The 55,588-nt window shown below is 61.6% G+C and carries 58 protein-coding genes and 3 pseudogenes (2 of these 61 cut by a window edge); 28 read left to right on the forward strand and 33 right to left on the reverse strand.

Going from position 1 to position 55,588, the window contains the following annotated elements; all coding sequences use genetic code 11:
* A protein-coding gene (locus tag FAZ95_RS34840; RefSeq protein ID WP_137336925.1) for a LysR family transcriptional regulator crosses the window boundary here: on the forward strand, window positions 1–423 show its final stretch. The gene continues 510 nt to the left of window position 1, outside the view; the window shows 423 of its 933 coding nt (coding positions 511–933); its start codon lies beyond the left edge, outside the window; it ends in the stop codon at window positions 421–423.
* Window positions 424–438: 15 nt separating this feature from the next.
* On the opposite strand, the gene FAZ95_RS34845 is transcribed toward FAZ95_RS34840, so the two are convergent.
* Window positions 439–1,182: an SDR family oxidoreductase gene (locus tag FAZ95_RS34845; protein ID WP_137336926.1), complete on the reverse strand. Its 744-nt coding sequence runs from the start codon at window positions 1,180–1,182 to the stop codon at window positions 439–441.
* Between the two features lie 133 nt (window positions 1,183–1,315).
* On the opposite strand from FAZ95_RS34845, the gene FAZ95_RS34850 reads away from it, so the two are divergent.
* Entirely contained in the window at window positions 1,316–2,212 is an 897-nt protein-coding gene (locus FAZ95_RS34850) for a LysR family transcriptional regulator (RefSeq protein WP_137336927.1), read from the forward strand.
* 50 nt (window positions 2,213–2,262) lie between these two features.
* Here the strand turns inward: FAZ95_RS34850 and FAZ95_RS40930 are convergent.
* Window positions 2,263–2,406 (reverse strand): annotated as a pseudogene (locus FAZ95_RS40930) (DUF1275 domain-containing protein); the annotation flags it as partial.
* 287 nt (window positions 2,407–2,693) lie between these two features.
* On the reverse strand, window positions 2,694–2,963 hold the full coding sequence (locus FAZ95_RS34860; protein ID WP_137336928.1) for a hypothetical protein: 270 nt from the start codon (window positions 2,961–2,963) through the stop codon (window positions 2,694–2,696).
* Between the two features lie 250 nt (window positions 2,964–3,213).
* Here FAZ95_RS34860 and FAZ95_RS34865 point away from each other — a divergent pair, with 250 nt between their 5' ends.
* Window positions 3,214–3,795: a GNAT family N-acetyltransferase gene (locus tag FAZ95_RS34865; RefSeq protein WP_137336929.1), complete on the forward strand. Its 582-nt coding sequence runs from the start codon at window positions 3,214–3,216 to the stop codon at window positions 3,793–3,795.
* Here FAZ95_RS34865 and FAZ95_RS40310 read toward each other — a convergent pair.
* Window positions 3,752–3,901 (reverse strand): annotated as a pseudogene (locus FAZ95_RS40310) (short-chain dehydrogenase/reductase); the annotation flags it as partial. The gene FAZ95_RS34865 and the pseudogene FAZ95_RS40310 overlap by 44 nt on opposite strands.
* Before the next feature lie 344 nt (window positions 3,902–4,245).
* Between FAZ95_RS40310 and FAZ95_RS34875 the strand changes: the two are divergent.
* Window positions 4,246–4,992 (forward strand): glucose 1-dehydrogenase, encoded by a 747-nt coding sequence (locus FAZ95_RS34875; protein WP_137336930.1) that lies wholly within the window; start codon window positions 4,246–4,248, stop codon window positions 4,990–4,992.
* 88 nt (window positions 4,993–5,080) lie between these two features.
* On the opposite strand, the gene FAZ95_RS34880 is transcribed toward FAZ95_RS34875, so the two are convergent.
* The 17 genes from FAZ95_RS34880 to FAZ95_RS34960 form a co-directional block, all read right to left on the reverse strand.
* Window positions 5,081–5,629, reverse strand: a complete 549-nt coding sequence (locus FAZ95_RS34880) for a carboxymuconolactone decarboxylase family protein (protein ID WP_137336931.1) — start codon at window positions 5,627–5,629, stop codon at window positions 5,081–5,083.
* 465 nt (window positions 5,630–6,094) lie between these two features.
* Window positions 6,095–8,008 carry a methyl-accepting chemotaxis protein gene (locus tag FAZ95_RS40595; protein ID WP_137336932.1) on the reverse strand — a complete coding sequence of 638 codons (1,914 nt, stop codon included), beginning with the start codon at window positions 8,006–8,008 and terminating at the stop codon, window positions 6,095–6,097.
* Between the two features lie 23 nt (window positions 8,009–8,031).
* On the reverse strand, window positions 8,032–9,669 hold the full coding sequence (locus tag FAZ95_RS34890; RefSeq protein WP_137336933.1) for an NADP-dependent glyceraldehyde-3-phosphate dehydrogenase: 1,638 nt from the start codon (window positions 9,667–9,669) through the stop codon (window positions 8,032–8,034).
* 111 nt (window positions 9,670–9,780) lie between these two features.
* Entirely contained in the window at window positions 9,781–10,551 is a 771-nt protein-coding gene (gene tpiA, locus FAZ95_RS34895; protein ID WP_137336934.1) for a triose-phosphate isomerase, read from the reverse strand.
* A gap of 145 nt (window positions 10,552–10,696) precedes the next feature.
* Window positions 10,697–12,412, reverse strand: a complete 1,716-nt coding sequence (locus tag FAZ95_RS34900; RefSeq protein ID WP_137336935.1) for a dihydroxyacetone kinase family protein — start codon at window positions 12,410–12,412, stop codon at window positions 10,697–10,699.
* Window positions 12,413–12,466: 54 nt separating this feature from the next.
* Window positions 12,467–12,796, reverse strand: a complete 330-nt coding sequence (locus FAZ95_RS34905; protein WP_137336936.1) for a PTS sugar transporter subunit IIB — start codon at window positions 12,794–12,796, stop codon at window positions 12,467–12,469.
* An 80-nt stretch (window positions 12,797–12,876) separates the two neighbouring features.
* Window positions 12,877–13,599: an MIP/aquaporin family protein gene (locus tag FAZ95_RS34910; RefSeq protein ID WP_137336937.1), complete on the reverse strand. Its 723-nt coding sequence runs from the start codon at window positions 13,597–13,599 to the stop codon at window positions 12,877–12,879.
* 16 nt (window positions 13,600–13,615) lie between these two features.
* Complete coding sequence (gene dhaK / locus FAZ95_RS34915; protein WP_137336938.1) at window positions 13,616–14,608, reverse strand: dihydroxyacetone kinase subunit DhaK; 993 nt, start codon at window positions 14,606–14,608, stop codon at window positions 13,616–13,618.
* Window positions 14,605–15,054 carry a hypothetical protein gene (locus FAZ95_RS34920; protein WP_137336939.1) on the reverse strand — a complete coding sequence of 150 codons (450 nt, stop codon included), beginning with the start codon at window positions 15,052–15,054 and terminating at the stop codon, window positions 14,605–14,607. The genes dhaK and FAZ95_RS34920 overlap by 4 nt, the downstream gene beginning before the upstream one ends.
* The gene (gene ptsP, locus FAZ95_RS34925) at window positions 15,051–16,721 is read right to left on the reverse strand and encodes a phosphoenolpyruvate--protein phosphotransferase (RefSeq protein WP_137336940.1); all 1,671 of its coding nucleotides are present in this window, start codon (window positions 16,719–16,721) and stop codon (window positions 15,051–15,053) included. The genes FAZ95_RS34920 and ptsP overlap by 4 nt, the downstream gene beginning before the upstream one ends.
* Complete coding sequence (locus FAZ95_RS34930; RefSeq protein ID WP_137336941.1) at window positions 16,714–17,031, reverse strand: HPr family phosphocarrier protein; 318 nt, start codon at window positions 17,029–17,031, stop codon at window positions 16,714–16,716. The genes ptsP and FAZ95_RS34930 overlap by 8 nt, the downstream gene beginning before the upstream one ends.
* Window positions 17,032–17,046: 15 nt before the next feature.
* Window positions 17,047–17,436: a dihydroxyacetone kinase phosphoryl donor subunit DhaM gene (dhaM, locus tag FAZ95_RS34935; protein WP_137336942.1), complete on the reverse strand. Its 390-nt coding sequence runs from the start codon at window positions 17,434–17,436 to the stop codon at window positions 17,047–17,049.
* Window positions 17,437–17,440: 4 nt separating this feature from the next.
* On the reverse strand, window positions 17,441–18,043 hold the full coding sequence (gene dhaL, locus FAZ95_RS34940; RefSeq protein ID WP_137336943.1) for a dihydroxyacetone kinase subunit DhaL: 603 nt from the start codon (window positions 18,041–18,043) through the stop codon (window positions 17,441–17,443).
* Between the two features lie 480 nt (window positions 18,044–18,523).
* Window positions 18,524–19,222 carry a helix-turn-helix transcriptional regulator gene (locus FAZ95_RS34945; RefSeq protein WP_137336944.1) on the reverse strand — a complete coding sequence of 233 codons (699 nt, stop codon included), beginning with the start codon at window positions 19,220–19,222 and terminating at the stop codon, window positions 18,524–18,526.
* A complete protein-coding gene (locus FAZ95_RS34950) occupies window positions 19,219–20,151 on the reverse strand; it encodes an NAD(P)-dependent alcohol dehydrogenase (protein ID WP_137336945.1) in 933 nt (310 codons plus the stop codon). The genes FAZ95_RS34945 and FAZ95_RS34950 overlap by 4 nt, the downstream gene beginning before the upstream one ends.
* 11 nt (window positions 20,152–20,162) lie before the next feature.
* Window positions 20,163–20,540, reverse strand: coding sequence for a nuclear transport factor 2 family protein (locus FAZ95_RS34955; RefSeq protein WP_137336946.1), 378 nt, complete (start codon window positions 20,538–20,540; stop codon window positions 20,163–20,165).
* A gap of 201 nt (window positions 20,541–20,741) precedes the next feature.
* The gene (locus tag FAZ95_RS34960) at window positions 20,742–21,137 is read right to left on the reverse strand and encodes a winged helix-turn-helix transcriptional regulator (RefSeq protein WP_137336947.1); all 396 of its coding nucleotides are present in this window, start codon (window positions 21,135–21,137) and stop codon (window positions 20,742–20,744) included.
* A gap of 93 nt (window positions 21,138–21,230) precedes the next feature.
* Between FAZ95_RS34960 and FAZ95_RS34965 the strand changes: the two genes are divergently transcribed.
* From FAZ95_RS34965 to FAZ95_RS35005, 9 genes are all read left to right on the forward strand, one after another.
* The gene (locus tag FAZ95_RS34965; RefSeq protein ID WP_137336948.1) at window positions 21,231–21,644 is read left to right on the forward strand and encodes a DoxX family protein; all 414 of its coding nucleotides are present in this window, start codon (window positions 21,231–21,233) and stop codon (window positions 21,642–21,644) included.
* Window positions 21,645–21,656: 12 nt separating this feature from the next.
* A complete protein-coding gene (locus FAZ95_RS34970) occupies window positions 21,657–22,400 on the forward strand; it encodes an SDR family NAD(P)-dependent oxidoreductase (protein WP_137336949.1) in 744 nt (247 codons plus the stop codon).
* 282 nt (window positions 22,401–22,682) lie between these two features.
* Window positions 22,683–23,495: a gamma-glutamylcyclotransferase family protein gene (locus FAZ95_RS34975; RefSeq protein WP_137336950.1), complete on the forward strand. Its 813-nt coding sequence runs from the start codon at window positions 22,683–22,685 to the stop codon at window positions 23,493–23,495.
* A 259-nt stretch (window positions 23,496–23,754) separates the two neighbouring features.
* Entirely contained in the window at window positions 23,755–23,925 is a 171-nt protein-coding gene (locus FAZ95_RS34980; RefSeq protein WP_437437762.1) for a hypothetical protein, read from the forward strand.
* 219 nt (window positions 23,926–24,144) lie between these two features.
* Window positions 24,145–25,662, forward strand: a complete 1,518-nt coding sequence (locus FAZ95_RS34985; RefSeq protein WP_254700113.1) for a PucR family transcriptional regulator — start codon at window positions 24,145–24,147, stop codon at window positions 25,660–25,662.
* Window positions 25,663–25,778: 116 nt separating this feature from the next.
* On the forward strand, window positions 25,779–26,243 hold the full coding sequence (locus FAZ95_RS34990; RefSeq protein ID WP_137336951.1) for an amino acid permease: 465 nt from the start codon (window positions 25,779–25,781) through the stop codon (window positions 26,241–26,243).
* 110 nt (window positions 26,244–26,353) lie between these two features.
* Window positions 26,354–27,736 (forward strand): NAD(P)/FAD-dependent oxidoreductase, encoded by a 1,383-nt coding sequence (locus FAZ95_RS34995; RefSeq protein WP_137336952.1) that lies wholly within the window; start codon window positions 26,354–26,356, stop codon window positions 27,734–27,736.
* Between the two features lie 14 nt (window positions 27,737–27,750).
* Complete coding sequence (locus FAZ95_RS35000) at window positions 27,751–28,101, forward strand: cupin domain-containing protein (RefSeq protein WP_137336953.1); 351 nt, start codon at window positions 27,751–27,753, stop codon at window positions 28,099–28,101.
* 127 nt (window positions 28,102–28,228) lie between these two features.
* The gene (locus FAZ95_RS35005) at window positions 28,229–29,353 is read left to right on the forward strand and encodes a branched-chain amino acid ABC transporter substrate-binding protein (RefSeq protein WP_137336954.1); all 1,125 of its coding nucleotides are present in this window, start codon (window positions 28,229–28,231) and stop codon (window positions 29,351–29,353) included.
* A 108-nt stretch (window positions 29,354–29,461) separates the two neighbouring features.
* On the opposite strand, the gene FAZ95_RS35010 is transcribed toward FAZ95_RS35005, so the two are convergent.
* The 4 genes from FAZ95_RS35010 to FAZ95_RS35025 form a co-directional block, all read right to left on the reverse strand.
* Window positions 29,462–30,574, reverse strand: coding sequence for a branched-chain amino acid ABC transporter substrate-binding protein (locus FAZ95_RS35010; protein WP_437437800.1), 1,113 nt, complete (start codon window positions 30,572–30,574; stop codon window positions 29,462–29,464).
* A gap of 321 nt (window positions 30,575–30,895) precedes the next feature.
* Window positions 30,896–31,678, reverse strand: a complete 783-nt coding sequence (locus tag FAZ95_RS35015) for a class II aldolase/adducin family protein (RefSeq protein ID WP_137336956.1) — start codon at window positions 31,676–31,678, stop codon at window positions 30,896–30,898.
* A 107-nt stretch (window positions 31,679–31,785) separates the two neighbouring features.
* A complete protein-coding gene (locus FAZ95_RS35020) occupies window positions 31,786–32,757 on the reverse strand; it encodes an electron transfer flavoprotein subunit alpha/FixB family protein (protein ID WP_137336957.1) in 972 nt (323 codons plus the stop codon).
* Window positions 32,758–32,779: 22 nt separating this feature from the next.
* A complete protein-coding gene (locus FAZ95_RS35025; RefSeq protein WP_137336958.1) occupies window positions 32,780–33,529 on the reverse strand; it encodes an electron transfer flavoprotein subunit beta/FixA family protein in 750 nt (249 codons plus the stop codon).
* Between the two features lie 474 nt (window positions 33,530–34,003).
* Between FAZ95_RS35025 and FAZ95_RS35030 the strand changes: the two genes are divergently transcribed.
* The 7 genes from FAZ95_RS35030 to FAZ95_RS35060 all read left to right on the forward strand — a co-directional run bounded on the left by FAZ95_RS35030 (window position 34,004) and on the right by FAZ95_RS35060 (window position 42,369).
* Complete coding sequence (locus FAZ95_RS35030; protein ID WP_137336959.1) at window positions 34,004–36,094, forward strand: hydantoinase/oxoprolinase family protein; 2,091 nt, start codon at window positions 34,004–34,006, stop codon at window positions 36,092–36,094.
* A 2-nt stretch (window positions 36,095–36,096) separates the two neighbouring features.
* The gene (locus FAZ95_RS35035; protein ID WP_137336960.1) at window positions 36,097–37,779 is read left to right on the forward strand and encodes a hydantoinase B/oxoprolinase family protein; all 1,683 of its coding nucleotides are present in this window, start codon (window positions 36,097–36,099) and stop codon (window positions 37,777–37,779) included.
* Between the two features lie 10 nt (window positions 37,780–37,789).
* On the forward strand, window positions 37,790–38,629 hold the full coding sequence (locus tag FAZ95_RS35040) for an NAD-dependent epimerase/dehydratase family protein (RefSeq protein ID WP_137336961.1): 840 nt from the start codon (window positions 37,790–37,792) through the stop codon (window positions 38,627–38,629).
* A gap of 38 nt (window positions 38,630–38,667) precedes the next feature.
* Window positions 38,668–39,864, forward strand: coding sequence for an NAD(P)/FAD-dependent oxidoreductase (locus FAZ95_RS35045; RefSeq protein ID WP_137336962.1), 1,197 nt, complete (start codon window positions 38,668–38,670; stop codon window positions 39,862–39,864).
* Between the two features lie 39 nt (window positions 39,865–39,903).
* A complete protein-coding gene (locus tag FAZ95_RS35050) occupies window positions 39,904–40,644 on the forward strand; it encodes an SDR family oxidoreductase (protein ID WP_137336963.1) in 741 nt (246 codons plus the stop codon).
* A 33-nt stretch (window positions 40,645–40,677) separates the two neighbouring features.
* Window positions 40,678–41,430 (forward strand): SDR family NAD(P)-dependent oxidoreductase, encoded by a 753-nt coding sequence (locus FAZ95_RS35055; RefSeq protein WP_137336964.1) that lies wholly within the window; start codon window positions 40,678–40,680, stop codon window positions 41,428–41,430.
* A gap of 186 nt (window positions 41,431–41,616) precedes the next feature.
* Window positions 41,617–42,369, forward strand: a complete 753-nt coding sequence (locus FAZ95_RS35060; protein WP_137336965.1) for a FadR/GntR family transcriptional regulator — start codon at window positions 41,617–41,619, stop codon at window positions 42,367–42,369.
* 53 nt (window positions 42,370–42,422) lie between these two features.
* Here the strand turns inward: FAZ95_RS35060 and FAZ95_RS35065 are convergent, their stop codons facing one another.
* Complete coding sequence (locus FAZ95_RS35065; protein ID WP_137336966.1) at window positions 42,423–43,340, reverse strand: LysR family transcriptional regulator; 918 nt, start codon at window positions 43,338–43,340, stop codon at window positions 42,423–42,425.
* A gap of 180 nt (window positions 43,341–43,520) precedes the next feature.
* Here FAZ95_RS35065 and benA point away from each other — a divergent pair, with 180 nt between their 5' ends.
* Genes benA through FAZ95_RS35085 form a run of 4 tightly spaced genes read left to right on the forward strand, consistent with a single transcriptional unit; the run spans window position 43,521 to window position 47,286 of the window.
* Entirely contained in the window at window positions 43,521–44,936 is a 1,416-nt protein-coding gene (benA, locus tag FAZ95_RS35070) for a benzoate 1,2-dioxygenase large subunit (RefSeq protein WP_137336967.1), read from the forward strand.
* Window positions 44,933–45,424, forward strand: coding sequence for a benzoate 1,2-dioxygenase small subunit (gene benB, locus FAZ95_RS35075; protein WP_137336968.1), 492 nt, complete (start codon window positions 44,933–44,935; stop codon window positions 45,422–45,424). The genes benA and benB overlap by 4 nt, the downstream gene beginning before the upstream one ends.
* A 51-nt stretch (window positions 45,425–45,475) precedes the next feature.
* The gene (gene benC / locus FAZ95_RS35080) at window positions 45,476–46,495 is read left to right on the forward strand and encodes a benzoate 1,2-dioxygenase electron transfer component BenC (RefSeq protein WP_137336969.1); all 1,020 of its coding nucleotides are present in this window, start codon (window positions 45,476–45,478) and stop codon (window positions 46,493–46,495) included.
* Between the two features lie 5 nt (window positions 46,496–46,500).
* A complete protein-coding gene (locus FAZ95_RS35085; RefSeq protein WP_137336970.1) occupies window positions 46,501–47,286 on the forward strand; it encodes a 1,6-dihydroxycyclohexa-2,4-diene-1-carboxylate dehydrogenase in 786 nt (261 codons plus the stop codon).
* Window positions 47,287–47,298: 12 nt separating this feature from the next.
* On the opposite strand, the gene FAZ95_RS35090 is transcribed toward FAZ95_RS35085, so the two are convergent.
* From FAZ95_RS35090 to FAZ95_RS35105, 4 genes are all read right to left on the reverse strand, one after another.
* Window positions 47,299–47,904 carry a cytochrome b gene (locus tag FAZ95_RS35090; RefSeq protein ID WP_137336971.1) on the reverse strand — a complete coding sequence of 202 codons (606 nt, stop codon included), beginning with the start codon at window positions 47,902–47,904 and terminating at the stop codon, window positions 47,299–47,301.
* Between the two features lie 208 nt (window positions 47,905–48,112).
* Complete coding sequence (locus tag FAZ95_RS40325; RefSeq protein WP_175425841.1) at window positions 48,113–48,514, reverse strand: sulfotransferase; 402 nt, start codon at window positions 48,512–48,514, stop codon at window positions 48,113–48,115.
* Entirely contained in the window at window positions 48,430–49,065 is a 636-nt protein-coding gene (locus tag FAZ95_RS35100) for a malonic semialdehyde reductase (protein ID WP_137336973.1), read from the reverse strand. The genes FAZ95_RS40325 and FAZ95_RS35100 overlap by 85 nt, the downstream gene beginning before the upstream one ends.
* Window positions 49,066–49,137: 72 nt before the next feature.
* Window positions 49,138–49,290 (reverse strand): zinc-binding dehydrogenase, encoded by a 153-nt coding sequence (locus FAZ95_RS35105; protein WP_137336974.1) that lies wholly within the window; start codon window positions 49,288–49,290, stop codon window positions 49,138–49,140.
* Window positions 49,291–49,492: 202 nt separating this feature from the next.
* On the opposite strand from FAZ95_RS35105, the gene FAZ95_RS35110 reads away from it, so the two are divergent.
* The 4 genes and pseudogenes from FAZ95_RS35110 to FAZ95_RS35125 all read left to right on the forward strand — a co-directional run bounded on the left by FAZ95_RS35110 (window position 49,493) and on the right by FAZ95_RS35125 (window position 52,439).
* Window positions 49,493–50,350, forward strand: a complete 858-nt coding sequence (locus tag FAZ95_RS35110) for a transporter substrate-binding domain-containing protein (RefSeq protein ID WP_137336975.1) — start codon at window positions 49,493–49,495, stop codon at window positions 50,348–50,350.
* Window positions 50,347–50,766, forward strand: a pseudogene (locus tag FAZ95_RS35115) (ABC transporter permease subunit); the annotation flags it as partial. The gene FAZ95_RS35110 and the pseudogene FAZ95_RS35115, both read left to right, overlap by 4 nt.
* Window positions 50,767–50,779: 13 nt before the next feature.
* Entirely contained in the window at window positions 50,780–51,586 is an 807-nt protein-coding gene (locus FAZ95_RS35120; protein WP_137336977.1) for an amino acid ABC transporter permease, read from the forward strand.
* Entirely contained in the window at window positions 51,573–52,439 is an 867-nt protein-coding gene (locus FAZ95_RS35125; RefSeq protein WP_137336978.1) for an amino acid ABC transporter ATP-binding protein, read from the forward strand. The genes FAZ95_RS35120 and FAZ95_RS35125 overlap by 14 nt, the downstream gene beginning before the upstream one ends.
* A gap of 52 nt (window positions 52,440–52,491) precedes the next feature.
* Here the strand turns inward: FAZ95_RS35125 and FAZ95_RS35130 are convergent, their stop codons facing one another.
* From FAZ95_RS35130 to FAZ95_RS35140, 3 genes are all read right to left on the reverse strand, one after another.
* A complete protein-coding gene (locus FAZ95_RS35130) occupies window positions 52,492–53,823 on the reverse strand; it encodes an LLM class flavin-dependent oxidoreductase (protein ID WP_137336979.1) in 1,332 nt (443 codons plus the stop codon).
* Window positions 53,820–55,205: an MmgE/PrpD family protein gene (locus tag FAZ95_RS35135; protein ID WP_137336980.1), complete on the reverse strand. Its 1,386-nt coding sequence runs from the start codon at window positions 55,203–55,205 to the stop codon at window positions 53,820–53,822. Before FAZ95_RS35135 ends, FAZ95_RS35130 begins: the two co-directional genes overlap by 4 nt.
* Window positions 55,206–55,399: 194 nt before the next feature.
* On the reverse strand, window positions 55,400–55,588 hold the final stretch of the coding sequence (locus FAZ95_RS35140) for an MFS transporter (protein ID WP_137337749.1). 1,068 nt of this gene lie beyond the right edge of the window; only the last 189 of its 1,257 coding nucleotides appear in the window; the start codon falls outside the window, past its right edge; the stop codon is at window positions 55,400–55,402.

Below are 55,588 nucleotides of genomic sequence, written 5' to 3' on the forward strand. Positions count from 1 at the left end.
GTTGCTGCGCCCTCCTATCTCGCGCGTTGGGGACGGCCAGCAAAACCCGAGGACCTCGAAGGCCGAAGCCACCGATGCCTCGAATTTCGCAACCCGGAGACGGGCAAGCCGTTCCCCTGGGAATTCCATCGCAAGCGAAAGCGCGTGGTGGTCGACACCCGGGGGCGCCTCACCGTCAACGATCCCGGTGCGCTTCTGAACGCATGCCTCGCCGGCTCCGGAATTGCGCAGATGCTCCTTCTCGGTGCCGAGCCTCTGATTGCCGACGGCCGCTTGATCAATCTCTTTCCCGAATGGGCAGACGAGCGGTATCCCTTATACGCGTACTACCCATCGCGGCATCATGTGCCGGCGAAGACGAGGGCTTTTCTCGACTTCGTCGTCGAGCTGCTGGCAGGCAGTAGCCAGCGCGTCGGCCCGTGAAGGGAGGCTTCAGCGTCAGGCCAAGCCGCCATTCGCACGCAAGACCTGGCCATTGACCCAGCCGGCGTCGGCACTGGCGAGGAACGAGACCACGGCGGCGATGTCCTCAGGCTGTCCGAGGCGTTGCAGCGGCGGCATGTTCGCAAAGGTTTTGATCTGCTCTTCGGTCTTGCCGTCGAGAAACAGCGACGTCGCGATCGGACCCGGCGCAACGGCGTTCACCGTGATGCGGCGACCGCGCAACTCCTTCGCGAAGACGTGGGTAAAGGCCTCGACGGCCGCTTTGGTCGCGTTGTAGACCGCGTAGCCCGGCATGTTCAGCGCGAGCGTGGTGCTCGAGAAGTTGACGATGCGGCCGCCTTCGTTCATCCGGGCGGCGGCTTCACGCAGCGTGTTGAAAGTCCCGCGCACGTTGATGTCGAAGTTCTGGTCGTACAGCGCGTCGGACGTATCGGCAAGCGGCACCGTTTTCAGCACGCCGGCGTTGTTCACCAGCACGTCGATCTTGCCGAGCTGCTGTTCGGTCGTTTCGAACATCGCGCGGACTTCGCCGGCGTCGGCGACGTTGGCCTTGACCGCAATCGCCTTCGTACCTTGCGCGGAAAGCTCGGCGACCAGCGCGACGGCTTCCATCGAGCTCGACGCGTAGTTGACGGCAACGGCAAATCCATCGCTGGCGAGACGCCGTGCAACCTCGGCGCCGATCCCGCGCGATGCGCCCGTCACGATGGCAACCTGGCTGTTTTGGGTGAGGGTCATGATGGGCTCCTTGTCGGTGATTCAGGTCGTGAGTCGGTGAAACGAAGTCTCGACCATTCGATGACAAAGATAATTACCCTCGACCTGCTATCATTATTCCATTCACTTTAACAATAGACTGCATCGAGCCGACATGGACCGTTTCCAAGAGATGCAGGTGTTCATCCGAATCGCCGAGCGCGGCAGCTTTACCCGTGCGGCAGACGATCTGCAGATTCCCCGTGCCACCGTCACGAATCTGATGAAGCGGATGGAGGAGCGGCTCGGCGCGCGCTTGCTGGAGCGCACCACGCGCACGGTGCGCCTGACCCATGACGGCGAAGCGTTCTATCGCCGCTGCGTGCGCCTCGTGGCCGATATGGAGGAAGCGGAGGGCTCGTTTCACAACGTCGCCCCGAAGGGACTCTTGCGCGTCAATCTGCAGGGGACGCTGGCGAAGAACTTTGTCGTGCCCGCCTTGCCGGCTTTCCTCGCGCGGTATCCCGGCATCGAGCTGCATATCGGCGAAGACGACCGGCTGGTCGATCTGGTGCGCGAGGGGATCGACTGCGTGCTGCGGGCCGGCACGTTGCAGGACTCGTCGCTGGTCGGACGGCGCGTCGCTTCGATGGAACAGGTCACCGTCGCCAGTCCCGCCTATCTCGCGCAATTCGGCGAACCTGAAACGCTGCAGTCACTGGAGGCCCATCGCGCGGTGAACTACATCTCGAGCGGATCAGGCCGGGCACTGCCGATGGAGTTTATGGTCGACGAAGAAGTGATCGAGATGCAGCTCGCGTCGATCGTCTCGGTCACGGGGGCGGATCTGTACACGGGCGCTGCCGTCGCGGGTCTCGGCATGGTCCAGGTACCCCGATACCGCGTGGCGGGCGAATTGTCTGCCGGAACATTGAAGGTTGTCCTCGCCGCCTTCCCGCCGCCGCCGATGCCCGTGTCGGTGCTGTATCCGCACAACCGACAGCTTTCATCACGGGTCAGAGTCTTCGCGCAGTGGCTGCGAGATATCTTCGAAGCCGGTGTTGCAGCCTAGCGTTTCGGCTAGCGGCGATAAGCCAGCATATCGTCGACGATGGGGACGACGAGCGACCGCCCCAGGCGGCGATTCGTGACGTCGGTACGCTCGGCCTTCGTGAAACCGCGAAGATAATTGATGGGCATGCTGATTACCTTCGGGATCGGCGACGTAACCCAGTAACGATGTGTGGAAGTTGACGATCCTAACATGACGAAGCCGACCGTTTCTGATCCACGCCGGCATGGTCCCCGGCGCTCGGGCGATACGCCATCTGCATTGCCGCGCCGACGGCGCGCGCAGCGTCAAGGCTGGACCTTTAGGCCGCACGGGTATTGCGTTTTAGGGAAGGCGCGGTGTTGTGACGATGCAATGTTGACCGATATTGATTAGGAATCCTTTATTACAAGAAGACCGAGGCATAGACATCGAGCCTCGATCTTCAGGGCAGCGCTCGCGCTCCCCGGCCGGGCCGACAACGGCGGGGAAACGTTGGGGCTCAATGCGCACCAAAGTAGATCGGTTTCATGCCGTCATCGGGGTCGGGGCGAATCGACGAACGGATCGCATGTCCCATCGAGTGAATCGAATGATCCAGTGCTTGAATCGGATGATGTGACCCCGACGCCGACGTGTCATCGGCCACACCACCGTAGGCTGATACAGCGGCGTTGTTGTTCGCGGGGACGCTGGCGTCCGACTGAGCAAATGAAACGGCCGGGACGCTGAGTACCGCGGCAACGGCAATGGCTTGAATGAGCGATTTCATGGTGAACCTCCAGTCTTGGCTTCGCTGCGAACGGCTGTCCGTAGCAGGTGATACCAAGTCTAGGGAATCGACCGCTCTTAATTAAGCATCCTGCTCACAAAGGTGAATTTCTATTTTAGGTGTTAACCCTAGCGGGTTCTGATCCCAATCTGAGGCCGTTCGGCCGGCAGACAGCCGGCAGGAATGGGAACGTCTGCGTATCATCCTGCCGATCATTCCAACGTCCTCAATGCCAAACCCGACACGCGCCATGTCCTTGCCGACCCCGACACTGCACACCGCCCGCCTGCTATTGCGCCCTTTCACGGAAGCCGATACGGACGCCATCTTCGCGCTGCAGAGCAGCCCACGCGTGTTGCGATATTGGGACGCGCCGCCCTGGAAGACGCGCGCGCAAGCCGAGCGCTTTATCTCCGTTTGCGGGCAGATCGAGCAGGAAGGCACCGGCGCGCGGCTCGCCATCGAGCGTGCCGCCGACGGCATGTTCATCGGCTGGTGCTGCTTGATCAAATGGGACCTGGGCTATCGAAGCGCGAAGATGGGCTACTGCCTCGATGACGCGGCATGGGGCCAAGGTTTCGCCACCGAAGCGGCAGGCGCTTTGTTGCAGTGGGCCTTCGACACGCTGGACCTGAACCGCGTTCAGGCCGAGACCGACACGCGCAACACGGCATCGAGCCGCGTGCTGGAGAAGCTCCGGTTTGTCCGCGAAGGCACGCTGCGCGAAGACTGCATCGTGAATGGCGAGGTGTCGGATTCGTGGGTATATGGGCTTCTCAGGCGGGAATGGAAGCCGTTAAAAGATGCGCGAGCGGACGATCCGCAGCAATAGCGGCGAGCATCGCGCGCGCGGCTTTCTTGGGATCTCCCAATTGTTTGCCGCTTTTGTCCTCACGCGCTTTGCGGATGGGGGCGAAGAGTTCGTCGTAATCCGAAATCGGATTGGAGAGTGAATACTAGTCTGACGAACTGGGCCAAGTAAGGCGAAATTCACTGATTTTCTTGCCTAAAACTATGAGCACGAAGCGCACCTTTACGCGGCATCCGAATCTATCCCCTCGAAGTCAGAAACGCATGGTCGCCTTGAAATGAGCGACCGTCCCGAACCTCCTCTGCTGGCCGGAGCTGGAAGTTACCCAGCGGCCATTGTTCGTCTAATGCGGCAGGTCCATTCGGCTGGCGACACTTTTTCGTCGAGCGCGCCACAACTACATTGAGAGTTCGTCGCGGGTGTTCACCTGGATTCGATACCCCCGTTGGTAAAACCATTTGCGAGGAATTCATGGCTAAGCTTGAAGGGAAAGTCGCGCTCGTCACGGGTGCATCTAAAGGTATTGGCGCGGCAATCGCCAAAGCGCTTGCCGCGCAGGGCGCTGCGGTGGTCGTCACGTACGCAAGCAGCCAATCCGGCGCGGAAGCGGTGGTCGAGGCGATCAAGGAGGCAGGCGGCAAGGCTGTGACAGCGGGCGGAGATGTGTCGAACGCGGCAGATGCCGCAAGACTCGTGCAGGCCGCGATCGATCAATTCGGTCGTCTGGATATCGTGGTCAATAATTCGGGCGTCTACCAATTCGGGACGATCGAAGAGATCACGGAACAGCAGTTCCATCATCAGTTCAACATCAACGTTCTTGGCCTGCTGCTGGTGACACAAGCAGCAGTCAAGCACCTCGGCGAAGGCGCGAGCATCATCAACATCAGTTCTGGTGCAACGCGAATTACGCCGCCTGCTACTGCGATCTACTCGGGCACGAAAGGCGCCGTCGATGCGATTACCGGCGTACTCGCGCTTGAGCTGGGGCCGCGCAAGATCCGTGTCAACGCGATTAATCCGGGATATGTCGAGACTGAGGGCACGCATAGCGCCGGCGTAGCGGGCTCGGACTTGGAGGCGAGCTTCATCGCGAGAACACCGCTCGGCCGCGCCGGCCAGCCGGAGGACATCGGTGACATCGCCGTATTCCTCGCGTCGGACGACGCGCGCTGGTTGACCGGTGAGCATCTGCTTGCCTCGGGCGGCATGCGCTAACCCCTCGTTGGCCGGCGCCAAATCCAGCAGGCGCCGGCGACGCGGGTGGAACATTTCACGTTGGGCGTACGGATTCAAACCCGCCGCCTTATGCCTGCCAAGCGTACGCTTTGAAAAGTTCTTCGAGCGGCGGGTTTGCGACGCTGCCCGCATAGTTCGTCATGGTCGATGCGGCGACGACCAGGATGACTTCGAGCACCAGCGCCTGGTCGAAACCTGCCGCCGTGAACGAAGCCACATCTTGATCGTCGAGACGACCACGCTTGTCGATCAGCGTGCGCGCGAGGTGCGAAAGCGCGGCAAGCTTGGGGTCCTGCGGCAAGCGACGCGCGCGGATTGCCTGAACGTCCGCCTCGCTGAGACCTTCCTTGAGCGCAAGGAAGGAGTGGAAGGCGACCGGCCAGGTGCTGCCGTTGGTGACGGCGTTCGTCAGCAGCAAGGTCTGGATCTGTGCCTCCGTAAAGCTGCCGCCGTGAACTTGCTGGAATACACCGACCAGGCCGTTGATCAGCTTGGGCGAGCCGGCCATCGCGCCGGCGATGTTGGGGAGCATGCCGAATGCCTCGGCGAGTCCTTTAAGTGCAGGCTTGGAATCGTCCGGTGCGGATTCGAGCGTATGAACGGGAAAGTTAGCCATGATTCTTCCTCAAGAGTAAAAGCGTGCGTCAGGGAGTGATCACACGACAACGGAAGAATAGTGACGTGCCGTAACCCAGCCAATTACATCGCAGGTAATAGAATCACCACGGGATCGCTTCGTTTTCCCAGCGCGTGAACGTTCCTGTAGGACTGACCGGGCAGCTTTTTCGTATTCGATATGGCCGCGTTTTGGATCAGCACATCGTCTCGGGGACAGCAAATCGGCCATAGCCGACGTTCAGGTATCGGTATCGCTGAGGCGGCTACGCGTCAATTTCCCGACACTCGCACCTCGGACGTGGTGAGCGACCGGTCCCGCTGAAACCGGATACGTGCATACAACCCTAAACGGTCGCTGAGTCCCTCGTGACCACAGCGTCCGCTTCTTCCACACAAGAGACCTTCGCAGCGAAGGATGCCCTACGACCGAAGCCCGGACCGAATCGTCTTGTACCGCTGATCACTACGCCTTGAACCCGCTCACCTCCGCGGACAAGGTGACGGCATAGTCCTGCAATGACTGGGCGGAAGCGGCTACCTGCTCTACGAGCGTGGCATTCTGCTGGGTAACCGTATCGAGCTGGGTGACCGCTTTGCTGACCTGCTCGATCCCCCTGCTCTGCTCCTTACTGGCCTCCATCACCTCCGTCATGATGGTCGCCGCACCTGTCGTCGACTGGATTATTTCTCCCATTGCCTCGCCGGCTTGCTGGACCAGCGCATTGCCCGCCTGCACATTGTTCGCCGCGTTTGAGATCAACGCCTTGATCTCCTTGGCTGACGCCGCCGCGCGCTGCGCCAAACTGCGCACCTCAGCCGCCACGACCGCAAAGCCTCGACCCTGCTCACCTGCACGAGCAGCTTCCACTGCGGCGTTGAGCGCCAGAATGTTTGTCTGAAAGGCGATGCCGTCGATCGTGCCTGTAATTGCTACGACCTTTCGCGAGGACTGATCGATGGAGTCCATGGTCGATACGAACTGCGCGATCACTTCTCCACCCCGTTCGGCAGCACGAAACGCTTCCGTCGCAAGCCTGTGAGCGCCGTCCGCGCTTTCCGCATTTTGTTTGACAGTCGCCGTCAACTCTTCCATGAAGGCCGCGGTTTCCTGCAGGGAAGCAGCCTGCGCTCCCGTCCGAGCCGAAAGGTCACGGTTACCCGTCGCAATCTCGTGTGAGGCTGATTGGAGCTGGGCCGCGTTCGTTGCGACGTTGCGCACCAGTCCCTGCAGCCTTTCGATGAACACATTGAAACTGCGCGCGACTGCTGCGAATTCCTGTCCCCCTGTTTCTTCAAGCCGCCTTGTGAGGTCGGCCTCTCCTGACGCAAGCTCATCGATGTTGGATTTGAGCTCGTTCACCCGGTGCATGAGCATTCGTATGCCCAAAACCATGAGAGCCAGAAGCGCGATGCTCATCGGGATCTGCACAAACGCGAGACGACTAACAATGCGGTCGCTGTTTACCGTAAGCGTCGAATCAGGCAGGCTGGCGGCAATAATCCACGGACTGTGAGGAATCGCGGTCATGAACAGGGTGCGCTTCTCTCCGTCTACGTCGTATGCAGTCCGAGCCTGCATCGTTTGTCCGTCACGCGACAGCGCGCGTTGAATCTCAACTACCATCGGCGCGATCGGGGCGAGATCGCTGAGACGCTTGAGTACGAGATCGCCCCGGATCTTGCTGCTGTTGCTGACAATCGTGCCGTCCGCCTCGAGGATCAGGATCTGTGCGCCGATTCGGCGTTCCATATCGGCCACCAACTGGTTAAAAAATTCTAGCGAAACGTTGATGGTTGACACGCCGTAAAGCTCATTTCCTTTGTAAATACCCATCGCGCATGCAGTCCGCGGCTGTGGGCTCGCATCATCACGGAACGCCTTGGACCAGCCGCATGTGCCCTTCAGCGCCGCGGTGCCGTTTTCATACCATGCCTGCTCCCAATACTTCAACGAGTCAGCCTGATTCCAATACGTATTTGCCTCCAGTTTTCCAGTCGACGCATTTCGGACGAAGAAACTGCTGAATCGGTCACGGCCCGCTTCCCGCTTGTTAGGCAGAGGCCAAATGCCTCCGCCTGCCACGTTTGTGTCGCCGTACTGGTCGATCAGTCCCGGCAGTACCTGATCGATCTGGTCGCTGCCCAGCAGCGCAACTGTCTGTGTGATAGCGCGTTGCTGCGCCTCCACCCTTCTTAGCTGATCACTGATGGCAATTGAAATCTGGCCAACCTGGTTTTGGACCAGTTTGCTCTCCAGCGTTGCCAGATCTGGCTCGACGAAGAACCGGATCATTAAAAAAGTAGCCAAGGCAATCACCAAGAGCGCCGCACATCCCGCCACCGTAAACCGGGACCCGACAGACGACAGAGATTTCATGCTTCCCTCTTAGGCTGCGCAGGTCAAAGGATGAAGCCTGTGTTAATGAAGGTTGACCGACGATCTTGCACAATCGCATTTAGGAGTTCTTTGTTCTCCATCGTCTGCTTGGCTGCTACCATCGACCGGATTGAAAATGCTCGAAGCGCGTCGGCAACTGACAGGGTCCCCTCCGCCGAGTCCTTGCGACCAGCAAAAGGGAACACGTCAGGCCCGCGCTGACACTGACTATTAAGATTGACACGGCAGACCTGATTCACCAGTGGGTCAACCAGCGCACCGATTGTCGCGGGGTCGCTACCGAATATGCTCACCTGTTGGCCGTGATCGGAGGTAATGACGTATTCGAGTGCTTCTTCTATGTCGTCGTACGCCATAACGGGCACAAGCGGGCCGAACTGCTCTTCACGATACAGCTTCATGCCCGCGGAAACGGGATAAATCACCGCGGGCTTGTACAGCGTGGCACTGAAAGCACCACCACCGTCATTCACAATTCGCGCACCTTTCGCAACCGCATCTTCAATTGCCTCCTTCATGTAGGCCGTTCGATGAAGCCCGGGCAACGGAGTGATCTTGACGTTCTTCTCCCAAGGCATCCCGATTTTCAGGTTATCCAAAGCCTCACAGAAACGCGACAGGAATCGGTCGACGAGTGACCGGTGAACAATGAGCATCTTCAGGGCAGTACAACGCTGCCCGTTAAATGAAAGCGCGCCCGCCAGACATTCCGTCACAGTCAGGTCGAGATCTGCATCAGGCAGCACGATCGCGGCGTTCTTGGCATCCAATCCCAGAATCGCTCGCAGCCGATGGGATTTTGGGTGCCGTTTTTTCAGTTGATCTGCGACCTTGCTAGACCCAATCAGCGCCAGGACATTCACTTTCCCGCTGGCAAGCATGCGCGGGACGACCAGTGCGCCAGGCGCATAGATAATGTTAACCACGCCGGGCGGAAACGCTTCATGAAAGGCCGCGAGCAACGGCTCGAAAAGCAGCGCACCGTACTGTGGTGGTTTCAGCACCACAGTATTGCCCATCAGCAGCGCGGGGATCAACGTCGCGAAGGTTTCGTTCAGGGGGTAGTTGTACGGCCCCATACACAGGACGACGCCCAATGGCGTGCGTCGGATCTGCCCGATCGTCGCTTCCGCGACTTCAAAGCGTGAAGACCGGTTATCCAGGTCCTTCAGCGCATCGATGGTCTGACGGATGTAGTCGATTGTTCGATCGAATTCCTTGGCAGAATCATCGGCCGATTTTCCAATTTCCCACAGCAAGGTTTTGACGACTTTCGACTTGACGGCAATCATTTGCCGCACAAATACTTCCATGCAATTGATGCGGCCTTCGACAGTCATCACTGGCCACGTACCTCGGCCGCTGTCATATGCCGCTACCGCCGCGTCGAGCGCCGCATCGCTTTCCGGCTCCCCCATCCTTGGGACGCTGCCGATCTCCAGTTGACGAAGATCCGCCGATACCGGGTCGCGGATACACACAGGAGAAAGAACCAAATCGTTCGGACCCTCCCATTTCCGCAACGCTCCGCCAACCAGCCAAACACGCTGGTCGACGCGGCTGTCGAGACGATGCTCCGCCGGCACTTCGTCTGCTTTAGGGAAACATAGAGAAAGTTCGTTATCCTTATTTACTATCATTGCAAATTATCTCGCGTAAAGGATCTCGGCAACCTATTCTGCTCACAGGTCCTGGCGTTTCAAGAGAAGCGGATAGTCTCGTCGCCAAATACGGGCGGATGCTAAATACGGCTATGCAATTGCGTAGTTCGCCGCCATACGGACAATGTCGAGAAACTGTCCCGCCTCAAGAGAAGCGCCACCGACCAAGGCTCCGTCGATGTCGTTCTGCGCGAACAGATCTGCGGCAGCGGCAGGCTTCACGCTTCCACCGTAGAGGATCGTTGTATCAGCAAGCGATTCTGATCGCGTTCGCAACAGCCTTCGAATGAACTCATGCATTTCCTGCGCCTGCTGGGGGCTTGCGCTGCGACCGGTTCCGATTGCCCAGACCGGCTCGTAAGCGAGTACGAGGCTGTGCATCTGATCGGCCGGAAGTGAGTCAAGCACGGCAAGAAGCTGTGTTTCTACGGTTTCCCTGGCCGCTCCGTCCTCTCGCTCCCGAAGCGTCTCTCCAACACAGACGACTGGCGTGATACTCGCCTGGATGGCTCGAAGTGCCTTCACTCCCACTGTCGTCAGTGCCTCGCCGTGATACAACCGACGTTCAGAATGCCCGACGATTGCATACGTAGTACCGAACTCTGCAGCCATGTCTGCAGAGATTTCACCGGTGTAAGCGCCTTCGCGAAATGCGGAGATGTCCTGTACACCCCATCTCAGTGCGGAGCCTGTCAAAATCCTTTGCGTCTCGGGTACATGGAGGAACGGAACGCACACTGCTGCCGCGCCGATCTTCAACTCCGTAATCGTCGAATCGTCCTTGATTTCGCGCAGCAACCGGGCGTTAGACGCAATCGTTCCGTTCATTTTCCAGTTACCGATCACCAGCTTCCTTGGCATTGCTCTCTCCGTTGTCGCAGCCGCTCCGCTCGAAAACAGACTGCAGCCGAGTCGTCGAAGGGGACGAGCCGGCGAAGATGAATCGCAACGAGCGGCGCAAGGGAGCGTAAATCGTGCCGATGCGCCGCTTCACCACAATGGCTCACTAACGTGCGGCAATGTACGGCTGTAAGGCCTTCAGCCAGCACACGACTGCGACAGCTCCCCCATCAGGAGAGCCGATCGCACGCGCGCCCAGATAGCTTGCCCGTCCCGCGCGTGGCGTCATATGTGCCGTATCTTCCGCGCCGGACTCCGCGGCTTCCACTGCAGCCGCCCACGCTTTCGCGACATCCTGGCCGGATCTCAGTCCACTCTCGAAAGCGGCGACCGCAGGTACCAATGCGTCGAGCATTGTGCGATCCCCAGGCTTCGCGCCCCCCAATTCGCCGATAGCGTCAGCCGCACCGGCCATCGCTGCGGCCCAATCCGATGCAGCCGGGTTCGGATGATCCGCCAGCTTCCGGGCGGCCCGAAGCAGTGCAGTGGCATAGAACGGCCCCGAACTGCCTGCTATCGCCCTGCGCAATGCCATGCCGAGGGCGGCAAGCGCCCTGTCGGGGGTGACAAGAGCGGTGGAAGGAACTGCAAGGATCGCCTCCGCGGCGCGCCTCATGCTGGCTCCAAGGTCACCATCACCGGCCTTCGAATCGAGTTCTGTCAGGATGGCTTCCTTGTCGATCAGCGCGTGTGCGACCGCTTGCAATGCGGGCCCGAGCCTGTCGGACCATCCGTGGCCGTCATCGTCCGAGGGGCTCGTCTCCAGATCAGGTCCCGTGACCGTGATCGCGGGCACGATACGGATATGGTGATTGACAGTCCCAACGCCGGGCCATGCGCGAGCTTCGGTTTCGGCATCCAGCAATGCCAGCATTTCATCATCCACGCGTAGGATGGAAATGGAGCAGCCAGGCATATCAAGAGCCGACAGAAATGTGCCTGCCCATGCCCGGTCAACCGTCACGTTCCGGCGATTCAGGCTCGCAAATGCATCCCGCAGAACGATCGCCAATTCCATCTCCGGAGTAGCGCCCAGCCCGTTCACCAGCAGCACAACACGTTCGCCGCTTTTTAACGCCAAATCTTCGATGATGTTGACGAGCAGCGTTTCTGTCAGTTCGCTGGCTTGCATCGGGGCGGTACGCTCGACGCCCTTCTCGCCATGAATGCCCAGACCCAGTTCGATCTCGTCGTCCGCGAGGTGGAAGCCAGCCTTTTTTGCGCCAGGTAAAGTACATCCGTCGAGCGCAACGCCCATAGTCCCAAGGTTGGCGGCCGCCTTCCGCGCAATTGCGGCCACCTGATCCAAGGACTGCCGCCGCGCCGCAGCAGCACCCGCAATCTTGTGTACCAGTACGGTACCTGCGATACCGCGACGCTGATGGTGCTCTATTCGACCGCGTAGCGACACGTCGTCTGCTACCGTCACAACTTCCACAGGGATCCCCTCGGATCTTGCCAACTCGGCCGCGAGACCGAAGTTGAGACGGTCGCCCGTGTAGTTCTTCACAATAAGCAACGCACCTCGCTCTCCGGCCGTCGCGTGAATCGCTGCAAGCACAGCGTCGGTAGACGGAGAGGTGAAAACCTCGCCGCACACGGCTGCACTGAGCATACCTGCGCCTACATATCCGCCGTGCGCGGGTTCATGGCCGCTGCCGCCGCCGGAGATGATTGCGACGGGGCGCTCCGACGGCTCGGGAAGCGCATGACGAATCAGAATGTTTTCGCCACCCAGGATGGCGACATGCGGCGCTTGCCGGGCAAGCCCCTCAAGCATTTCGCGGACAACATTCGACGGATCATTGACGAGTTTTTTCATGGCAGTCTACTGAGACGGTTACAAGGCTATCGGTGCAGATGGCGGAATGTTCATTCATGCAGCGTTGACCAACGAGGCGGGGGCCTCTGCATTGGCTGCTGCCAGCACTGCGCGCGCGTCCTGCACCGCTTGTCCGAACGACAACGTGACGATGCGCTTCCCGTTGAATCGCGCATCGTCGATCGCCCGATCGGCCACGACGAGAATGGCCGGGCTCGCGTCGATCTCCTCGCGGGTCAGGGTGTTGTGAACGCCGAGCGCGCTGTGTATTTCGATGCGCAGGCGCCGGCCGATCGACGCCGCAGCCTCGATCAGGCCCTCCGTTGCAAAGAACGCGGGCATCACGCGGTCCGGATACGAAACGAGAATCGCAAGCGCGTGCATATGCGTTTCCATTTGAGGTAGGGAGCGAGGCCGTTCATTGCATGCATCTCCCGTGCAACGAACGGCCCGAGCCCGTTCGATCAGATCATCCCGGCCAGTCTGGCTGCGGCAATCGCACCGATCCCTCCGAGGATCGGCCCGACGATGGGCACCCAGGCGTACGACCAGTCAGACGGCCCCTTGCCGGCAATCGGCAAGATCGAGTGTGCGATGCGTGCGCCGAAATCGCGGGCGGGATTGATCGCGAATCCGGTCGGGCCGCCAAGCGACAGCCCGATGCCGTACACGATCAGCGCCACGATCAGCGGGCCAAGCACCCCGGTCGTCCCGACTGCCTTGTTGAAAATCGCCACTACCAGAAAGACCAGGACGAAGGTGCCGATGAGTTCCGTCAGCATGTTGGCGAACGGCGCGCGGATGGCGGGGCCGGTCGAAAAACAGGCCAGCTTGATTCCGGCGTCTTCCGTGTTTTTCCAATGCGAGAGATACGTCAGCCAGACCAGCACCGCGCCTAGAAAAGCGCCGAGGAGCTGCCCCGCCAAATACGGCAGCACCTCATTGCCGGGGAAATGACCCAACGCGTAGAACGCGAGCGTTACCGCCGGATTGAGGTGGCCTTGACTGCCAAGCGCCACCGCCGTCACCACTCCCGCCAATACCGCGAAGGCCCAGCCGGTTGCGATGACGATCCAGCCGGAGTTCTGCCCCTTCGATTTGGACAACAGAACATTCGACACGACGCCGTTTCCCATCAGCACAAGGATAGCAGTGCCAATTAATTCACCAACGAATCCGTTTTCCATTTTCTCCTCCATTCCGTTAGACGCGACCCCAGTGGAGCGCGCCGGTGTGCACAGGGGCGTCCCAGAGGCGGATGAACTCGTCGTCGAGTTCCGTCACCGTGATCGAGCATCCTGCCATTTCCAGCGATGTCACATAGTTGCCCGTGAGGAAGCGGGCCACTTCAATGCCGTGTTCGCGCAGCATGCGCGTGGCGGCATTCACCATCAGATAGAGCTCGATCGACGGCGTGCCGCCGAAGCCATTGACGACGAGCAGGCAGCCGTGACTCCGACGCGGCTCGAGATCCCTGATAATCGAGCCGACCAGTTCGGCGGCGATTGCGTCGGCGGTTTCCAGCTTGACTCGGCGGCGGCCGGGCTCGCCGTGAATGCCGACGCCGAGCTCCATTTCGTCGTCAGCGAGGGTGAATGTCGGCGTGCCCGCTGCCGGGACCGTGCACGAGCTCAACGCCACGCCCATCGAACGCGTGCGGCTGTTCACCGCCTTCGCCAGCGCTTGAAGTTCGTCGATCGTCCGGCTTTCCTCCGCCGCCGCACCGACCAGCTTTTCCACCACGAGCGTGCCCGCCACGCCGCGGCGGCCGGTCGAGTACGTCGATCGCTCGACGGCCACATCGTCGTCCACCACGACGCTGAGCACCTTGCCTTCGGCCATCTCGGCGGCCATTTCGAAGTTCATCACGTCGCCCTCATAGTTCTTCACGATGAGCAGGCAACCCGCGCCGGTATCGACGGCGTTCATGGCTGCCGCGATCTGATCGGGTGTCGGCGACGTGAAAATCTGCCCCGGGCACGCGGCGTCCAGCATGCCCAGGCCAACGAAACCGGCATGCAGCGGCTCATGGCCGGCGCCGCCTCCCGATACGAGGCCGACCTTGCCTGGCTTGAGCGTCTTGCGGCGGACGAATTTTCGCTCGGCACCCAGTGTGACGATGTCGGCGTGGGCGGCAGCAAAGCCGTCGAGCGACTCTGAAAGCACCGTTTCCGGCGCGTTGATCAACTTCTTCATCGTGTCTCCTCCTGCTCTTGGGGTAAAACCAGGGTGTGCGCCATGTGCGCGAGTGTCCGGACGAAATCGGCGACCAAATGGTCGATCTTCAGGTTCAACTCTTCGTCGTCGAGATCGGGCAGCGTCACGCTGATCGTGCGGGTCCGGTGCCCCGTACCCGTGGGCAACTGGCGTCGTGGATGCGCGTGACGATAGAGATCGAGGAACGCATTCTTTTCCGCCGTCGAAAAGTGGCATACGGTGAAGATCGTGCTCAGATGGTCGGCGGGAATCGGTGTCGCGTACGCAGGATTACTGATCTGCGAGACGAACGAGCGATGCTTGCCCAGCGCCTGAGCCAGATGTTGCCGCGTGCCCGAAGGGCGACTGTCCAGAACGCCCGCCAGGATGAGCTTGTATTCGGCCACCAGGTCCCTGCGCCCGGGCGCCTTTGCTTCGTCGTTCATGGTGCGGTCGTAGTCAAATGTTGGTTGAGAGGCCATGGGAGCGGCGGGTCTGAGTCTGACGCGCCGAGGTCGACGTCGGCGATGGCTGCCTTGACCCGGCCCACGCTCGCGACGCCGACGGAGACCGACCTCAGCCCGCAAGCAAGCAGATGCGGCAGCACGGCGGGATCAGCGGCCGCATCGCCACACAAGCTGACACCGATGCCGGCGCTCGCGCCATGGTGAACCACGTGCGCAATCAGGCGCAGCACGCCGGGATTGAGCGGGTCCGCCAGCTCGCCGACCGCGCCGTTGTCGCGTCCTGCCGCCGTCACGTACTGCGTCAGGTCATTCGAGCCGATCGAATAGAAATCCGCGTCGAACACCTCCGGCGCAATCGCCGCGGCTGGCACTTCGATCATCACGCCCAACGGCGGGAGTTTGGCTGCGACGCCAGCTTGCCGCAACGCACGCACCTCGTCATCGAACATCGCGCGCACTGCCTGGAGTTCGGCACGCACCGTCACCATCGGCACCATGACCTTCAGATCGCCATGCACGGCCGCCCGCGCCAGCGCGCGCAGCTGAATGCGAAAGATCTCCGGACGCGCAAGCGACAGACGCACGCCGCGCACGCCGAGAAACGGATTGCTTTCGCCGTCGATGGTCAGCCCGGCGATCGGTTTGTCCCCGCCGGCATCCAGTGTGCGGACGACTACGGGCCGCCCGGCCGCCCAATGAAGCAGGCGGCAATAGGCGCGATACTGAATCTCCTCGGTGGGCAGCGCGGCGCGGTAGTCAAAGAGGAGCTCGGTGCGCACGAGGCCCACGCCGTCGCACGCACCGACATCGAACGTATCGAGCTCTGTCAGGTCGGCGACGTTGATGTTCACCGACACGGTCGTGCCGTCCAACGTGACCGCGGGCCGATGCGCGCGGCGCTCGATCGCGATGCGTTCGGCGGCGTCGTCTTCCTTGCGGACGCGGAACCGTTGCCGGTCTTCTTCGTCTGGCCCGACGATCACGCTGCCGCTCACGGCATCGACGAGAACTTCGTTCGCATCGGCAGGGATTTCGCCGTCAAGCCCAACGATCATCGGCACGCCTTTCGCACGCGCGAGCATCGCGACGTGACTGGTCGCGCTGCCCTCGGTCAGGACGATGGCGCTCGCGCGCGTCCAATCGATCGAGAGAAAGCGCGACGGCGACAGGTCCTTGCCGACGAGCACCGCGTCGGGCGGGAACGTCTCTTCGGGGCCGTCGCCGAGCAGGCAGGCAAGCACCCGATCCCGTAAGTCCATCAGATCCGAGGCTCGCGCCCGAAAGTATTCGCTCGCGGAGGTTGCATAGGTCTCGATTTCGTCATCCAATGCGCCGCGCCATGCATCGTCTGCGGCGAGCCGCCCTTCCCGAATCGCGGCGTATATGGGCTCGCAAAGCTCGTCGTCTTCGATCAACGCGATCTGAAATCCGATGATTTCGGCGCTGCGCTCATCCACGCATTGAACGAGCGCTCGCAGTTGATCGGCCGCGCACGCGATCGCCGCGCGCAAATCGGCGAGCTCCCGTGCGGAATCGGCCCGTGCAACGCGACGCCGGGTAGCGTCGACGCTCGCCGCGAGTCTCGTCTGCGGACCCGCCGCAAACCCGGCGGACGCAGGACGCCCTTTGAGCATAAGGTCAGCCATTGCGGTCTTCCTCGGTCTTGCATAGATCGTCTTCGTCGAAATTGCGCTCGACGAGCGCGACCATCGCGGCGACAGCTTCGCTGGCCCCGTCGCCTTGCGCCCGGAAATACAGCGTGACGCCTGCCTCGGCCTGAAACGCCATCACCTTGACCGGGCTTTTCGCGTTGACCCACGGCCCGTCGGGGGAAGTTGCGATGTCGAGCGACCCGGAGAATGACTTCGCAAGCTGCGTGAGCTTGACGCTCGGCCGGGCGTGCAACCCCGTTGGGTTCAGCAAGTGCGCGCTTCCGATGACAACAGCGTCCGACATGTGTGGTTCTCTCGTTCAAAGTGGGTGAAATTCTTCCGCCATGCTCTTGACCTGCTCGAGTGATGCGCCGCCGGACGCCTCCGCGGCGGCAATGACGGCGCCTTCGACCAGAGGCGCATCGCAGAGGATGACTTTGTGCCGCTGGTGAGCGTCCAGCATTTCGATCGCCATTTCGCTGTTCGTCTCGGCGCCGCCAAGATCGACGAGGACGAGCACACCGGCATCCGACCATGCGCGGCCGATCGCGTCAACGATCGCACCGACGTCGGTGCCGAGGCCGCCGCTCGCGTTGCCCCCCGTATAGGCGACCGGCACACTGTCGCCCACCATTTGATGCACCATGTCCGCCGCTCCCTCGGCGACTTTCGCCGAATGCGACACGATGACGATTCCGACGTTCGGCACGATGTCACTCTCCGAGAAAATCGCACAGCGTGGCAATAACCAGCGAGCAGGAACGCGCGCCGGGGTCCATGTGGCCGATCGAGCGCTCGCCGAGGAATGACGCTCGTCCACGCATCGCCCGCATCGGAATCGTTGCGTCGGCCGCGCTCGACGCCCTGCGTTTGACGCGTTCGAGCAAGTTGGGGGTGCCTTTGCTCAACTCCTCCCGCACCGGCACGAGCACGTCGAGCAGCGTCTTTTGCCCCGCCGACGATTTGCCCCGACGCTCCACGGCGGCGACGGCTGCATCGAACGCGTGACCCACGTCGATGAAGCCGGGCTCGGCGGGCAACTCCTTGCCGAACGTCATGAAGAACGTCCCATAGAGCGGCCCCGATGCGCCGCCGACCGTCAACACAAGCGACTTACCGACTTGGGTCAGCGCATCCGGGAGCGCCTGACGCGAAATGTCCGCGGCTAGCGCCTCGACGGTTTCGAAGCCACGCTTCATGTTCAGCCCGTGGTCGCCGTCGCCTATCGCCTGGTCAAGCGCGGTCAGCTCTTCGACATGCGCGATCACTGCCTGCGCCACGGCATGAAGCAGCGCTTCGAGGGTTTCCGGTTCCATTGCCTGTCTCCTGTTGTCCGTCGCCGCGCCAGCACATGCGCCACCGAACTCAGCCGAGTCCGCGCAGATGTGTGTATGGTGTGACGATGTGTTTAGTAATTTTCTTTGCGACTAAACTTTGAGCGAAGTTTAGCAGGCGAATCGCCGACTTGAAGTATGGGAAACCCTATATTTTTGGCAGGATACGACGCTGCGGCCATGCCGACAGGTCTGAAGCCACTTAACAAAAGTTTAGTGATCAGGGCGGGCCGGTGGATCTACCTAAAGTAGCCTTACCGAAGTCGAGACGTGAACGTCAGCTGAGGCCGACAAGCAACACTTCAACATTGCGAATCGAATGGCTGGTCTTGGAGTGGGAACCGGCGCCTGAATGTCTAAGCGGCGGTACGTGCGAAAGGCTACTCATGGCCCGACGGCCGCCCGAAATGTTTGGCAGTGGACGCGCGTCAAGTTGCTTCGCTTGGCGGGCATCCAGGCGATTTAGCCTTCTCTACGTCGGCGGTCTTCCTGGGCGCGCCACGCCTTGACAAGCTGCCGACGATTGCGTGAATAGCGGTCGTCCAGGAAAGTGGCCTTTGCGATCCGGTCGATGCGGAACAGACGAAAGCCCTCGCGTAGCTCGCACCATGCCGCAATGAACCTTCGGGACTCGACGAAGCCAAGCATGATTGGCCAAATGGTTCGCTCCGAAGGAGCGCCGGCTTGATCCGTGTACACAATGAGCATCTTGCGCTGCTCGCGCATTGATTGCCGAACTCGTGCCAAATCGAGGACTGATGTGTCCTCCTTCTGACGACCGACATAGAGCGCCTCATCGTCCAAGGCTCGCCGCAGCTCAGGAGGAAGGACACCGCTGATTTTGGCGAGCGCGTTCCGAGCCGCGAGCGCCAAATCGTCGTCGGTCTGATGGCTGACCCACTGCGTGCCTGCTACGAGCGCTTGCAGTTCTTCCTCAGTAAAGGACAGGGGGGGCAGAAGGAACCCCGGTCGAAGAATGTAGCCGATGCCGGGCGCGCCATCGATGTCAGCCCCCATAGCTTGTAGCGTGGCGATGTCGCGGCGGATCGTACGTAGCGACACGCCAGTTTCGCACGCCAGTACCTCGCCGGACACCGTTCCACGGTGTCGGCGAAGTACCTGCATGAGGTCGAACAATCGGTGGCTTCGTGACACGCTCAATCCATCACAACAAGGCCCTTCCCGCCAAGCTTACGCCCCCCTTCCAGCGCAGTAACCAATCGGATCGCTTCGGTCAGAGGCACAGTCTCGGCGACAGGGAGCCGAACTTTTCCTTCCTTGGCGGCACGAGCGAGGCCATCGAGAATCTCAGCCCGCGGTGTACAGACAATCGGCTTCAGTCGTTGGTTGATGATCGAACGGATGAACTTGCCTGGGGTTGGGTTAATGTCCAGGAACTTGCCATTCTTGTCCAGCAGGCTGAGCCCCATAGCAGTTGTCATCGTGGCGGCCGTGTCGTAGACCACATCGAAGCGCTTGCCTGTCGTTGACAAATCGGTTGTCCGATAGTCGAAGACAGCTTGAACACCAAGGGACCGCGCCCTTTCCATTGCTTCTGCGCTGCAACTGCCTGCAACCGTGGCCCCCAGCATCAACGCGATCTGAACCGTTGCTTCGCCCACCGCGCCGGTACAGCCATTAACGAAGACACGCCTGCCCGCTTTCAGCTTGGCCTTGTCGACCAGGCCGTTCCAGGCTGTGACGCCCGGAGTGCCAAGGCAAGCCGCATCTTCGAAGGAAACGTTGTCAGGCTTCTTGGCAAGGAACGTTTCGTTGGTGACCACGGCGTGGCCGAGCGCGCCACTTTCCTTGATCCGGGCAAGACCGAATACGGCATCACCAGGCTTGAAGCGCGTCACACCTGGGCCGACCGAGATGACTATCCCAGAGAGGTCGCTGCCCATCGCACGCGGGAAGACCTTGCCGGTGACCATCTTGAGATAGCCGTTGCGCACCTTCCAGTCAATGGGATTGATGGCGGCGAACTTGACCTTCACCGCGACCTCGCCTTTGCGCGGTTCATCCAACTCGAAGTCTTCGAGGCGCATCAACTCCGGGCCGCCGTACTCAGCGTATTGGATACGTTTCATATTCGTCGCGTTCAGTGCGGCTGGACCGTTGCCATGTATGCAGCGAACGGCGTGGCGTCGTAGATCACGTCTGTGGAGGCGAGCTTGCCGTCCTTGACTTTGATGAATTCAGCGACCTTCGAGTGCGGTACCGGATGCGTTTCGACGTCGTAGACCACCACGGCCTCTTCGTCGTCGCCATGGACAGTGAGGACCGTCAGGTTCTTGATCATTTGAGCGAACCCATACTGGAAGTCCCTGAAGCCATCGATACCGGTGATTTGCCCGATTGGCGATGTGCAGACGACATCCTCGGCCGAGATGGAGATGATCGTTTCGAGATCCTTCTTCGCCATCGCTTCGACGTAGGTGCGAGCGATTTGCAGAGCATTGGCGTTGGCTTTAGACATGATGGTTTCCTTTCGTTGGATAAGAAAACTCAGTCTAGGCCACCATAGTGACAGATTCTGGCACCAGTGTTGACGCTCGTGCGTTCAGCGGAGGGCATGCGGCGGATTGCGGGTGACGAACTGAAGTCCGAATGTCCGAGCTAGCGCCGTAGCGAACGACTCTTTGTGGCCGAGTACCGTCCGACGCGACTGGCGCCATCATCATCCCGCCTTTGACTTGGCCACTTTGGCTTTGCGCCCACGCGAAGTGGGCTTTACCGGCACGCTCCGTCCATACTCATTCCACCAGGCCGTTAGTGCCTCCATCGTGGGCCCAAGCCCGCGGGCCTTCTGAGTGATCTCGTACTCCACGCGCGGAGGTACTTCCGCGAATACGGTGCGCAACACCAAGCCATCCGCCTCCAGCTCACGAAGCTGCGCCGTCAGCATGTGCTGTGTGATGCCGGGAATTGCCTTTCTCAACTCGCCGAAGCGATAGATACGCTGGTTGAGCAGCCACATGATTTCGAGCTTCCACTTGCCGGAAAGAAGCGCGAAGGCACGCCGCATTTCATCGTGCATGTTGATCTCGTCATCGCCATTAGTCTGGTTTTTCATACTAAGTGCCATTTTTTCATCCTACTTGCGAGATTTCATCTTAGGCGACATTCTCGTGCCTAATCGATCGAATGACTCGCAAAGGAAGACTTCATGCTTGAGAACTCTGTGTATTGGATCAGCACAGCACTGTTATCGCTGTTGTATCTGGTCTCCGCCCATCTGTACCTGACCAAACGAGACCATGTGAAACAGGCTCAAGTCGCGCTGGGCTACTCCGCCGATCATCTCGTGCCCCTCATGATCGTCGTAAAGATCATGGCCCCTGTCGCCATCCTCTCGCGGTTGAGTGTTCCCCTCAGTGATTTGGCCTATGCCGGCATGTTCTATCACCTGATCTTGTCCGGCATGGCACATCTCGCGGTGCGCAATCTCAAGGCGGCCGTGCCTGCAATCGTAGGTCTGGTGCTCCTCGCAACCTCATTCGTCATGCAAAACACTGCTCGCCAGGCTCCGTCGCCGTATGCGCCGTTCCTCGCGCAGCCCATCCACCAAAGCTTCAACTGAACGGAGATGTTTATGGGCCGACTTAACGGAAAAGTAGCCATCGTCACGGGCGCCGGTCGAGGAATCGGTCGCGCTACCGCGAAACTGTTCGCAGCGGAAGGCGCCAAAGTAGCGGTTCTTTCACTCACCCCCGCCAATGTGGATGCGGTCGTCGCGGACATCAAGGCTTCCGGCGGCACGGCGCTCGGCGTGCCGTGCGACATCAGCGACGCCGAACAAATCAAGGCGGCGGTAGAAAAGGTCGTCGATTCCTACGGCGGCATCGACGTTCTCGTGAACAACGCCTTCGACCCCACCGTTCCCTTCTCGTCCATCATCGACCTCTCGGTGGAACAATTGCAGCGCAATTTCGAGGTCGGCCCAATTGCCTATCTGCGCACGATGCAGGCTTGCTATCCCCACCTCAAGGCGAGCGGTGAAGGCAGGGTCATCAATTTTGGCTCGATGGCGGGCGTCGTGGGCCTCGTGGGTTACGGCCCGTACAGCATGGCGAAAGAGGCGGTGCGCGCCCTGACGCGAACCGCAGCGAAAGAATGGGGCGCCGATAACATCACGGTGAACAATGTTCTACCGGTCGCTGAAACTTGGGATAAGGACGTCAACGTGCCCGCCCCGACCAATCCGCTCGGCCGCTACGGGTCGCCGGACGATGACATCGCGCCCGTCGTCCTTTTCCTGGCGAGCAAGGATGCGCAGTTCCTGACGGGTTACAGTCTCACCCCTGACGGAGGCTCGATCATCGACAGCGCACGGTAATCCACGTCGACTTTGGCCTAGCAGCAATTTGACGGCTCTGAATTTTCGCCCCACCGCCAAGGGCGAGTAGCGCGACTAGGACAGTCAAGGCAATCTAGCAATGCCAACAGAAAACAATCCGGGCGAAAGTTACCTGACCTTCAAGCTAGTGCTAGTTAAGGCAAAAGAATAGCGGCAACTGCGCCGTGCACGATCGTGCTCTTGCCCTCCTGCTGCGCGCAGTTGCCGGGCGGCCCGGCTGAAGCGATCATTTGCGGCAACGCATTGAACGGAGGTCTGACAATGTCAGCGTTGACGAAGATTCGAGGATTCGTTGTGGCGCTGGCGCTCATTGGCTTGGCGGCGCATGCGCAGACCACCGACTTCTGGGGAACGCGTCTTCCCGTTCAGCCGACGCAGTTCATTTTCGGCTACGGCTCGCTCATCAACACGTCATCGCGCGACGCCACGGTCGGCAAGCCGGTTGCGGCGATTCCGGTGCGCGTTTCAGCGGCGTTCGGCTACGTGCGAAGCTGGAGCGACCGCGCGCCCTCAGGGTTCACTGCGCTCGGCCTGCGGCGTCCGTTCAAGGGCGAAGCGCCGATGACGATCAATGGAGTGATCTATCCCGTTGTCGGCAACGACATGTCCGCGTTCGACGAGCGCGAGAAGGGATACGTGCGCGTCGAGGTGCCGCGCGCGCTCATCGAGGCCGTGTCATGGCAGCCGCTGCCGGCGCAGGGGACTGTCTGGGTCTACGTGCCGAAGGCCGAAGGCAAAGCACCGGGCGAAGGGCTTCCGGTGCCGGACGCGAGGTATCCGCTCGTCGAGTCGTATATCGATGTTGTTATTGAGGGCGGGCTCGAGTACGGGCCGGAATTCGCGCGCGAGATTATTGAGACGACCCGAGACTGGAGTCCCTACTGGCTCAACGACCGCACTCTCGCACGCCGGCCATGGGTGTTCGATAAACAGTTCGAGGAGGTCGATGCACTGCTCGCGAGATCGGCGCCCTGCTTCGCGCAGCGGGCCTTCTCCGAGGACTATGCCGCCGAGAGTGCGGCGGTCGCCAAACGGAAAGGCGACGTGTGCCTTCGGGAGGAGTACGGTCGCTAGAGCGCTCGCTTTCAGCTCCAATCCTCTATGTCGTGCTTGCTTTTGTTGCGGTAGACGATCAGCGTCACGACGCTCGGCTCCCTGTTCATCGCGCATGGAAAGGCTGCTGACTGGGGCGGAACCGACGCTCGACTGTCGGTTCGCCTGTGCCGGCGAGTGACTCTTCCTGGCCGCGAGTGAGCCTCCGTCAGGTCCGCCAAAAGCGACCGTCGGGGGTGGCAACACAATCGAACTCCCATCATCCCTGAGGGAGTCTGTCATGGAGACCGAAACTCGCGTGGTGTGGAACAAAGGCAAGTTGGTCGGCCAGAAGCCGCCGCTGAGGCCCAAGGACGTTTGGGCCATCCGGATCTATCTTCAGAACGCTCATGCTGTCCGCGATCTCGCCTTGTTCAACCTTGCAATCGAGGCGGATCGTTTCTTCTCCTGACAACCGGCGCCGTCTCCCGATCGCAGCGGGTGCACCTTCTTGACTGATCCAGCCAAGACCGAGTTGCGTCCATCGCGCCAATCCTTGCATTATCCTGCTCGCAGGATAATCCACACTCGCGCCAGCGCCAGGACTTTTGCGGACCTTCCCCGACAAGCATTCTTAACAAGCCATGATTTCACGGTAGACCCGTGGCAGCCCGTAGTTGAACAGTGTTTCTTGAAGGCGTTCAGATCATCTTCTCTATCTACCTATCAAGTGCAAGTGATGATTACCGTGCAGGAGTTGCTCGATACCCAATCCCTGAAACTAACGGCTCTTGCTGGCTTGTCCGGACTGACGCGGACCATCACTTGGGCCCATGCCGTTGACCTTCCCGATCCCTGGAGATGGATTGCCGCCGGCAATCTGGTCATGACGACGGGTGTAGGCGTGCCGCGCAATGCTTCGGACCAGATTGGCTGGCTGGAGAAGCTGGCGCGTAGCAATGCAAGTGCTTTAGTCGTCGCGCGCCAGGCCGATGCGCCGGAACTGTCACGCGAGATGCTCGATGCGGCAGACCGTCTTATGTTCCCGGTACTGGAAGGGAGCTTCGAGCTTGAATTCGTGCAGTTGTCGAAGCACGTGATCGAGAGTGTGCTACAAGCCCAGCGCGACCGCTTCAGAGCCAGCGAACAACTGTTCGAGACTTATGCGACCGCACTGCGCGAAGTGCCGGACATGGCCGGACGACTGACTGTTCTATCAGATCGGTTGCGACTCGGGCTGGCAATCGAAGATGCTCGCAGCGGCTCGATCATCGTTTCCTCGAGTCCTTTGCCATCTTCTGTCGAGACCAACCCGGTCTTTGTAGAACGCATCGCTATCGGTGGCCGGGCGAAAGCGGACCTGATCATTCACCGTCGAGACGCGGAAGCGATGCAGGATCCGCTGCTGGTGCGCTCTCTTCTCGGCCTGCTCGAGATCGAGCTGGAGCGGCTGATGATCGACCGCGACGACCTGCGAGAAGAAGGCGCGGCACTCTTGCGCAGCCTGTTAAAGGGCGAGGCCGAGTTTTCCTTTCGCCCCATGCTGGAGCGCCGCGGGTTGACGGGCACACTCGTCGTGCTCGCAGTCTCTCCCGGAAAGCAAGGCCCATGGAGCGTAGTCGAGATCCACCATGCGCCGCCTTTGCACACCCGCACACCCTTGCTGCTCGAAGATGACGTACTGCTCGCGTTGGCTCAGGATCACGTCGACACGCTGCAATGCCTGCGGTTCGGCTTGGGCGAGGGCACCGTGGTCGGCATCAGCGGGCCCGTCACGGAGGCCGCCGGCTTTCGCGAGAGCGTGCGCCAGGCGCGCCTGGCGCTTGCCCAGGCACACGAAGTCGGCAAGGATCTCGTGCGCTACGGAGAAATCGAAACCGGCTACATCACGATGCCGAGGTCACTTGCCGAGGCGAGCGCGTTGGTTGGCCGCTATCTCGGTCCCGTGATCGAGTACGACCGCGTCCACGGTACCGCCCTGCTCTCGACGCTTATGACGTTTCTCGAGAACGACGGTAACTGGAAATCCACCGCCTTCGACCTGGCGATACACCGCCAGACCCTTGTCTACCGCCTGAAACAAATCGAGCAGCTGACCGGCGTCAAACCGACCACAACCGACGGAATCACGCGGTTGTGGCTTGCCCTTCAGGCTGGAAAGGCAGCCAATCTGTTGCCTGACGCCCCTTTGAAATCATCAGATGGATAGTCATACATTTGTATAAGAGCCGTCCCTCAAGACGACATTTTGCGCATAGCCTGGCCTGCGCGTTTTGCTTTTAATGGAGGTCACAAAAGACAAATTTCGTTTCCAGGAGACAAACGATGCCTATCCAGACGGAGCTCGATCCGCGGCTGAAACACTCTCTGAAAACCCGTGGCGTACCCGCCTGGGGAGTTATCGCTTCGACACTCGTCGGATATGGCTGTGTGGTGATCGCGGCGCTCTGGCCCGACACGGTCTTCCTGTTCCTGATCAACTCGTCGGGTGCGGTGTTTCTGTTCGTCTATCTGATGATCTGCCTGTCACAACTCAAGCTGAGAGGCGAATGGGAACGTCGCGGCGTGCTGAAGCTGCGCATGTGGGGCCATCCGTGGCTGCCGCTCCTCGTGACTGTCACCATCGTCGCCGTACTGGTAAGCATGGCGCTGGATCCGAAGACCCAGATCAGCCTTCTACAAAGCATCATCGCACTGATCGTCATCCTGGCCTCCTACCCGGTGTTCTGCGTCAAGGGCAAGCGAAAGCAGATGCGGACAGCGACACCATCGGCGGCAAATCGCACGTGACGTCGGCATCGACGAATCAACATACGCCTCGCGTGTGCACGGTAATCGTGCAGCGGGAAATGCCCCCCCCGAATTGCATGAACAAGAACCTGGATTAGTAGGAGAGACGGATGCCATCCGCACAAGAACTGACGCAACTTCCAAACCGCCCGCTGTGGCATGAACCCTCGCGCGCGCGGGACATGATGGACTGCGAAGAACGGGCCGATGTCGTGATCGTCGGCGCAGGTTATACAGGGCTATGGACTGCGTACTATCTGCTGAAGGCGCAGCCATCGCTAAAGGTCGTCCTGCTGGAGCGGGAAGCAGTCGGCTTCGGCGCTTCGGGCCGCAATGGAGGGTGGGCGTCGGCGATATTTCCGATCTCGCTCGAACGCGTGGCGCAAATGTATTCGCACGCCGCGGCATTGCATTTGCAGACCGCGATGAACGAGACCGTGAACGAAATTGGGCGCGTGCTCGATCTTGAAGGCATCGATGCTGACTATGCAAAGCAAGGTTTTCTTTCCCTTGCACGCAGCCAGCCCCAGTTCGATCGAATTCAAGCCTCGGTCGATGCGTCGGTTCGCTTTGGATTGCCGGATCAATGGCGCGCGCTCGATGCGAAGGAAGCTTCGGCGCGGATCGGCGTCGAGCGTGTGCAGGGAGGCCTTTACACCGAGCACTGCGCACTGATCCATCCTGGCAAGCTGGTGCGTGGACTGGCAGCCGTTGTGGAGGGAATGGGCGCGCGCATTTTCGAAAAGACGGCCGCTCTCCACATCGCGCCTGGGCAGGTGACTACAGCGCATGGCGGCGTCAAGGCAACAACGGTGGTGCGCGCAACCGAGGCATTTTCCTGCCAGTTGCCGGAGAACAGCCGCTCTGTCATCCCGCTGTATTCCCTGGTACTGGCGACAGAGCCCCTGTCTCAGGCGCTTCGCCAGCGGTTGAGGCTCGATCATCGCCTGGCGTTCAATGACATGCGCCACCTGAGGGTGTACGGACAGGTGACGGCGGAAGGCCGACTGGTGTTTGGTGGTCGCGGCGCTCCATACCGCTTCGGCTCCCGAATTTCACAGGAGGATGACCTGGTCGACAAAGTGCACGCCAACATCTACGCCGCGATGCTTGAGTTCTTCCCCGACCTGGCCGATGCCCGCATCACGCATCGCTGGGGCGGCGCGCTCGGCGTGTCGCGGGACTGGTGCCCGACTGTGAGCATGGACAAAGACGCCCGCATTGCCTGGGCGGGAAATTACGTCGGCGATGGCGTCGCAACGAGTAACCTGGCCGGCCGCATCTTGCGCAATCTGATTCTCGATCGCAATGACGAGATCAACCGGTTGCCTGTGGTCAACCATCGCTCACCGGCGTGGGAACCGGAGCCTTTTCGCTGGATTGGCGTCAATGGCGGTCTCACAGCGGCGGGCTTCAGTGATCTTGAAGAACGTGTAACCAACCAGCCGTCGCGTACGGCACGAGTCCTCGAAAAGCTGACGGGTGCCCATTGAAAAAGGAGTGATACATGACGAAGTTCACCATCATCAAAGCCGCCGATATTGCTTCGGCCCGACTCGCCTCAGCAGGCCAGCGAGCCGGGGCCGATAGCGGCGATCCCCAAATTGCTGTCAAGACTGTTGCGCCCGAGGCGGTTGGCAATCTGGGGATATGGGAATGCCAGCCAGGAGGCTGGCCAGTGATAAACCGCCCCGATACCGAATTTACGTACATCATTTCTGGCCGTGCCAGGCTCACCGATGACTCGACGGGTGAAGTGACCGAGATCGTCGGTGGAGATCTCGTGATCTTGCCGCCCGGTTGGACGGGGCGCTGGGATGTACTGGAGCCCGTTCGCAAGATCTACGCGATTTATTGAACCTGATCCGCGAGCATCGAAAAGAGCGGCGAGTTCGCGATGCCGACGGCCAGGTGACGTTTTATTTAGCTGAGAAGCACAGACGGCAGGGTATTTATAAAACCGACCTATTGTTTGGAGACAAAGCATGCATAAATTCATTATTCTTGGCGCGACAGCCTATACAGCGGTCACTCTAACGCTGCCGGCAATGGCACAGGAAGTTGTTGTGATCGGACATTCGGCCCCGCTAACGGGGCCTCAAGCGGCAAACGGCAAGGACAATGAATATGGCGCGCGGATGGCTGTCGACGAACTGAATAAACAAGGGGTGCTGATAGCAGGCAAGAAGGTGACTTTCAAGTTGGAGTCGCAAGATGATCAGGCGGACCCCAAAACCGGCGTTCAGGTCGCGCAGAACCTCATTGACCGCAACGTCGTCGCTGTCCTGGGGCCGTATAACTCAGGCGTAGCTATTCCTGCGTCTCGCGTCTACAACAATGCGGGGGTCCCTCTCCTGCCTGTCGCATCAAACCCAGCGATTACAGAGCAAGGCTTTAAGAACATTTTCCGGATTGGTGCCAGCGACGCCCAGCTTGGTGGGACGATGGGGGACTTTGCAGCCAAGGAGTTGAAAGCCAAAACGGTAGCCATCGTCGACGACCGTTCTGCGTATGGGCAGGGAATCGCGGAGCAATTTGAGGAATCGGCCAAGGCAAACGGCCTAGAAATTGTCGACAAGCAATTCACCAACGGCCAGGCAACCGATTTCCTTGCCATCCTCACGGCAATCAAAGCTAAGAATCCCGATGTGATTTTCTTCGGCGGCTACGCATCTCAAGCTGCGCCGATGGTTAAACAGATGCGGCAGCGCGGTCTGAGAGCGAAGTTACTTGGTGGAGACGCCATCTGTACAGCCGACATGGGAAAAGTGGCAGGCGAGGCGGCCTCGATTGTCTACTGTTCTCAAGGCGGGACCGCCCTGGACAAGACTGAGGAAGGTAGGAAATTCATTAAGAAGTACAAGGACACCTATCATACAGACATGCAAGTTTATGCGGTCAACTACTACGATGGAGTCAAAATGTTGGCCGACGCCATGACGAAGGCAGCGACGACGAGTGACAAAAGCAAACTGATCGCACAGCTGGCGAAAGAACAATACAAGGGGATAGCCGGCACTTACTCCTTTGATGCCGATGGGAATCTTAAAGGCGCGCCAACAACCGTGTATGTCATTCGAAACGGCTTGCCCGTTCCTTACGTCAATTAAGCGAAGACTTCACGGACTTCGTTGAAATGGCCGGGTACCTATTCAAGCGTACCCGGTCAATAGTCCTGACCAACGAAGGGCGCTTTTGTGCAAGCGATGTGCAAGTCCTCAGTTCTTCAGTGCCTGGACCTGCTCTCCGTGCGCAATCGCCTCAGGCACCCACTTGCCCCCCGTCACCTTGTAGAACGTTGCCGCGGGATCTTTCAGATCGCCGCTTGACGTGAACGCAATTGCACCGGAGATCCCTTCAAACGACACGGACTTGATGAACGGCGTGTACACCTTCGGGTCGGTTGAGTTGGCTTTCTGCATCGCGTGAATCAGCACCCAAGTCGCATCGTAGGCAGCCGGTGCATAGGCGACCACGCCCTGCCCATATTTCGATTTCATTTTCGAATCGAACTGCTCGCCGGCCTTCATCATCGACAACGGCACGCCGTAGTCCCAGGACATGGCCCCATCCGCGTCCGATCCCGCCACTTGAAGGAACGTATCGTTCTCAAAGCTGCCACCACCGAGCAGCGTGGCCTTCATGCCGAGCTGACGCATCTGCTTGGCGAGCATGCCCGCTTGCTGGTCCAGGCCGCCCCAGAACACGACGTCCGGATTGAATGACTTGATGTGAGTCAGTTGCGCCTTGAAGTCCACAGCCTTGTCCGCCGTAAATTCGCGGTCCACGACCTTTCCACCGGCCTTCTCGACGCCCTTGACGAACTCGTCGGCCATACCCTGGCCGAACGCGGTGCGATCGTCGATGACGGCAATCACCTTGCCTTTGAGAGTCTCCACAGCGGAACGCCCTGCCAGTTGGCCCATTTGCGCGTCGGAATTGGTCACGCGGAAGACGTTGGCGAAACCTTGCGATGTGAGCGTCGGATTGGTCGCCGTGGGCGAGACCATCGGGATGCCCGCGTTGTTATAAATCCGCGACGCCGGAATGCTCGTGCCCGAGTTGAAGTGCCCCACCACGCCCGCGACATGCGCGTCGACCAGCTTCTGGGCCACCTGGGTGCCGGTACGCGGATCGCCTTGGTCATCCTCCGCATCGAGCGCGAAATGGACCGGTTGTCCGGCGATCACAATCTTGTCGGCGTTGGCGTCTTCGATCGCCATTTCAGCGCCGCGCTTGACGTCGATGCCGTAATGAGCCGACGCACCCGTCAGGGGGGCGGCAAATCCGATCGTGACGTCCGCGGCGTACGCCGACGAACCGAGCGCCATCACACCGGCGAGCACTGCGGGAATCGCAGCAACAGTCGTTACAGCAAAACGCGTCTTCATTGCTTTCCTCCAGAGATTAGGCTAATTACCCATTTACATAGCATGACTAACTTATTTTTCTATTCCTTCAAAACACCGGGCTCGAGGATCGTCGGCGCGACAGACGACCCCCTCTCCTCCTTTACGACGACGATCTTCCGGTTTCAGCGATGTCTCGATCGGTTGAAACCAAGAGTATGACGTGTGTCGTCATATGTCAACGAATCAAAATAACGCCCTGGCTCGGGGTTTTCCTGACCTCGACGGCCTGCCACTCCGCGTTCAAACGCGATAGCCGGCGCCATCTCGATCAAGCAATCGCAACAGCGCGGTCCACTCTCGATCCAGATGCGTCGTGCTCAAATAGGCGTAGTCGTCGTGCTGCTTCGCCGCATGCTCGCAAACCTCGGGCGATGGAATCGTGACCTTCTGCCCTGCCGACAACGTCGCCACCTGGATCTCGCAGGCCTTGTTCAGATAGAACATGCGCGTGAATGCCTCGGCGACCGATCTGCCCGTCGTGAGCAACCCGTGATTGCGCAAGATCAGATAGTCTTTCTCGCCGATCGACTTGACGATGCGCACGCGCTCGTCGAGATCGAGCGAGATGCCCTCGTAGTCGTGGTAGGCCACGCGGTTGTAGAACTGCATGCTGATCTGATTCAGCGGCAGCAGGCCGCACTCCATCGCCGCGACCGCCATGCCGTGCGTCGTATGCAGATGCACGACGCATTCGACGTCGTGCCGCGCCTGATGCAGCGCGCTATGAATCGTGAAGCCGGCCGCGTTGACTTCGAATCGATCGTCGCCGATCGGATTGCCCTCGACGTCGATCTTGACGAGCGACGACGCCGTGATCTCGTCGAAGAACCAGCCGTGCGGATTGATCAGGAACTGATCGCTCCTGCCTGGGACGCGCGCCGAAATGTGCGTATAGATGAGGTCCGTGAGGTCGTATTTGGCGGCCAACCGGTAGGCGGCAGCGAGCTGAACGCGCGTGTCCCACTCCGCCTGGGAGATGTTGCGGGGCTTTCGATTGATATGTGGATCGGTGGTAGAGATCATTCTGTTTCGTTCTCCATTTCGTGACATCGATGACGATTCGCGGTCGAATGACCGCGTGGGTGATTCGATCGGTTTGAAACTGGGTAAGCGCTGTCGATTCGACGCGGCTATACCTCGTTGGCAAAAGCGGGCACGAGCTCGAACAGATCGCCAACGAGGCCGTAGTCGGCCACGCTGAAGATCGGCGCTTCCGGATCCTTGTTGATCGCGACGATCACCTTCGAATCCTTCATGCCAGCCAGGTGCTGAATCGCGCCCGAGATGCCGACTGCCACGTACAGCTGCGGCGCAACGATCTTGCCCGTTTGCCCCACTTGGTAATCGTTCGGCACATAGCCCGCGTCGACCGCCGCGCGCGACGCGCCCAGCGCCGCGTTCAGCTTGTCCGCCAGCGGCTCGAGCACCTTCGTATAGTTCTCGCCGCTGCCCAAGCCGCGGCCACCCGACACCACGATGTGCGCGCTCGTCAATTCGGGGCGGTCCATCTTCGTCACTTCGCGGTTCACGAACTGCGAAATGCCGGCGTCGGCCGCGGCTTCGATCTTCTCGACGGCTGCGCTGCCGCCTTCGGCCGCCACCGCGTCAAAACCCGTCGCGCGCACCGTGATCACTTTGATCGGATCGCTCGACTGCACCGTCGCGATCGCGTTGCCCGCGTAGATCGGACGCTCGAACGTGTCGGCGCTGTCCACTGCGGTGATTTCGCTGATCTGCGCCACGTCGAGCTTCGCGGCCACGCGCGGCGCGATGTTCTTGCCGTAAGCCGTCGCAGGAGCCAGGATGTGCGAGTAGTCCTTCGCCGGGTCTTGCACCAGCGTCAGCACCGTCGCTTCGACGTTTTCCGCCAGGCCCTCGGCCAGTTGCGGCGCGTCGGCGAGCAGCACTTTGCTGACACCCGCGATCTTCGAAGCGGCATCCGCTGCGGCTTGCGCGTTGTGGCCCACCACCAGCAGGTGAATGTCGCCGCCAATCTTCTGTGCGGCCGCGACCGTGTTCAGCGTCGCGCCCTTGATCGACGCGTTGCCCCCCAGGGGGACTTCCTTCGGGGCGTCGTGTTCGGCAATTACCAGAATCGTCATCTCTATCGTCTCCGCGTCCGTCTCACAGTACCTTGGCTTCGGTCTTCAGCTTCTCGACCAGCGTCTTCACGTCCGGCACCATCACGCCGGCGCTGCGCTTGGGCGGCTCCGTGACTTTCAGCGTCTTCAGGCGCGACGCGACGTCCACCCCAAGGTCTTCGGGCTTCAACGTTTCGAGCGGCTTCTTCTTCGCCTTCATGATGTTCGGCAGCGTCACATAGCGCGGCTCGTTCAGGCGCAGATCGGTGGTGACCACAGCGGGGAGCTTCAGCGACAGCGTTTCCGCGCCGCCGTCCACTTCACGCGTCACCGTCGCTTTACCGTCGGCGACGACAACCTTCGACGCGAACGTCGCTTGCGGCAGGCTCGCCAGCGCGGCGAGCATCTGGCCGGTCTGGTTGCTGTCGTCGTCGATCGCTTGCTTGCCGAGGATCACCAGCTGCGGCTGCTCTTTGTCGACCACTGCCTTGAGCAGCTTCGCGACCGCCAGCGGCTGCAGGTCTTCGCTCGACTCGATCAGGATCGCGCGATCCGCGCCGATCGCCAGCGCCGTGCGCAGCGTTTCCTGACATTGCGCCACGCCCGCCGACACCGCGATCACTTCCGTCGCCACGCCGGCTTCCTTCAGGCGCACCGCTTCTTCCACCGCGATTTCGTCGAACGGGTTCATCGACATCTTCACATTCGCGATGTCCACACCCGTGTTGTCCGACTTCACGCGGACCTTCACGTTGTAGTCGACTACGCGCTTGACTGGCACCAGGATCTTCACACCACCTCTCCTAGAAAAATCCCCAATAATTTAATTTCTCATCTAACCTACATCTCAAACACTGCTGCGCCAGAATGCTTGCGCCCGGTCTCAGTCCAGCGCGGATAGACACGATAAATCGTTTAAAAACAATTGCTTGTAGTCGTTCACTCTGCTCACCCAAGACCCGACAGGCAAAAAATAATTTGGCGCTGTTGACATCACTGTAAGACGTCACTCATCATATGTCAACGAACCAAAAACATGGATCGAGCGCTCGTCGAGGGGCACGCAAAAAGTCGCGTGACCCGCTTCGAATCCGCCACGCCAGCCAACGTTCGTGGAGCGCAAACCCGCCAGGCGCAGGCCCGGTGCATGCAACGGTTTAACGCTGTGGGGCTGGAGTAAGCGCTAAAGCGCCAACTCCGGCCAACCACAGCATGGGATCAGAGTCAGTGCTAAAGCACCAACTCTGATCGACATAGGAGAGACAAGGTGGCCAGTCACGACAAGGCACGAGTCGGCGTCGATATCGGCGGGACGTTTACCGACGTCGCGCTAGAACTCGGTGGGAAACTCTTTTCCACGAAGGTCCTTACCGATTACACGGCGCCCGAGCGCGCGATCATCAAAGGCATCAGCATCGTTGCGGGCAATGCCGGCATCGAACTCAAGGACATCGGCGTCATCATTCACGGCACGACGCTCGCCACCAACGCCTTGATCGAGCGGCGCGGCGCGAAGACCGCCTTCATCACGACCGAGGGCTTTCGTGACACGATCGAAATGCGGACCGAAAACCGCTTCGAGCAATACGACCTCAATATCAAGCTGCCCCCTCCCCTCATCGATCGCTGTGACCGCTTCACGCTCGGTGAGCGTATCGATGCACAAGGCGGGATTCTGCTGGCGCCTACCGAAGCGCAAATCGACAGCGTGGTCGATCGCATCGAGCGAGGCGGCTATGAGAGCATCGCGATTGGCTTCATTCATGCCTATGTCAACGGCGTCCACGAACGCTTGATGCGCGACGCGCTCGAAAAACGCCTGCCCCATGTGTCCGTCTCGATCTCCAGCGAGGTGTCGCCGCAGATTCGCGAGTTCGAGCGCTTCAACACTGTCTGCGCGAACGCCTACGTCCGCCCGATCATGAAGTCGTATCTCGATCGCTTGCTCGGCCAAGTCCGCGCGGCCGGCGCCGTCTGCCCCATCTTCATCATTCATTCGGGCGGCGGCATCGTCTCGATCGAAAGCGCGTCGGAATTCCCGGTTCGGCTCGTGGAATCGGGGCCCGCCGGAGGCGCGATCTTCGCGGCGCACATCGCTTCGCAATACAACCTCGATACCGTCCTCTCGTTCGACATGGGCGGCACCACGGCCAAGATCTGCCTGATCGACGACTTCACGCCGAAGACCGCGAACACCTTCGAAGTCGCGCGCACCTATCGTTTCAAGAAAGGCAGCGGCATGCCGATCTCGATTCCAGTTGTCGAGATGGTCGAAATCGGCGCGGGCGGCGGCTCGATCGCCTCGCTCGATGTGATGCGGCAGATCCGCGTCGGTCCGCATAGCGCGGCGTCCGAGCCGGGTCCGGCGTGCTATCAGCGCGGCGGCACGCAGCCGACCGTCACCGACGCCGATCTCCTGCTAGGCCGGCTCGACCCCGACAACTTCGCGGGCGGCTCGATCCCGTTGTCGGTCGACAACGCCGCCCGAGCGATGTCTGATGAAGTCGGCGCCACGCTCGCGCTCACGCCAGAACAAGCGGCCTACGGCGTGGCCGAAGTCGTCGACGAGAACATGAGCAACGCAGCGCGCGTCCACGCGGTGGAAAGCGGCAAGGACATCGGCGACTACACGATGATCACTTTCGGCGGCGCCGGCCCGCTCCACGCGGCACGGCTCTGCGAGAAGAGCGGCATCAAGCGCTTCGTCGTGCCGCCCGGCGCCGGCGTCGGCTCGGCGATCGGCTTTTTGCGCGCCCCGTTCGGCTACGAGAGCGTGCGCAGCGCGAGCATGCGCCTCGCTCATTTCGATGCCGATGCGCTCAACGAAATCGTCGCGCAACTGAGCGCCGAGGCCATTCGCTTCGCGCGTCAGGGTTCGGGCGAAGCCGAGCCCGAAGTCGACGTGAAAGCGTTCATGCGCTACGTCGGCCAGGGTTGGGAAATTCCGATCGCGATTCCGTATCGGGCATTCAGCGCCGACGATCGGCTGACTTTTACTGAGCTGTTCACCCAAGCCTATACGCAGTTCTTCGGCCGCCCGATCGATGGTCTCGACATCGAGATCGTGAGCTGGGCGGTCAAGGCCGCTTCGCCGCTGCCGCCGGTTGAGCATCTGCAAATGGTCGAGGGCCGCGATCCCGCCCGCGTTGCGAGCACCCGCAAGATCTTCGACGCGGCGCTCTCTCGCTACGTCGATGCGGCCATCGTCGAGCGCGGCGCCCTGCGAGTGGGCGAGCGCGTGAGCGGCCCGGCCATCATCGTCGAGCCCGAGACCTCGACACTCATCACGTCGTCGTTCGATGCCACGGTCCAGCCCGACGGCTGCCTGCTCGCGACGTCCAAGGCCCATACGGAGTAACCATGTCAGCCAGCCAACTAGACACCATCCACATGCAAGTCATGTGGAATCGCCTGATCTCCGTCGTGGAGGAGCAGGCGACCGCGTTGATCCGCACCGCGTTCAGCACCAGCGTGCGCGAAGCCGGCGACCTGTCCGCCGGCATCTTCGACCAGCGCGGCCGCATGCTCGCGCAAGCCGTCACCGGCACGCCCGGCCACGTGAACACGATGGCGGAAGCCGTCGAGCACTTTATCGACGCGATCGGCGTGGAGCGGATGTATGAAGGCGACGTCTACCTGACCAACGACCCGTGGAAAGGCACGGGCCACCTTCACGATTTCACGGTCGTGTCGCCGTCGTTTCTCGACGGCAAGCTGATCGGCTATTTCGCCAGCACCGCGCACGTGGTCGACATCGGCGGACGCGGCTTCGGCCCTGATTCGCGCGAGATTTACGAGGAAGGTCTCTTCGTGCCGATCATGAAGCTCATCGAGCGCGGCGAGGTCAATCGCGACCTGATCAACATCCTGCGCAACAACGTCCGCGAAGCGGACAAGGTGGTCGGCGATCTCTATGCCCTCGCCTCCTGCAACGAAACCGGGCACAAGCGTCTGCTCGATATGCTCAGGGAGTTCGATCTGAAGGACGTCGAGGGCATTGGAGAGTTCATCCTCGCGCGCAGCCGCGAAGCGACGCTGGAACGCATCGCCGCGCTGCCCAAGGGCACGCAGACCAACGACATGACGCTCGACGGCTACGACACGCCGGTCAAGCTCAATGTCACGCTGACGGTCGGCGACGATCACCTGCTCGCCGACTTCGCCGGCTCCTCCCCGGCCAGCCCGTTCGGCATCAACGTTCCGCTGCTGTACGCGAAGGCGTATGCCTGCTACGGCCTCAAATGCATCATCGCGCCGGAAGTGCCGAACAACGCGGCCTCGCTCGAGCCGTTCCGCGTCCAGGCGCCGGCAGGCTGCATCCTCAATGCGCAACGGCCGAGCCCCGTCGCGGTGCGTCACGTGCTCGGGCACTTCGTCCCGGATCTCGTCCTGGGCGCCCTGCACAAGATCCTGCCCGGCCGCGTGCCGGCCGAAGGCGCGGGTGCGCTCTGGAATCTGCACGTGAGCGCCCGGCCCGTGCGAGAAGATTCGGGCCTCCCAGGCAGCGAGATCCTGATGTTCAACAGCGGCGGCACGGGTGCGCGCGCCGAGCTGGATGGGCTGTCGGCCACCGCGTTTCCGAGCGGTGTCCACGCCATGTCGGTCGAAGCGACCGAACAGGTCGGACCGATCGTCGTGTGGCGCAAGGAAATGCGCTCCGGCTCCGGCGGCGCCGGCAAGCATCGCGGCGGGCTCGGCCAGGTCGTCGAGATCGGGCCGCGCGCGGGCTACCAGTTCCGCTTCAATGCAATGTTCGACCGCATCGATCATCCGGCGCGCGGACAGTCGGGCGGCAAACCGGGTGCGGCCGGTGAGGTCACACTCTCCGACGGCACGAAGATGCGCGGTAAAGGCACGCAGGCAGTCGGCGAGCACCAGCGTGTCGTGCTGGCCTTGCCCGGCGGCGGCGGGATCGGCTCACCCAAAGAACGCGACAAGGAAGCGCTGCTGCGCGACCTGCGCAACGAGTACATCTCCGAAGCCCAATTGAGCGACGAGTACGGCGTCACGCTCGACACGCTGAATGCAGCGGCTAGCCATTGAGGAGCAGCGCATGACCGACATCACCCGGCCTGTCTTCAAGAACATCCTGATCACGGGCGCCGCCGGCGCGCTCGGCGCGGTACTGCGCGAATCGCTGCGCCCGTATGCGACCACGCTGACGCTGAGCGACCGCGAACCGCTAGGCGACGTGCGCGAGAACGAACGGCACTTCGTGTGCGACCTCGCCGATCGCGATGCCGTGTTCGAGATGATGCAAGGCGTCGAGATGGTCATCCACCTCGGCGGCGCACCGCGCGAAAACACGTTCCAGGTCATCCTCGACTCGAACATCGTCGGCGGCTACCACATCTACGAGGCGGCCCGTCAAGCGGGCGTGAAGCGCGTGATCTATGCAAGCTCCGTGCATGCGATCGGCTTCTACGAATGCACGCAGACCATCGACGCCACCGTGCCGCAGCGCCCCGACAGCCTCTACGGCGTCAGCAAGACCTTCGTCGAAAACCTGTCGCGCTACTACTTCGACAAGTTCGGCATGGAGTCCGTCTGCCTGCGGATCGGCTCGTGCTTTCCGAAGCCCGTCGACCGGCGCATGCTGGCCACCTGGCTCTCTTACGACGACTTCTCGCATCTGTGCATACGCGCGCTGATGACGCCGAGCGTCGGGCATATGGTCGTCTACGGCAATTCGAACAACAGCGCGAACTTCTGGGACAACACTCAGGCGGGCTATCTCGGCTACCGGCCCAAGGACTCGGCCGATGCCTACCGCGCCGACGTGTACGCAACCACTCCGGCGCCCGACCCTCGGCATCCGGCAGTCCGCTTCCAAGGCGGACAGTTCGCTGCCGACGGCCACTACGAAGACGCCGAAGACGCGAAAACCGCGTAAGCGACCCGGTCCAGAACGATTTTTTGGAAAGCATAGAGATGGCACAGCTTGCATCGAAGTCCCACTACGATGTTGTCATCGTGGGCGGCGCGGTCGTCGGCAGCGCGACGGCGTATTTCCTCGCGACGAACCCCGACTTCAACGGCTCCGTCCTCGTCGTCGAGCGCGACTGGTCCTATGCGCGGTCCGCGACCGCGCTGTCGAGCGCGTCGATCCGGCATCAGTTCTCGAACCCGCTGAACATCCGGATTTCGCAGTTCGGCACCGAGTTCATCCGCAATTTCCACGAGCTCGTCGCAGTCGACGGCGATGCGCCCGAACTCGGTTTCAAAGAAAACGGCTACCTGTACCTCGGCGATGCGTCGAGCGCGCCGATGTTCGAGCGCAACTACACGACGCAACGAGACAACGGCGCCGATGTCGCGCTGCTCGATCCCGAGCAATTGAAGCACCGCTTTCCTTGGTTGAACACCGATACGCTCGTCAACGGCGTCTACGGCCAGAGCGGCGAAGGCTGGTTCGACAGCTACGGGCTGCTCCAGGGCATGCGGCGCAAGGCGCGGGCGCTGGGCATCGAGTACATCGAGAACGAGGTCGTCGACATCGTCCGCGAGGGCGGCAAGATCACGGGCGCCGTGCTCAAGAGCGGCGAGACGATCGGCTGCGGGCTGATGGTGAATGCAGCGGGCACGCGCGGCCCGGCGATGGCACGCCTAGCCGGCCTCGACATTCCCGTCGAGCCGAGAAAGCGCTGCCTGTTCGTCTTCGACTGCCGCACACCGCTCGAAGGCACTGTGCCGCTCACCATCGACACGACCGGAATCTTCTTCAGGCCCGAGGGCAAGTACTACCTGACCGGTTGCTATCCCGATCCCGATCCGCTCGCGGATGTCGACGACTTCGACGTGATCCATGCGGAATTCGACGACGTGATCTGGCCCGCGCTCGCGGAGCGCGTTCCGGCGTTCGAGGCCATCAAGGTCGTCAATTCGTGGGCGGGGCACTACGATTTTTGCGTGCTCGATCACAACGCCATCGTCGGGCCGCATCCGGAAGTGGAGAACTTCCTGTTTGCGAACGGATTCAGCGGACACGGCCTGCAGCAATCCCCTGCCGTGGGACGCGGCCTCAGCGAGCTCATCGTCTACGGCGAATACCGCTCGCTCGATCTCGGGCCGCTAGGCTATGCGCGCGTCGTCGAGAACCGGCCGTTTCTCGAAGAAGGCGTGATCTAGGCGCTCATCCCAATTCGCTTCCATCCAAAGGCACGCACTATGAACGACCCTTTGTACAAGACCGCGCTGGTCACAGGCGCATCGAGCGGGATCGGGCGCGCGATTGCGCGCCGCCTCGTCAAAGAGGGCTTGCAGGTGTACGCACTGGGCCGCGATGCCGCGGCGCTCGATGCGCTCGCCACCGAATGCGGCGCTACGCCGATCGCGGCAGACCTCAAGGACACGTCGGCGCTCGCCGACCTGTTCAGCCGCATCGAGATCGACGTGGTGGTGAACAACGCCGGGCTGCTTCCGGCCCTCGCGAAGTTCCACGACGGCTCGACGGCCGATATCGACAGCATGATCGACGTTAACCTGCGCGCGCCGCTGCGCCTTTCGCATATGGCGCTTGCCGGCATGATGCCAAGACGGCGCGGGCATCTGTTCTTCGTGGGTTCGAGCGCGGGTCGCTTCCCGCATCCGAATACCGCGGTGTACGGCGCGACCAAGGCGGCGATCAGCCTGTTCTGCGATTCATTGCGCTGCGACCTGCTGGGCAGCGGGATTCGCGTGACGGAGATTGCGCCGGGCCGCGTCCAGACGAGCCTCTATCGCACCGCTCTCGGCGAGCAAGGCGCCAACGAGAAGCTGTACGACGGCTATCGCTCGATCCAGCCCGAGCACGTCGCCGAGCTGATCACCACGGCGCTTTCGCTGCCGGACTACGTCGACGTCTCGCGCATGGAAGTCTTCCCGACCGATCAGGCGCCCGGCGGCTCGCAAATCGTTGCCGCCCGTTGACCCCTACTCCTTAACGCTCACTCCCCATTACCCATGAAAAACCAACATGTCGTTATTGTCGGAGGCGCTTCGGGCCTCGGGCTCGCCGTCGCCAAGCTGATGCTCGCCGAGGGCGCCAAACGCATCGCGCTCATCGACAAGAACGGACTCCTCCTCAAAGAGACCGTTGGCAACCTGCAAGCGGAAGGTCACGACGTCGCCGGCGTGGAAGGCGACATCACGCGCAAGGAAACCGCGCATGCGGCCTTCAAGCAGGCAGTGGACGCACTCGGCCGCGTGGATTGCCTCATCAATAGTGCGGCGATCTATCCGCGCCGCCCGTTGCTCGACATCTCCGATGCCGAGTGGGATCTCGAGAACGCGGTCAACATCAAAGGCACGTATCACATGATGGTGGCCGCCATCGAGCACATGCGCGCGCGGCCGAAGGTCGAAGCGAACGTCGCCGGGCGCATCGTGAACATTACGTCGGTCGATGCGTTCAAGGCGCATCCGCAGAACGCGCACTACGCCGCCACGAAGGCGGCCGTCGTCAGCCTCACCAAGTCGTTTGCCCAAGAAGTCGCCAAGGACGGCATTCTCGTCAACTCGGTCGCGCCGGCCGGCTTCGCGACTGAAAAAGCGAAAAAGCTCGGCTTCCTCGGCGAACTGGCCGCTGCCAACCCGCTCGGCCGCGCAGCCGAGCCCGAGGAAATCGCGCAGTGGGTGCTGATGATGGCAAGCAGCCGCAACACCTACGCCACGGGCGAAAACGTCATTGTCAGCGGCGGCTATATCTACGCGTGACATAGATCAGGCAAGGCACGATTCACCCTGCCCGGGCGGCGGGGTGAGCCCTTGCGAGACCTGCCGATATGCTAGAGTCATAGCATGTCATACAGCGTAGGTCATATGGATGAGCGACCGCGCCGACGCGGAGTGCCTGCATCCGTCAATTGCAGAGCTTTCCTCATCCAGAGCGGAGTACATGGAATGACCCTGGACGCTGAAACTCTCCTGAAAAACGCCGCCAGTTCGGGGCGGCGGCGCAGCTTGACCGAACTGGTCATCCAGGCACTGAGCGACAAGATCGATCGTGGTGAATATGCCCCGGGCGCCAAGCTCCCCACCGAGCCCGAGCTATGCACCGAGTTCGGCGTCAGCCGGACCGTCATCCGTGAGGCGGTTGCGTCGCTCAAGCTCGGCCGGCGCTTGATCGCTCGTCATGGTGTCGGCGTTTTCGTCTCGGACGACGCCGCGCAATCCGTCGAGACCGCCTTCATCGATCCCGCCACGTTCAAGAATTCGATGCACGTGCTCGAGTTGCGTATCGGCGTCGAGTGCGAGTGCGCCGCCTATGCCGCGCAGCGCCGCTCCGAGCAGCAGTTGAAAGCCCTCAAGCAAGTCTACGCGAGCATGGAAGTCGCCTCGGTCGACGACGATGCGGAGTGCGCGCGCGCCGATTTCGAGTTTCATCTTGCGATTGCGACGTGCTCGGGCAATCCGCATTTTTCCTCGCTGCTCAAGTCGCTCGGGCAGGAAATCATCATCGACCTGCGCTTGAAGCACGCCAAAGCGGACGCCAAGGAGCGCAAGACCTTCATCAAGCGCATTCAGCGAGAGCACGGCGAAATCCTAGACGCCATCGAAAAGCAGGATGAAGCCGCGGCGCGCAGAGCCATGCGCCGGCACCTCAACGAGAGTCTCGAGCGCTATCACAATCTGTCCAATGCGCGAGCGGAGTGACGGGCGGCGTCGTAGCTATCGGACGAACAACGTCCCGTCAATCCAGTGATCGCCTAAATCTCCGGCGGCGGCAAAAACTCCATCCTCTCCTCGACATACAGCGCGTAGATCAATTCGAGCATCGCGCGAACATCCTCCGATTCGTCGAGCATGCGCATGCTCATGATGATCGGCGAAACGAGCTTCGGGTCGTCGAGTTCCTTGTAGCTCACGTCATCGCGCTTCAGCCCGTGCACGCTGCTCGGGACGATCGAGATCCCCTCGCCCATCGCCACGAGCCCTAGCGCGATCTGCAATTCGCGCGTCTCGAAGATGCGATGCGGCTTCAACGCGCGATCGTGAAAGGCGGCCAGCACCTGGTCGGCATAGCTCGGGCGTGGCGCTTTCGGAAAGATGATCAGCGTCTCGCCGAGCAAGTCGTGCAGCGACAGCACGGGCTTGGCCGACTCCAACGAATGGCCGATCGGCAGCGCCACGATCATGCGCTCCTCGCGCAGCACGACGCGGCGGATGCTCGGGTCTTCATGTCGAATCCGGCCAAAGCCGACGTCGATGCGGCCTTCCTTCAAGGCTTTGATCTGATCCATCGTCGACATTTCGTGCAGGCTCAATTCGACCGCGCCGTTTTCCGCGCGAAAGCGCCGGATGATCTTCGGCAGCATTCCATAGAGCGTCGAGCCGACGAAGCCGATCGACATGCTGCGCTCGATCTTGCCGACGCGCTTGGTCATCGATTCGAGCTCGGCGGTCTGAGCGAGAAGCTGCACCGCGTGCGAATAAAAGAAGCGGCCGGTATCGGTGAGCTTGAGCGGACGCGATTCGCGCTCGAACAACTGAACGCCGAGCATCTCCTCGAGCTGCTGAATCTGGCGGGACAGCGGCGGCTGTGCGATGTGCAGCCGTTGTGCGGCGCGCGTGAAATTGCGCTCCTCGGCCACGGCAACGAAGTAACGCAGGTGGCGCAGCTCCATGACCATACCTTTTAGATATCGAACGAATACTAAATCAGTGTTGGACGCGCTAATTGGCCGCCAACTATGCTTCGACTACGGTTGACGCCAACGGAAATTATACCTTCCGAGCATTACACAGCACAGGCGGATTCGCACCTGGCAGACCGTCCGCATAACGATTCTGGATGGAGACACCGCATGATCCCGATTTACCCGGACCGTACCCCCCGGCTGACGTCGATCGACGACTTCCTCGTCGAGGACGAAGCGCGCGGCGACTATCGCCTGCACCGCAGCGCGTTCACCGACGAGGCGCTCTTCGAACTCGAAATGCAGCACATCTTCGAGGGCAACTGGATCTACCTCGCGCACGAAAGCCAGATCCCCAACAACAACGATTACTACACGACCTACATCGGCCGCCAACCGATTTTCATCGCGCGCAATCGCCAAGGCGAGCTCAATGCGTTCATCAACGCATGCACGCATCGCGGCGCGATGCTGTGCCGCCACAAGCGCGGCAACAAAGCGACCTACACGTGCCCGTTTCATGGCTGGACCTTCAACAACAGCGGCAAGCTGCTCAAGGTCAAAGACCCCGAGGGAGCCGGCTACCCTGAGTGCTTCAACAAGGAAGGCTCGCACGATCTGAAGAAAGTCGCGCGCTTCGCGAACTATCGCGGCTTCCTGTTCGGCAGCCTGAACGCGGACGTGCCGCCGCTCGAAACCTTCCTCGGCGAGGCAGCGCACATCATCGACATGATCGTCGACCAGTCCGAAGACGGGCTCGAAGTGCTGCGCGGCTCTTCAACCTATACGTATGAAGGCAACTGGAAGCTGACCGCCGAAAACGGCGCGGATGGCTATCACGTCTCGGCCGTGCACTGGAACTACGCCGCGACGACCAACCATCGCAAGCAAGAAAACGCGCGCGAAGACCAGATCCGCGCAATGGATGCCGGCAGCTGGGGACGTCAAGGCGGCGGCTTCTACGCGTTCGAGCACGGACACATGCTGCTGTGGTCGCGCTGGGCGAACCCCGAGGACCGTCCCAACTTCAGCCGGCGCGACGAGTTCGCCACCCGCTGCGGCCCCGAGAAGGCCGACTGGATGATCCAGAACTCGCGCAATTTGTGCCTCTATCCGAACGTGTACCTGATGGACCAGTTCGGCTCGCAGATCCGCGTGCTGCGCCCGCTCGCGGTCAACAAGACCGAGGTGACGATCTACTGCATCGCGCCGAAAGGCGAATCGGACGAAGCGCGTGCGCGGCGCATCCGCCAATACGAAGACTTCTTCAACGTGAGCGGCATGGCGACGCCCGACGATCTCGAGGAATTCCGCGCGTGCCAGCAAGGCTACGCGGGCCGCGCGCTCGAATGGAACGACATGTGCCGGGGCGCCACGCACTGGGTCCACGGCCCCGACGATGCGGCCAGGAAAATCGGCCTGAACCCGGTGATGAGCGGCGTGAAGACCGAAGACGAAGGCTTGTATACGGTCCAGCACCGCTACTGGGTCGAGACCATGAAAAAAGCGCTTGCGGCCGACGCTTTGCATGCGACCAGAGTAAGCGCTAAAGCGTCAACTCTGATCGACAGGAGCCAGGCATGAAGACGACCACGCTCGCCGATATCCAGGCGTTCCTCTACCGCGAAAGCCGCTTGCTCGACGACGAGCAGTGGGACGAATGGCTCACCTGCTATCACCCTGACGCGGTGTTCTGGATGCCGTCATGGGACGACGAAGACAAGCTGATCACGAACCCGCAGCGCGAGATCTCGCTGATCTATTACCCGAGCCGCCAGGGGCTCGAGGACCGCGTCTTCCGCATCAAAACCGAGCGCTCGAGCGCCACGATGCCCGACACACGCACGAGCCACAACATCGCCAATGTCGAATTGGAAAGCGAAGAGGACGGTGTGCTCACGGTGCGCTTCAACTGGCACACGCTGAGCCATCGCTACAAGACCAACTACAGCTACTTCGGCATGTCGCGCTACGTGATCGATTTTTCCGGCGACCAGCCGCAGATCCTGAACAAGTACGTCGTGTTGAAGAACGACTACATCAATCAGGTCATCGACATCTACCACATCTGAGCGGATACCAGGGCCTGTTCACACGAATAACAGGCCCTAAGGAGCAGTCTCATGGAACACAGCATCGCACTTCAATTCGAAGACGGGGTCACCCGCTTCATCTCCTGCCGCGAAAACGAAACGCTCGCGGATGCCGCGTACCGTCATCAGATCAACATTCCGCTCGATTGCCGCGACGGCGCGTGCGGGACGTGCCGCAATTATTGCGAATCGGGCCGCTACGATCTTCCGGAGTCGAGCTATATCGAAGATGCGTTGACCGCCGACGAAGCCGCGCAAGGCCATATCCTCGCGTGCCAGACGCGGCCGCGTTCGGATTGCGTGATTCGCGTGCCCGCCTCGTCCGCCGCGTGCAAGACCGGCGTATCGCGTCATGGGGGCACGCTCGCGTCGGTCGAGCCGTTGACCGAGTCGACGATCCATTTCTCGATCGACGTCGACGAGCCGGGCAAGCTCGGCTTCTTGCCCGGCCAGTACGTGAATGTCGAGATACCGGGCAGCGAACTGACGCGCTCCTATTCGTTCAGCTCGCCGCCGGGCGCTTCGCGCGTGTCGTTCGTCGTGCGCAACGTGCCGAACGGGCGCATGAGCCAATACCTTGCCGAGCACGCGAAGCCGGGCGAGAAGATCGGCTTCTCCGGCCCGTACGGCAGCTTCTATCTGCGCGAGCCCGCCAGACCCATGCTCTTTCTCGCGGGCGGCACCGGCATCGCACCGTTCCTGTCGATGCTCGACGTGCTCGCCGCGAACGAAGGCACGCAGCCGGTCAGAATGGTTTACGGCGTGACGAACGATGTCGATCTGGTCAGCGTCGAGCAGCTCGACGATGCGGTATGCAAGATTCGGCATTTTGTATACCGCACCTGTGTGGCCGACGCGGCCAGCGCGCATCCACGCAAGGGCTACGTCACCGGCCACGTCGAGCCCGAATGGCTCAACGGCGGCGACGTCGATATTTACCTGTGCGGCCCGGTCGCGATGGTCGAGGCGGTGCAGGGCTGGCTGCGCGAAACCGGCGTGACGCCCGCTAACTTCTACTACGAGAAATTCTCGGCAAGCAACGTCGCGTGAGCACCATGAGAACCAGTCAGCGCTTCAAAGACAAAGTCGTCGTCGTGACCGGTGCGGCGCAGGGCATCGGGCGCGGCGTCGCGCTCGCCGCCGCTGCGGAAGGCGCGAGCGTCGTGCTCTGCGACCGCTCCGAGTGGGTGCGCGATGTCGCCGATGAAATCTCAATCGCGGGCGCGCGATGCATCGCGGTGACAGCCGATCTCGAGACCTACGCGGGCGCATGCGAGATGACGCGCGCGGCGCTCGGCACCTTCGGCGGCATCGACGTCTTGATCAACAACGTCGGCGGCACGATTTGGACCCGGCCATATCAGGAGTACGAGGAAGCGCAGATCGAAGCCGAAGTGCGGCGCTCGCTCTTTCCGACGCTCTGGTGCTGCCGCGCCGTGCTGCCCTCGATGATCGAGCGCAAGCGCGGCGCGATCGTCAACGTATCGTCGATCGCGACGCGAAGTGTATACCGCGTACCGTATGCCGCATCCAAAGGCGGCGTCAACGCGATGACAGCGAGTCTAGCCTTCGAGCACGCACAAGACGGCATACGCGTAAACGCCGTCGCGACGGGCGGCACCGAAGCGCCGCCGCGCCGCGTACCCCGCAATGCCGAAAAACCGAGCGAGCAAGAGGCGATCTGGTATCAAGGCATCGTCGACCAGACGCTGGCGTCGAGCCTGATGCACCGCTACGGAACGATCGACGAGCAAGTCGGCGCGATTCTGTTTCTCGCTTCCGACGAAGCCTCTTACATCACAGGTACGGTGTTGCCGGTAGGCGGCGGCGATCAGGGCTGAGCCGGACGTTTCTCAGAGCATCCGGCGCAGCACGTTGTTGCGGCTCACGAACTGATGCTTGATGACGGCAAGTACGTGCAGGCCCACCAATCCGGCCAGCAGTGCGCAGCCGCCTCGATGCAGCAGGAACAGCGTATCGGTCAACGGCCCCTTCTCGAACGGCGTGCGAACCTCGAACAGGCCGAAGAACGAATATCCGTGCGGCACCATCAAGAAGCCGCTGGCCAGCACGAGAAAAATCGTCAGATACATCACGCCATGCACGCCGTGCGCGAGCCGGCGCTGTGCGGCGGAAACGCCGGCGAGCGGCCACGGCTCGACGCGCTTGTATTTCCACAGCACGCGCAGCGGAAACAACAGAATCAGAATCGTAGCCAGCGACATATTGAGCCGCGACACGAAGTCATGAACCGGCCGGCTGCCAATCCGCGAGAGTGCATACCCCGCGAAGCTCGCGTAGAGGATCGTGATGGCGAATATCCAGTGAAACGCGCGCGAGAGGCGGTCGTAGCGATCGAGGTCGCGATGGGTTTGCGCAAAGGCGGGCCCTTCCTGCGTCACGAACGGGGCATGCGCCACGGCAAGGCGCAAGCTGCCGGTTCGATCGGCGTCATTCATGGCCGTTCCGGACATCGTTTTCAAAGACACGTTGAGTAGCGGGCTCAATCAATTCGGTGAGAGGCATGGCGAGCGCAGTGGGTGTCTGCGCTCGCGCATCCTACGCACGCGGCCGCCCAGTGTCAACGAAAATGCAAATGACAATCACTCTCATTACGAATTGCTTTAATTCAGCCTTCAATACAAGCACCCGCCACGGCCGCCCGCCCTAGCCCAACAGATCCGGCCCGAGCCCATCGAGCAACGGCTTCAGCAAATCGTCCGCAGGCCGCCAGCGTTGCAGCGAAGTTCGATACAACGGCTGGCGCACCTGCGATGCGCTCGCGGTCGCCACTTGCCGGCGCGTCTGATCGAACGCGAGGCAACGTTCATCCCAATCGAGTCCGCAATGCGCAAGCATCTTGCGCGCCGTGCCCTCGAGATCGTCGACCAACGCTTCGTATTGCACTTCGAGCATGAAGTGCGCAGGCAAGACGCGCGGCGGTTTCGCTTCGTGTGGTCGACGGGTCCGCAAAGCAGACAGGCTTATAAAAGGGTGCAGGCTTGATCGAACTCGAGGCGCGGTCCGCGCGCAAAAAGCCCTGACTTGTCGCCGTACCCGAGATTGCAAAGGAAATTCGACTTGATGTGGCCCTCGGGAAAGAACTCCTCGACGGAATCCCGCTCACTCGTTCCGGCGCCGAAGAATTCCTCGTCGACTTTGGCGTTGTCGAACCCCGACATCGGTCCGCAATCCAGCCCCACCGCTCGCGCGGCCAAGATCAGATAGGCGCCTTGCAAACTGGAGTTGCGTTTCGCGGTCACGTCGACCATTTCCGGCGAATTGGCGAAGTAATCGCGCATGCCGGGATTGTGCGGAAAGAGCAGCGGCAGCTTCTCGTAGAACTTCAGGTCGTAGGCGACGATGGCCGTGACTGGCGCGCTCATCGTCTTGTCCACGTTCCCCGGAGCGAGCGCCGGCAACAACCGCTCTTTCGCGGCCTTCGAGCGCAAGAAGAGAATCCGCGCGGGAGTGCAATTGGCGCTGGTGGGAGCCCACTTCATCAGGTCGTAAAGCCGGCGCAAAGTTTCGTCCGAGACCGGCTCGTTCAGCCACGCGTTGTAGGTACGCGCTTCACGAAACAGCAGATCAAGTCCGGCATCATTTACGGTGTCTTTCATACATCCTCCTTGAGCATGTGGCCGCGGCGGCCCGGCATAACGCGTTCGCGCACGCGGCGACGATCGATCCTTTCACGTCATCACGACGATCTTTCCGCCTGCAATGTTGTCCTCCATGCAGCGGTGCGCTTCGACGATGACCTGCAGCCGAAACACCTTTTCTACCTTAATCCGTAGCGTGCCCTTTTCAAGCTGATCCACGAGCGCCGCATAGGGTGTCGTCATGAAGTCGCCACCGGGTTCGACTGCTACGGGCCGAGCTTGAAATGCTCAAATCAGATAACGGTATGAAAAATGGTTGGTTCTGGATCGCGCGGCCCTTCTCGACAATAGCCGCTAACGCTGCGTCTGCGCCGCTTGGGCGTCACCGCTCCCTGTCAGTGCGCACGCGCGGCGCACACCGACCTCTAAGCGATCCGTTACTCTCATGCTCAAGCGCTTTCTCCTCAGCAACCCGCTACGCCGCCTTTTTTTCCCGTGGGCGGGCGTCCTTGTTCTAACCGCCTTCGCGGCGAGCGCCGCGCACGCGGACAGCACGCTCGATCGCATCCATGATCGCCACAAGCTCGTGGTCGGCGTGATCCTGTCCGGGCCGCCGTTCGGCTCGCTCGATCCCGCAACACAGAAGCCGGTCGGCCTGAACGTCGATCTCGCCGAAAGCCTCGCGAGCCACCTCGGCGTCGCGCTCGAGATGGTGCCGGTGCAGCCGTCGAACCGCGTGCAATTCCTGCAGCAGGGCAAGGTCGACGCGCTCATCGCCAATATGGAAGTCACGAAGGAGCGCGCCGACCTTCTCACGTACCCGCCAACGCCGTTCGAGGAAATCGGCGGCGCGCTGATCACGCGCAAGGACAGCGGCATCAAGAGCTGGAACGACCTGCGCGGCAAACCCGTTTGCGTGTCGCAAGGGAGCAACTACGCCAAGCCCCTCGCCGACGAATACGGCGCACAGGTCAAGGCGTTCCGCGGCCAGCCCGAATCGCTGCTCGCGCTGCGCGGCAACAACTGCGTCGCCGCGGTTCACGTCGCGCCGACGCTGCGCCTCTTGGCCGCCAAGAACCCGGACTGGAAGGACTACACGATTCCGGTCTCGAACGATCTGATCCCCTCGCCGTCGGTGATCTGGGTTCGCAAAGGCGAAACCGACACGCAACATGCGTTCGAAACGATTGTCGAGGACTGGCACCGCAGCGGCTGGCTCATCGACACGGAGCGCAAGAACGGCATGCAGCCGTCGCAAGCGGTGCTCGACCTGCATGCGAAATTCAAGGCGCAGCCTGCATGAGCGCCGCGCCGCTCGAAGCGGCCGTCGCCGCGCTCAAGCGCGCCGGGCTCGACTACGGCTTCGTGCTCGACGCCGACGACCGCCTGTCGTTCGTCCACGGCATGCTGGTGACAGTCGAGCTGGCCCTCGTCACCGCATGCTTCAGCATCGTGGCCGGCGTGCTGCTCGCGTCGATGCTGCGATCGCCGCATGCGGCGCTCGCCCGCAGCGCGCGCGCTTTCATCGAAGTCACGCGCAATACGCCGACTCTGGTGCAGCTCTTCTGCGCGTTTCTCGTGCTCAACATGCTGTTGAGCGAAGCATTGCGCAGCCTCGGCGGCAATCCGTTGACGCCGTTCATCTGGAGCGTCGCGGTGATCGCGTTGCACAAGGGCGCGTTTCATGCGGAAGCGCTGCGAGCCGGCATCGAAGCAGTGAGGATGCCTGGATATGGCCACTGAGCCCCTCGTCTCGCTTCCCGCTCTCGCGCCAAGCCGCCGCCCGGGCGCGCTCGCTGCCGTGCTCGTGGTCGCTGCGCTGCTCGCATTAGGCGAGCGCGAACTCGCCGCCAGCGCACGCAACACCGCATTCGCCGCGTTGCTCAAATGGGCGCCCGCGCTCGGCAAGTCGCTCTTGGTCAACATCGAAATCAGCGTGCTCGCAGTCTTGATCGGCAGCGTGGCCGGGCTCGCGCTGGGGCCGCTGCTGTTGTCGCCGTTGGCGCCGGCGCGCATCGCGGCGCGTGCGTACGTGCAGGGGTTTCGCAACGCGCCGCTCCTCGTACTGATCTACTTTTCGACCTACGTGTTTCCGTTCGAGATTCCGCTCGGCCATCACGCGCTGCCCTTCCCTGACTGGTTCAAGGTCACGCTGGGACTCGCGCTGCCGGCGAGCGCGAACGTCGCGGAGATTTTTCGCGGCGCGATCCAATCCATTCCGCACGCGCAATGGGATGCCGCGCGGTCGCTCGCGTTTTCCCGCACTCAGGTGTTCCGCTGGATCATCCTGCCGCAGTGCGTGAAGCGCATGCTGCCGCCGTGGATGAACCTGTACGCGAGCATCACGATGGGCACCTCGCTCGCGTCGCTGGTCGGCGTGCACGACCTGCTCGATACCGCCCAGGTGGCAAGCAACACCGTCGCGCGCGCGGACTTCACCGTGCTCGTGTATTTCACCGTGCTGGGCCTCTTCTTCGCCTATTGCTATCCGATCGCGCGCTTCACGCGGCGCCTGGAACAACGTTATGCGCTCAGTTGAACCCTTCGTCTCCACCGCTGCGAACGACGCGCCGCGGCCGCTCGTCAGCCTGCGCGACGTGCACTTGTCGTTCGGCGCGAACCCCGTATTGAACGGCATCGACCTCGACGTGTTCCGAGGCCAGGCGGTGTCGATCATCGGGCCGTCAGGGTCGGGAAAATCGACGATCCTGCGCTGCATCACCGGCTTGCTGAAACCGCAGAGCGGCACGATCGAAGTCGACGGCACGCGCGTCGATCGGCTCGCTTCCGAGCATGACGAAATTGCGCTGCGAAAGCGGGTCGGCTTCGTGTTCCAGCAGTACAACTTGTTTCCGCATTTGAGCGTGCTCGACAACCTGGTGGCGGCCCCGGTGCGGATTCTCGGCCGCGACAAGAAGAGCGCGATCCGCCATGCGCACGAACTGCTTGCGCGCGTGAGGCTCGCCGACAAGGCGCACGCCTATCCGGGCCAGCTTTCCGGCGGACAGCAGCAGCGCGTCGCGATTGCACGCGCGCTCGCGATGCAGCCGGATTTGATCCTGTTCGACGAAGTGACATCGGCGCTCGATCCGGAGATGGTCGGCGAGGTGCTGAACGTGATACGCGATCTCGTCAGGGACGGCATGACGTGCGTGCTCGTTACGCATGAGATGCGGTTTGCCGAGGAAGTCAGCGATGCGGTGTTCTTTACCGAGGCCGGTGTGATCGTCGAGCATGGGCCTGCGGCGCGGGTGTTTCGCGAACCGGCGAGTCCGCGTACGCAGGCGTTTTTGGCGCGTTCGCTTGCGGTGGGTAGCGATGCGCGCAGCCGCGATTCGAGCGTGGTGGTTCACGCGCCGATCAAGCTCGATTTGAGCAAATTCGCGGTTTGATACTAGGACGCGCTGCGGTTGGGCAGCGCGCAACCCCTACGCGCGCCCTACCTCACCCCGCCGCGTACCGGCTCACCGGCCGCCGCAACCCAAGATGCTCCCGCAGCGTCGTCCCCGAATATTCGGTACGAAAGAGACCGCGCCGCTGCAACTCCGGCACCACCAGCTCGACAAAGTCATCGAGACCGCCCGGAAAATACGGCGGCATGATGTTGAATCCGTCCGCGCCCTCGCCGACGAACCATTCCTCGAGCGCATCGGCAACCTGCACCGCCGTGCCCCAAACGATCCGATGCCCGCGCGCGCCGGCAACGAGGTGATAAAGCTCGCGCAACGTCAGGTTCTCGCGGTGCGCGAGATCGGTCAGCAACTTGGCGCGGCTCTTCAACTGCTCCGATTCGGGCAGATCCGGCAGCGGACCATCGAGCGGATACTTCGACACATCGTGACCGAGCCGGTCCGACAGCAGCGTCAACGCGCCGGACGTATCGGTCCATTCCTGCAGTTGCGCGTACTTGTCCTTCGCTTCCTGCTCGGTGCGCCCGATGACCGGGAAGACACCCGGCATCACGTGAAGCTGCTCGTTCTCGCGGCCGTACTTTGCGAGCCGCCCCTTGAGGTCGCGATAGAACACGCGCGCCTCATCCAGCGTCTGCTGCGCGGTGAACACCACTTCCGCCGTGCGCGCGGCCAGCTCTTGCCCCGGCCCCGACGAGCCGGCTTGAATCACCACCGGATGCCCTTGCGGCGGACGCGACGTGTTCAACGGCCCCTTCACCGAGAAGAAGCGTCCCTCATGCGCAAGCGTATGCACCTTGTCCGGGTCGAAGTAGACGCCGCTCGCCTTGTCGCGCACTACGGCGTCGTCGTCCCAGCTGTCCCACAGTCCCTTGACGACGTCGACGAACTCGCCGGCCATCTCGTAGCGCAACGCATGATCGGGGTGATTGCCGCGCGTGAAGTTCGCCGCGGTGCGATCGTACGACGTGGTGACGACGTTCCACGCGGCGCGGCCTTGGCTCAAATGATCGAGCGACGCGAACGCACGCGCGATGTGATACGGCTCGCTATAGGTCGTCGACGCCGTCGCCGCGAGGCCGATATGGCGCGTCCCCATCGCGAGCGCCGACAGCAGGCACAGCGGCTCGAAGCGCATCGCCATCGACGGATGCGCGTCCGGTCCGCTCGTCAAGCCATCGGCGAGAAACACCATGTCGAACTTCGCGCGCTCGGCAGTCTGCGTGATCCGCTGCATCAGCGCGAGATTTTCGCTGCCGGATTGCGCATCGGGATGGCGCCAGCCTGCGACGTGATGACCGGCGCCTTGGATGAAGAGGCCCAGGCGCATCTGGCGCGCGCGGGAAACGGGTTGCGATTGGCTCATGCTTGGATATCGGTGAAGGCTTGAAATACGGATGCGAGATCGTCGGCGCTTTGCATCGTCTCGATTGCCGCAGGCAATTCGAGCAATGCGGGGGCGTGCTTGACCGCGTCGGCGAATTTGGCGCGCAGGTCTGCGGCGCTGACGAGACGCTCGGTTTTGTGGCTCACCGTCGTGCCGTTTTTCAGCGCGATCTCGACCACCGAAAAACGCGTGGCCGGATCGGTCGACGCGCGCGGCGCAGCGTGATCGTGCTGGCGCGTCACGCGGGCGGCGAGCGCGATCAGATCGGGACGCACCGGCACGTCGGCGAAGGTCGCGACACTCGCGCGGCCATCGGTCAACGCAGCGGCCAGCGCATATTCGACGCTGAAGCGCGCTTCGAGTCCGGTCGCGGGCAAGTGCGTGAGGAGAGGCGTATCGCCGGCGGGTGGAAAGGTGACGGTGATCCGTTCGATGTCGCCGGCAACCAGGCGGTGCGCGGCGCGCAGCGTAAGCGCGGCGTCGAGCGCGTAGTGCGTCGCGGTACAGCACGGCCATGGCTTGAAGTACAGCCCCGGCGAGACGATCTGCCAAGGCGCGCTCCAGCCGTCGAGCACGCGCCGCGGCGCTTGCGCGCCCGCGCCGAATACCGCGAAGAAGCCACTCGGACCGTCGAGCGCCGCGCGTGAACCCTGCAAGCCCTGCGCGGCAAGCTGCGCTGCGAAGAGACCGGCGCGCGCCGCCTGCGCCGCGTGCAGCGGCTTCGCTTCGCTGCCGAACTGCAGGCGCAGACCGGCCGACTGCGTCGCGGCAAGACCTAGCGCATTCTCGATAGCGTCCGCATCGAGACGCAGCAGATAAGCCGCCGCAGCAGCCGCGCCCAGCGTGCCGAGCGTCGCCGTGTTGTGAAAGCCCTGCTCGTAATGGCGGCTGCCGAGCGCGAGTCCGAGCCGCGCCATCGTCTCGACGCCGACCACATAGGCGGCGAGAAAATCGCGCGCACTGCTGCGCCGCGTCTGCGCCAACGCCAGCAAAGCAGGCAGCAGCACCGTGCCCGGATGGCCGCGCACGCTGCTATGGACGTCGTCGTAGTCGAGCGCGTGACCCGCATAGCCGTTGAGCAGCGCAGCGTCGAGCACGCCGACCGTCTGCGGATAGCCGATCGCCGACGCCTCGCCGCGACTGCCGCCGGCAACCACGGCGAGCAGCTTGCGGTAGCCTGCGTCGTCGGCGCCGGCAAACGCAGCCGCTAAAAAATCGAGCAGGCCGCGCCGGGCAGCGGCGATCGCGCCGGCATCGTCGAACGGGTTGGCGGCGGCGATCGCGGCAGCCAGCCCGCGCGTTACGTGACCGGCCTCGTCACCGGCAATTTCGGCAACGGCAGATTCGGAAGAGATGGACATGTCGCGTGAGGGAAATCCTGCGTAGAGCACGTCGTGGCACGTAGTGCACGTGAAACGGTCGTGCAGATGCTAACGAAGGCACTTCCCTGCGACAAACAAGATTTCCCGCTTTCGATATCGCGTTTAGAGCGATGCGGCAGCAGCGATCCACGCTGCTGCGGTGACGTCATCTCCGCGCGAAGCGTCCGACGCGTTCAATCGAGCGCTTTATTGCCGGTCTCCTCGAACATCGAAACGGCAATCAGCGAGATCAGGACACAACCGATCATGTACCACGCCGGCGCCATCTTGCTGCCCGTCGCGTGGATCAGCCAGCCGGCGACGAGCTGCGCCGTGCCGCCGAACACCGAAACCGCGATCGCATACGCGCTCGACATGTACCC

Source organism: Trinickia violacea, assembly GCF_005280735.1.
In the GTDB taxonomy this organism is placed as follows: Bacteria; Pseudomonadota; Gammaproteobacteria; order Burkholderiales; family Burkholderiaceae; genus Trinickia_A; species Trinickia_A violacea.

Bases quoted from the DNA above. Each gene is read 5' to 3' on its own strand.
- FAZ95_RS35100 (WP_137336973.1), bottom strand. From the start codon at position 49,065: ATGAAAGACACCGTAAATGATGCCGGACTTGATCTGCTGTTTCGTGAA.
- FAZ95_RS35010 (WP_437437800.1), bottom strand. From the start codon at position 30,574: ATGGCGCTCGGTTCGTCGGCGTACGCCGCGGACGTCACGATCGGATTT.
- FAZ95_RS35050 (WP_137336963.1), top strand. From the start codon at position 39,904: ATGAACGACCCTTTGTACAAGACCGCGCTGGTCACAGGCGCATCGAGC.
- FAZ95_RS34955 (WP_137336946.1), bottom strand. From the start codon at position 20,540: ATGTCTAAAGCCAACGCCAATGCTCTGCAAATCGCTCGCACCTACGTC.
- FAZ95_RS35045 (WP_137336962.1), top strand. From the start codon at position 38,668: ATGGCACAGCTTGCATCGAAGTCCCACTACGATGTTGTCATCGTGGGC.
- FAZ95_RS35055 (WP_137336964.1), top strand. From the start codon at position 40,678: ATGAAAAACCAACATGTCGTTATTGTCGGAGGCGCTTCGGGCCTCGGG.
- FAZ95_RS35000 (WP_137336953.1), top strand. From the start codon at position 27,751: ATGACGAAGTTCACCATCATCAAAGCCGCCGATATTGCTTCGGCCCGA.
- FAZ95_RS35105 (WP_137336974.1), bottom strand. From the start codon at position 49,290: ATGACGACACCCTATGCGGCGCTCGTGGATCAGCTTGAAAAGGGCACG.
- FAZ95_RS35065 (WP_137336966.1), bottom strand. From the start codon at position 43,340: ATGGAGCTGCGCCACCTGCGTTACTTCGTTGCCGTGGCCGAGGAGCGC.
- FAZ95_RS35040 (WP_137336961.1), top strand. From the start codon at position 37,790: ATGACCGACATCACCCGGCCTGTCTTCAAGAACATCCTGATCACGGGC.
- benC (WP_137336969.1), top strand. From the start codon at position 45,476: ATGGAACACAGCATCGCACTTCAATTCGAAGACGGGGTCACCCGCTTC.
- FAZ95_RS34975 (WP_137336950.1), top strand. From the start codon at position 22,683: ATGTCAGCGTTGACGAAGATTCGAGGATTCGTTGTGGCGCTGGCGCTC.
- FAZ95_RS35060 (WP_137336965.1), top strand. From the start codon at position 41,617: ATGACCCTGGACGCTGAAACTCTCCTGAAAAACGCCGCCAGTTCGGGG.
- FAZ95_RS34990 (WP_137336951.1), top strand. From the start codon at position 25,779: ATGCCTATCCAGACGGAGCTCGATCCGCGGCTGAAACACTCTCTGAAA.
- ptsP (WP_137336940.1), bottom strand. From the start codon at position 16,721: ATGGCTGACCTTATGCTCAAAGGGCGTCCTGCGTCCGCCGGGTTTGCG.
- FAZ95_RS35015 (WP_137336956.1), bottom strand. From the start codon at position 31,678: ATGATCTCTACCACCGATCCACATATCAATCGAAAGCCCCGCAACATC.
- FAZ95_RS34965 (WP_137336948.1), top strand. From the start codon at position 21,231: ATGCTTGAGAACTCTGTGTATTGGATCAGCACAGCACTGTTATCGCTG.
- FAZ95_RS34845 (WP_137336926.1), bottom strand. From the start codon at position 1,182: ATGACCCTCACCCAAAACAGCCAGGTTGCCATCGTGACGGGCGCATCG.
- FAZ95_RS34900 (WP_137336935.1), bottom strand. From the start codon at position 12,412: ATGAAAAAACTCGTCAATGATCCGTCGAATGTTGTCCGCGAAATGCTT.
- FAZ95_RS34860 (WP_137336928.1), bottom strand. From the start codon at position 2,963: ATGAAATCGCTCATTCAAGCCATTGCCGTTGCCGCGGTACTCAGCGTC.
- FAZ95_RS35035 (WP_137336960.1), top strand. From the start codon at position 36,097: ATGTCAGCCAGCCAACTAGACACCATCCACATGCAAGTCATGTGGAAT.
- FAZ95_RS34995 (WP_137336952.1), top strand. From the start codon at position 26,354: ATGCCATCCGCACAAGAACTGACGCAACTTCCAAACCGCCCGCTGTGG.
- FAZ95_RS35135 (WP_137336980.1), bottom strand. From the start codon at position 55,205: ATGTCCATCTCTTCCGAATCTGCCGTTGCCGAAATTGCCGGTGACGAG.
- FAZ95_RS40595 (WP_137336932.1), bottom strand. From the start codon at position 8,008: ATGAAATCTCTGTCGTCTGTCGGGTCCCGGTTTACGGTGGCGGGATGT.
- FAZ95_RS35120 (WP_137336977.1), top strand. From the start codon at position 50,780: ATGGCCACTGAGCCCCTCGTCTCGCTTCCCGCTCTCGCGCCAAGCCGC.
- FAZ95_RS34980 (WP_437437762.1), top strand. From the start codon at position 23,755: ATGGAGACCGAAACTCGCGTGGTGTGGAACAAAGGCAAGTTGGTCGGC.
- FAZ95_RS35125 (WP_137336978.1), top strand. From the start codon at position 51,573: ATGCGCTCAGTTGAACCCTTCGTCTCCACCGCTGCGAACGACGCGCCG.
- FAZ95_RS35085 (WP_137336970.1), top strand. From the start codon at position 46,501: ATGAGAACCAGTCAGCGCTTCAAAGACAAAGTCGTCGTCGTGACCGGT.
- dhaK (WP_137336938.1), bottom strand. From the start codon at position 14,608: ATGAAGAAGTTGATCAACGCGCCGGAAACGGTGCTTTCAGAGTCGCTC.
- FAZ95_RS34950 (WP_137336945.1), bottom strand. From the start codon at position 20,151: ATGAAACGTATCCAATACGCTGAGTACGGCGGCCCGGAGTTGATGCGC.
- FAZ95_RS35130 (WP_137336979.1), bottom strand. From the start codon at position 53,823: ATGAGCCAATCGCAACCCGTTTCCCGCGCGCGCCAGATGCGCCTGGGC.
- FAZ95_RS34865 (WP_137336929.1), top strand. From the start codon at position 3,214: ATGTCCTTGCCGACCCCGACACTGCACACCGCCCGCCTGCTATTGCGC.
- FAZ95_RS34960 (WP_137336947.1), bottom strand. From the start codon at position 21,137: ATGAAAAACCAGACTAATGGCGATGACGAGATCAACATGCACGATGAA.
- FAZ95_RS35020 (WP_137336957.1), bottom strand. From the start codon at position 32,757: ATGACGATTCTGGTAATTGCCGAACACGACGCCCCGAAGGAAGTCCCC.
- benB (WP_137336968.1), top strand. From the start codon at position 44,933: ATGAAGACGACCACGCTCGCCGATATCCAGGCGTTCCTCTACCGCGAA.
- FAZ95_RS34890 (WP_137336933.1), bottom strand. From the start codon at position 9,669: ATGATAGTAAATAAGGATAACGAACTTTCTCTATGTTTCCCTAAAGCA.
- FAZ95_RS35110 (WP_137336975.1), top strand. From the start codon at position 49,493: ATGCTCAAGCGCTTTCTCCTCAGCAACCCGCTACGCCGCCTTTTTTTC.
- FAZ95_RS34850 (WP_137336927.1), top strand. From the start codon at position 1,316: ATGGACCGTTTCCAAGAGATGCAGGTGTTCATCCGAATCGCCGAGCGC.
- FAZ95_RS34875 (WP_137336930.1), top strand. From the start codon at position 4,246: ATGGCTAAGCTTGAAGGGAAAGTCGCGCTCGTCACGGGTGCATCTAAA.
- benA (WP_137336967.1), top strand. From the start codon at position 43,521: ATGATCCCGATTTACCCGGACCGTACCCCCCGGCTGACGTCGATCGAC.
- FAZ95_RS34910 (WP_137336937.1), bottom strand. From the start codon at position 13,599: ATGGAAAACGGATTCGTTGGTGAATTAATTGGCACTGCTATCCTTGTG.
- tpiA (WP_137336934.1), bottom strand. From the start codon at position 10,551: ATGCCAAGGAAGCTGGTGATCGGTAACTGGAAAATGAACGGAACGATT.
- FAZ95_RS34880 (WP_137336931.1), bottom strand. From the start codon at position 5,629: ATGGCTAACTTTCCCGTTCATACGCTCGAATCCGCACCGGACGATTCC.
- FAZ95_RS35090 (WP_137336971.1), bottom strand. From the start codon at position 47,904: ATGAATGACGCCGATCGAACCGGCAGCTTGCGCCTTGCCGTGGCGCAT.
- FAZ95_RS34905 (WP_137336936.1), bottom strand. From the start codon at position 12,796: ATGCACGCGCTTGCGATTCTCGTTTCGTATCCGGACCGCGTGATGCCC.
- FAZ95_RS35005 (WP_137336954.1), top strand. From the start codon at position 28,229: ATGCATAAATTCATTATTCTTGGCGCGACAGCCTATACAGCGGTCACT.
- FAZ95_RS34920 (WP_137336939.1), bottom strand. From the start codon at position 15,054: ATGAACGACGAAGCAAAGGCGCCCGGGCGCAGGGACCTGGTGGCCGAA.
- dhaL (WP_137336943.1), bottom strand. From the start codon at position 18,043: ATGGAACCGGAAACCCTCGAAGCGCTGCTTCATGCCGTGGCGCAGGCA.
- FAZ95_RS34970 (WP_137336949.1), top strand. From the start codon at position 21,657: ATGGGCCGACTTAACGGAAAAGTAGCCATCGTCACGGGCGCCGGTCGA.
- FAZ95_RS34930 (WP_137336941.1), bottom strand. From the start codon at position 17,031: ATGTCGGACGCTGTTGTCATCGGAAGCGCGCACTTGCTGAACCCAACG.